Origin of the sequence: Yersinia sp. SCPM-O-B-9106 (C-191) (assembly GCF_026183365.1) — a bacterium.
Lineage (GTDB): Bacteria > Pseudomonadota > Gammaproteobacteria > Enterobacterales > Enterobacteriaceae > Yersinia > Yersinia rochesterensis.
Genome location: NZ_CP110791.1, coordinates 3,052,725 through 3,110,395, shown reverse-complemented (window position 1 = coordinate 3,110,395; position 57,671 = coordinate 3,052,725). Strand labels below are relative to the sequence as shown.

Genomic DNA, 57,671 nt, shown 5'->3' with positions numbered 1-57,671 from the left:
CTAATACGACGTTACAAGATTTGCTGCAAAAACAACGAGATTACACGACTGCGCACATTAACCAACTGGAGCGTAATGTCCAAATACTGCAAGAGGTAGTAAGCGGAAAACGGTTAATTATTTCAGAGAAAACAGCCAAAGAAGCGCAAGTCCCCGATGATGCTACTGATATTCAAAATGACCCATTAGTCAGCCGTGAATTGGCGATTAATAAAGAGTTGAGCCAGCAGTTGATTAATGCCACTAAAGAAGGCAACACACTGGTACAACAGAATATCAGAGTTAAAAACTGGCTGGATCGTGCTCTGCAATCTGAACGCAATTTAAAGGAACAAATTACCGTTTTACGCGGCAGTTTGCTGCTTTCTCGTATTCTCTACCAGCAGCAGCTCAATTTGCCGACGTCCGGTTTGATTACCAATATGGGGCCGCGTATTGCCGATTTGCGCCTCGAACAATTTGAAATTAATCAGCAGCGTGACCAGCTATTTCAAGGGGATGACTATATTCAAGCCCTAATGACTGACAGTAAAGAGAAAGTCAGCCCTGATGTAGAAGACGCGTTGGGGCAGATAGTCGATATCCGACGTGAACTACTGGACCAGTTAAATAAACAGCTGGGTAACCAACTGACACTGGCGATTAATCTGCAAATTAATCAGCAGCAATTATTGAGTGTCAATGAGTCACTGCAACACACGCTGACACAGCAAATATTTTGGGTCAGCAGCAATAAACCCATGGATTGGTCTTGGCTGAAAGCATTGCCGAGTGCATTAAAAACTGAACTGAGCAGTTTTAACTTTACCCTATCATGGGATGACGTATTAGCCGGTTTAACTAAGTCGTTGGTATTCCTGATACCCATGCTGATTGTGGTGGGTGTAATCCGCTCACGCTACAACATGATTAATAAATATTTAGATAGATTGGCCTCTGACGTCGGGCAATTAAAGCATGATAGCCAAATGCACACACCTAAAGCCATTTTACTCACTTTGCTGAAAGTGCTGCCCGGGGCTTTGGTTATTTTGGGGGTAGGCTATTGGTGTTTACGTTCAGACTTCAATCTCAGCGATTTATTCTGGATCTTCTCCCAACGCTTGGCCCTGTTCTGGCTGGTGTTTGACCTGACATATCGTATGCTCTCACCAGGTGGTATCACTGAGCGGCACTTTATGATAGCGGCTGACCGATGTGCGCATTATCGGCGTCAAATGGTGCGTTTGGGCGTTGCATTGCTGCCCGTTATCTTCTGGTCTGCTCTGGGAGAAAAAAGCCCACTTCGATTGGTAGATGATGTTCTCGGGCAAGTTGTTATTGTCATTGCATTGGCACTATTGGCCTTGTTCGTCTATCCATTCTGCCGTGATAGCTGGCGTGAGAAAGATTCCCATGCGGTACGACTAGTGATAGTGACGGCAATAGCGGGAACACCGATCATATTGATTGGGCTAATGATTGCCGGATATTTCTACACCACACTGCAACTGGCTGGCCGCTGGATTGATAGTCTCTATTTATTATTTTTGTGGAATATCGTTTATCTGACAGCCATTCGTGGATTAGGGGTTGCAGCGCGGCGTTTGGCTTACCGGCGCGCCATCGCCCGGCGACAAAATCTGGTGAAAGAGGGCGCAGAGGGAGGGGAGCCGGTAGAAGAACCCCCATTGGCATTAGAACAAATTAACCAGCAATCATTACGTTTGACGACTATGGTCTTGTTCCTGATTTTTGCCACCTGTTTCTACGCAATCTGGGCTGATTTGATAACAGTTATCTCCTATCTGGACAGTATCTCTTTGTGGCATTACACCACCACCGTGGCGGGGGCGAGTGTCGTGCAGTCTGTCACCTTGGGGAATATGTTAGTGGCTTTGATGGCATTGGTGGTGGCTTATATTCTGACGCGCAACCTGCCAGGTTTGCTTGAAGTGGTGATTTTATCGCGGTTACAACTGCGCCAGGGGACTTCTTACGCCATTACCACCATTTTGACTTATCTGATCACCGCCATTGGTGGGATAACGGCGCTTAGCTCACTTGGGGTTTCGTGGGATAAACTACAGTGGTTGGTTGCGGCTCTATCGGTTGGTTTGGGGTTCGGCTTACAAGAGATTTTTGCCAACTTTGTATCGGGTTTGATCATTTTGTTCGAACGGCCTGTGCGTATCGGCGATACCATTACTATCGGCACCTTCTCGGGTAATGTTAACAAAATACGCATCCGTGCCACGACGATCACTGATTTTGACCGTAAAGAAGTCATTATTCCGAATAAGGCCTTTGTAACCGAGCGGCTGATCAACTGGTCTCTATCCGATACCGTTACCCGAATTATTATTAAAGTCGGGGTTGCGTACGGCTCTGATTTAGCAAAAGTAAAAGAAATATTGCTAAAAGCAGCCCATGAAAATCCTCGGGTCATGACGGACCCTGAACCTCATGTGTTCTTCCTTAATTTTGGCGCTAGCACTCTTGATCATGAGTTGCGTGTGTATGTACGTGAATTACGGGACCGTAGTTATACAGTGGATGAATTGAATAGCACGATTGATAAGTTATGTCGTGAGAATAACATTAATATTGCATTCAATCAGTTAGATGTGTATTTACACAAGCCCGACGGCACTGAAATTCAGGAAGTAAGTCGACCGTTTGATGCCCAAGGTTTACCTTCCGTACCATCTGAAAAGTCTGCGATGGGGGATACCAAACCTGATTTGCCGGATATCAATAAGCCACTTGCTTAAGGTTATCTCACGGGGTGAGATTGATAAACTCAATAACTCACCTTGCAATGATTCACAGCAAGGCGATATGTGCTCGTATCGCCTTGGCTGCACATCAAAACAAGCTTGTTAATCAGGCACTTTATTATGCAGCTTGCGCTGATAATCAAGTTGCACGATAGCCAATGCTGCCAATGCCGTTTCCGGCGCTATCTCATTGCATTCCAGCAAGTAGATAAGATCTACTGCCAGTTGCAGTTCTGGTGATGCTTTTTCAACTGACATAATCTGGCCAATATTTGATTTTCAGTGAGTTAGAAAAGTCGGGTGAGGATACCTTGCTGCCGGTATTCACCTGACTTGATTTCAATCCATCTACCTAATAGATTTTAAGCAGTACAACGGCGGCAAGTGAAAGAACCCGATAAGCTCATATAAGCAAGGGATTTGGGAGATTGAGTCCAGTCAGCACACCTGCAACTTGATAGTCGGTAGATATAAAACATTATAGAAAAGTATTCGCTATCGAAACCCTAATGATTCAAAAAATGTGATAAATATTCAAAAACCGTTCTCTTTCTTCTCAATACTGCGCTCTATTTTTATCAGCGCCTGCCGGCAACGCATTAAACGTCCCTCTAGTGCGGCAAGTTCTTTCTGTATTTTTTGCTGCTCAGTTAATAAATTTTGCTTACCAAGTTGGCTTTCTCTGTCCTGAATCATAGACAGTATTCGCCGCTCATAATCTTGATGTTCAGCCAGCTTGTGGTAAGGATCCAATTTATTATACTTGGGCTCAGGATTGGATTTTCTTAGCTTCTGTGTCGCTAACTCTCTTTGTAAGGCGGAGATTTGTGCAACCAATTTCTCAGCCAAGAAAGCGACCTGCTGCGTGCGATTGTCTGCAACGACCTGTTTCAACTGTGCCATATTTTTATGAATTTCCAGTAGATAATCGCGAAAACGGTTACCATGATTACCAAATAAATTCAGGTCAAAACGCGCTTGCTGAGACGGAGTATTGGCTTGTGGGCCAACTTGTGCCGACAATGCCTCAATTTGGCTTTCAAGCACCTGCAATAGTTTTTCTGTACTCATGGCGCTTCTCCTGGAAATTTTTCCGCCAGCTTGCCTTTGAATGCCAGTGGTTACAAGCAAGGTGATGGATAAAGCGGTATTTTGAACCAATAATGCTAAGAATACCCATTGATGCTAATGAGCGCATGCGTTAATGATAAAGGCACATTAATGAATGCTATGATAAAGGGCGTTTATGTCTCGTTGGTTGTTGATAGCTTTAGGTTGGCTCGCCGTGGTTTTGGCCACCTTAGGTGTCGTGCTTCCTCTTTTACCCACTACGCCATTTTTACTACTGGCCGCGTGGTGTTTTGCACGTTCCTCTCCCCGCTTTCATCATTGGCTGCTTCATCGTTCATGGTTTGGTGGTTATATTCGCACTTGGCAACAACATCGAGCTTTGCCCCCCGGCGTTAAATGGAAAGCAATATCGGTCACCATCCTTACTTTTGCCGTTTCACTTTGGCTGGTGAACATTTGGTGGGTCAGAAGCTTATTGTTGGTGATATTAACGCTATTATTGATATTTATGTTGCGGATGCCAGTTATTGACCTATCGCAACAAAAAAGGCACTGAGTCGTTCACATCAGTTGCATTTTTATGCCAGTTTGCATAGATTTGAGCGTTTTCGTGCGCGGGATCTTCCCTCGCTGCGCCCTTAGCGTTAAGGGGGCAGGCATTTACTCTGTCGACGTGTGGCGAGTAGATAAAATGAGTTACTCAATTGATGCCATTTTAACATCGATTGACCGCGCTTTAGTATGTACAGCAGTTTTACCAGGCACAAATTATGACCGCTACTGCACCTAATACAGCACAACAGCTTGAATATATTAAAAACAGTATCAAAACTATCCCCGATTATCCAAAAACGGGAATACTGTTCCGTGATGTGACCAGCTTGCTGGAAGATCCATTAGCCTACGCCGCCAGCATTGAGCTGCTGACTGAACGCTATCTGGATAAGGGCGTGACTAAAGTCGTGGGTACTGAAGCCCGTGGTTTTTTGTTTGGTGCGCCAGTAGCTTTGTCTCTTGGGGTTGGTTTTGTGCCAGTTCGTAAGCCCGGCAAATTACCACGTGCAACCATCAGCGAAAGCTATGAGTTAGAATACGGTACTGACAAGCTTGAAATTCATACTGACAGCATTCAACCGGGCGACAAAGTCCTGGTTATTGATGATTTACTGGCTACTGGCGGGACGATTGAAGCGACGGCTAAGCTCATTCGTCGACTGGGTGGTGAAGTGACTGATGCTGCGTTTGTGATTAATTTACACGATCTGGGTGGTGAAAATCGCCTGAATGACCAAGGCATTACTTGCTACAGTCTGGTTGAATTCGACGGCCATTGATTGTACTGAAAATATCAGCCTCGCTGTCAATAGTGAGGCTGTGTTAGCATGACCCTCTATATTATTCAACTTCTCCGGTATTAATGAGCTATCAGGTCCTTGCCCGTAAGTGGCGCCCCAAAACGTTTGCAGACGTCGTTGGTCAGGAACATGTCCTGACGGCGTTGGCTAATGGCCTTTCATTAGGGCGAATTCATCACGCCTATTTGTTCTCTGGCACCCGCGGGGTAGGTAAGACTTCTATAGCCCGGCTGTTGGCCAAAGGGCTTAATTGCGAAACGGGTATTACTGCTACCCCTTGTGGCACCTGTGCGAACTGCCAGGAAATCGAGCAAGGCCGTTTTGTTGACTTGATCGAAATTGATGCTGCCTCTCGGACTAAAGTCGAAGATACCCGAGAACTGCTGGATAATGTTCAATATGCGCCAGCCCGTGGCCGCTTCAAGGTCTATTTGATCGACGAAGTTCATATGCTGTCACGGCACAGTTTCAATGCATTACTGAAGACTCTCGAAGAGCCGCCAGCCCATGTGAAATTCCTACTGGCGACGACAGATCCACAGAAGCTGCCCGTCACCATTCTGTCCCGTTGTTTGCAGTTTCACCTTAAGGTCATTGATGTTGAGGTGATTCGTGCCCAGCTCGAAAAAATACTGTTAGCCGAGCAAATCAGTAGTGATGCTCGCGCATTACAATTACTAGCACGAGCCGCTGATGGCAGTATGCGAGATGCACTCAGTTTGGCCGATCAAGCTATTGCGATGGGGGATGGTCATGTTACGACCGCTACCGTCAGCCAAATGCTGGGAACATTGGATGATGAACAGCCATTGGCCATTATTGAAGCGCTGGTGACTGCGGATGGCGCGCGAGTGATGGCTCAGTTGGAGCAAGCGGCGTCACGGGGTGTTGACTGGGAAAACCTATTAGTCGAAACCTTGAGTTTACTGCACCGCATTGCGATGGTGCAGTTATTGCCATCCATGCTGGATAATCACTACGCCACCATTGAACCTCGACTACGCGAGTTGGCGCGAACACTGCCGCCGACTGATATTCAGCTGTACTACCAGACATTGCTGGTGGGGCGAAAAGAGTTGGCATATGCCCCGGATCGCCGCATGGGGGTTGAAATGACCCTATTGCGCGCATTGGCGTTTCACCCTAAAGCGATAATTGCCGAGCCGCAGATTACCGAGCGGCAAATGGTGCCGGTCAGTGCTCCTTCGGCCCAGGCCGATAATACGCAGCCGCGCCCTATAGAAGCGCCGAACTATGCTCAACAGGTGCCGCAGCACGAGGCTCCGCCATTAGGTGCCGTTGCACCGGTCAATACCGTGCTCCCAGATTCCACGGCGCAATTACTTCAAGCGCGCACGCAGTTATTGCGGCAATCGGGGACGACCACACCAAAAAAGAATGAGCCGGCGGCGCCAGGAAAAGCGCGGCCGGCAAACTCAGCATTGGAGCGCTTAGCTTCGGTGACTGAGCGTAGCCAGCAGCGCCTGGCGGCTAAATCTACGGAAGAAAAAAAGCCAGCGAAGAAAGAAGCTTATCGTTGGACGGCGCAGAATCAACCGGAGGTATCGGCTGAGCCTGTTGCTACACCAAAAGCATTGCGCTCTGCGTTGGAGCATGAAAAAACGCCCGAACTTTCTGCTAAATTGGCTCAAGAGGCGATGGCGCGAGACCCATGGGCAGCAGAGATAGGTAAGCTACAAATCCCTAAATTAGTGCAGCAACTTGCGCTGAATGCATTTAAAGAAGAAATAGAACCGGGTAATATTTGCCTTCACTTGCGTTCTGCCCAGCGCCATTTGAACTCGCCTTCGGCGCAAAAGGCACTGGCAGAGGCATTGAGCGAATTACACGGGAATGCTGTCACACTTAGCGTTATCGAAGATGATAGTCTGGCGCAGCGTACTCCGTTGGAATGGCGGCAGGCCATATATGAAGAAAAGCTGGCACAAGCACGCCAGTCAATTATTGCGGATAATAATATTCAGACACTGCGTCGTTTCTTCGACGCCGAACTGGATGAAGACAGTATCCGACCGGTTTAACCGCTGCGATAAGTGCATGGTGCACTGACGCGGCCCCTTGCTATGAGAGATGACTATGTTTGGTAAAGGCGGTATTGGCAATTTAATGAAGCAAGCCCAGCAGATGCAGGAAAAAATGCAGCAGATGCAGGAAGAAGTCGCCAAATTGGAAGTGACCGGTGAATCTGGCGCGGGCTTGGTAAAAGTAACCATCAATGGGGCGCATAACTGCCGCCGGGTTGAAATCGACCCAAGCTTGTTGGTTGAAGAAGATAAAGAAATGCTGGAAGATTTGATTGCTGCTGCATTGAACGACGCTGCTCGCCGTATCGATGAAACGCAAAAAGAGAAAATGGCTTCTGTATCCAGTGGTATGCAATTACCACCAGGCTTTAAGATGCCGTTCTGATGCAAACCAGTCCACTCCTTGAGTCATTAATGGAGGCGTTGCGCTGCTTGCCGGGTGTAGGCCCGAAATCAGCGCAGCGGATGGCATTCCAATTGCTACAACGTGACCGTAGTGGCGGAATGCGTCTGGCGCAGTCTTTGACTCGGGCAATGTCCGAAATCGGCCACTGTACTGATTGCCGTACATTTACCGAGCAAGACCATTGCACGATATGTTCTAACCCACGACGGCAGCAAAATGGCCAAATCTGTGTGGTCGAAAGCCCGGCAGATATCCATGCTATCGAGCAAACCGGCCAGTTTGGTGGGCGTTATTTTGTGCTGATGGGGCATTTATCCCCCATGGATGGTATTGGCCCCGTTGATATTGGGTTAGATTTGCTGGAAAAACGGCTTGAAACTGAAACTATCACCGAAGTCATTTTGGCGACTAACCCGACAGTCGAAGGGGATGCTACCGCCAACTATATCGGCCAAATGTGCGGCCAATATGGGGTATTAGCCAGCCGTATTGCGCATGGCGTGCCGGTGGGGGGCGAGTTGGAAATGGTTGATGGCACCACCTTATCCCACTCGTTAGCCGGGCGAAATCCGATTAAGTTTTAATTTCATTGAGTCACGATCCCCTTAAATCTGGTGGGCGATTGTTTTGTTATTGATTATCATATGAATAATCTCATTCGTGATGTTCAGTAAATCGCCCCCGATTCTCTGTTTTTTCAGTATGTAGACTTGAAAGCCCCCGCGATTGACCCCATCTGATCCTCATTGTTCGGTTTTATCTATACCCATCGTCTTTCAAATTGCAGGTGTGTTGGCTGTACTCGTTCACCCGAATGACTGACTGGAATCAGCTCATAGGGCTTACGGGTTTGTCGCCGTCCTGTATTTTTGAGATCTATAGGGTAAATCTGTCGGTAATTTGGATTGAGGTAATTAATGAGTATGAAAGGTCAAGAAACCCGTGGATTTCAGTCAGAAGTCAAACAGCTTCTCCATTTGATGATTCACTCGCTTTATTCCAATAAAGAAATTTTCTTGCGCGAGCTTATCTCCAACGCCTCTGATGCGGCAGATAAACTCCGTTTCCGCGCGCTATCTCAGCCAGAATTATTTGAAGGTGATGGTGAGTTGCGTGTGCGTTTATCTTTTGATAAAGAAAAGCGTACTTTGACCCTAAGTGATAACGGCATTGGCATGAGCCGTGAAGAAGTCATTGATAATCTTGGTACTATCGCGAAGTCAGGGACTAAAGCATTCCTTGAATCTATTGGTTCAGATCAAGCTAAAGATAGTCAATTAATCGGCCAGTTTGGTGTGGGCTTCTATTCTGCTTTCATCGTGGCAGATAAAGTGACTGTTCGTACCCGCGCAGCTGGCGCACCAGTAGATGCTGGCGTGTTCTGGGAATCAGCAGGTGAGGGCGATTACACCATCGCGGATATCACCAAAGAAGATCGCGGTACAGAAATCACATTGCACCTGCGCGAAGGTGAAGATGAATATCTTGATGACTGGCGTTTGCGCTCTGTTATCAGCAAATATTCAGACCATATTGCACTGCCAGTCGAAATCCAAAGTAAAAATGAAGAAGATGGCACGGTAACCTGGGAGAAAATTAACAAAGCCCAGGCATTGTGGACGCGCGGTAAAGCGGAAATAACTGACGACGAATACAACGCATTCTACAAGCATATTGCCCATGACTTCACTGACCCACTGATTTGGAGTCATAACCGCGTAGAAGGTAAGCAAGAGTACACCAGCCTGCTGTACATCCCGGCGCAAGCGCCTTGGGATATGTGGAATCGTGACCACAAACACGGCTTGAAACTGTACGTCCAGCGCGTGTTTATCATGGATGACGCAGAGCAGTTTATGCCAAATTATCTGCGGTTTGTCCGTGGCCTGATTGATTCCAATGACCTGCCGCTGAACGTTTCGCGTGAGATCTTGCAAGACAGCCGCGTGACTCAGAACCTGCGCAGCGCGCTGACCAAACGTGTGCTGCAAATGTTGGAAAAACTGGCTAAAGATGATGCTGAGAAATATCAGCAGTTCTGGCAACAGTTCGGTATGGCACTAAAAGAGGGGCCAGCTGAAGATAGTAGCAACAAAGAGATTATTGCCAAGTTGCTGCGCTTTGCTTCAACCCATACAGACAGCTCCGCGCAGACTGTGTCATTAGAAGATTATGTCAGCCGTATGGCCGAAGGGCAGGAGAAGATTTATTACATCACGGCTGATAGCTATGCTGCGGCTAAGAACAGCCCACATCTGGAACTGTTCCGTAAAAAAGGTATTGAAGTCTTACTGTTATCCGATCGCATTGACGAGTGGATGATGAGTTACCTGACTGAGTTCGATGGCAAAGTCTTCCAGTCAGTCAGTAAAGCGGATGATTCACTGAACAAACTGGCTGATGAAGAGCGCCCAGAGCAGCAAGAAGCAGATAAAGCGCTGGAGCCTTTTGTTGAGCGTGTGAAAACCCTGCTGGGTGAGCGAGTTAAAGATGTCCGCCTAACACACCGCCTAACGGATACACCGGCGATTGTCACCACGGATGCGGATGAAATGAGCACGCAGATGGCGAAATTGTTCGCAGCTGCTGGCCAACAAGCACCGGAAGTGAAATACATCTTTGAATTGAACCCAGAGCACGGTTTAGTCAAACGCGCCGCTGATGTTGCGGATGACACTCAATTTGCTGAATGGGTTGAGTTATTACTGGATCAAGCGCTCTTGGCTGAACGAGGTACCTTAGAGGATCCTAACCAGTTCATTCGCCGTATGAACCAGCTACTAACTGCTTAATTTAGTATTAGAACGCCTCGAGCAGATAATGTGCTCGGGGCGTTTTTTTTATTTAATTTCAAACTATTATAGTTATATTTCGCTAGGCTTTTCCTGATCCAATCCCACGGCTTCGGCTCGCGCGCCTTGAGCCAACCCCCCTGAAAATGGTAAGGTTGCTTGTTTTCCGCATTTTCGATTTATTTAAGTAAAAACACATAGAAAAACTACATAGCAAGGGGATTTACGCAATGCGTATCATTCTGCTGGGCGCTCCGGGCGCTGGTAAGGGTACTCAGGCTCAATTCATCATGGAGAAATACGGTATTCCGCAAATCTCTACTGGTGATATGTTGCGCGCCGCTGTAAAAGCAGGTTCTGAGTTAGGTCTGAAAGCGAAAGAAATTATGGATGCCGGCAAGCTGGTCACTGATGAGCTGGTCATTGCATTGGTTAAAGAGCGCATTACACAGGACGATTGCCGTGACGGTTTCCTGCTAGATGGGTTCCCACGTACTATTCCTCAAGCTGATGCCATGAAAGAAGCCGGTATCAAGGTTGATTATGTGCTGGAATTTGACGTTCCGGACGATCTGATTGTTGATCGCATTGTCGGGCGTCGGGTACATGCTGCTTCAGGTCGTGTTTACCACATTAAATTCAACCCGCCTAAAGTTGAAGATAAAGATGATGTAACCGGCGAAGAACTGACCATCCGTAAAGATGATCAAGAAGCCACTGTTCGTAAACGTCTGATCGAATATCATCAGCAAACTGCACCATTGGTGTCTTACTATCGTAAAGAAGCTGATGCAGGTAATACGCAATATTTTAAACTGGACGGAACCCGCAAAGTAGCAGAAGTCAGTGCAGAACTGGCGACTATTCTCGGTTAATTCTGAATGGTAAGATAGCTAAGGCGGCCTAGGGTCGCCTTTATTATTTTACATGACCGGCTCCAAATAACGTTGTCAGATATTTTTCTGTTCGAATAAACGGCGTAAAACACAAAAGGACTCCTGCATGATGGAAAGTAAGCTTGGCGTACTGATGGTTAATCTGGGAACACCGGATGCCCCTACACCACAAGCGGTCAAACGTTATCTGGCCGAGTTCCTGAGTGACCGCCGGGTGGTAGATACATCGCGATTACTTTGGTGGCCATTGTTGCGCGGTATTATCTTGCCCATTCGATCACCGCGCGTGGCCAAATTATATCAATCTGTCTGGATGGATGAAGGCTCGCCTTTATTGGTCTATAGCCGTCGGCAGCAAAAAGCATTAGCGGCGCGTATGCCTGATGTCCCTGTTGAATTAGGTATGAGCTATGGTTCGCCAAATCTACCGGATGCCATTGATAAATTACTCGCGCAAGGTGTCACTAAGCTGGTGGTGTTACCGCTTTATCCACAATATTCTTGTTCGACAAGTGCGGCAGTATGGGATGCAGTGGCGCGAATTTTGAAAGGCTATCGCCGTTTACCATCGGTTTCTTTTATCCGGGATTATGCCGAGCATCCCGCTTATATCTCCGCTTTGAAACAAAGTGTTGAGCACGCTTTTGTTCAACATGGTAAACCAGACAGATTAGTGCTGTCTTTTCATGGGATTCCTAAACGCTATGCACAATTAGGGGATGACTATCCGCAACGTTGTGAAGATACCAGCCGTGCATTACGGGCTGAGCTAGAATTACCTGCGGAGCAAATTATGATGACTTATCAGTCTCGATTTGGCCGCGAGCCTTGGCTCACGCCTTATACTGACGAGACATTAAAAAGCCTACCTTCCCAAGGTATTAAGCATATTCAGCTCATTTGCCCCGGTTTTTCTGCAGACTGTCTGGAAACTCTGGAAGAGATTAAAGAGCAGAACCGAGAAATTTTCTTACATGCTGGCGGTGAGAAGTTTGAATATATTCCCGCGTTGAACGATGATGAAAAGCATATTGATCTGTTAGAGCAGTTGGTAAAACAAGAGATGGGTTAACTACCTTGGCATTCATGATTTTTTATGCATTGATTAGCACATCATCACCTGTTTTCCCCCAACCCTTTTGCTTGTAATGCCTGTTTAGATGTATAAGAATTAAGTATTTATAAAAAAGGCATGTCAGCATATTATGTAACCGTTTGTTATTATTGTTTTTTAAGTTTAACGGCATAATGAGTTTGAGAATAGTGCATTGGTAGCTGTAAGCCAAGGGCGGTAGCGTGTCCTGATTTTAGACTAACTATTTACAAATTTCTGCCCAAAATAGATTTTATGTTATGAGGATATGAGCTAATTAATATACTCAAGACTCATGAAGAAATAATTTAATCCAATAGCTGGAAATTTAAATGTCAGTCTTACGAAGAAATATTTTTTCTTTACTTTTGCTGCAAGGGAGTAATTATATTATTCCTCTTTTAACATTACCTTATCTGACTCGTGTATTAGGGGTAGAGGGATTTGGGGTCTATAGTCTTACACTTTCATTAGCTCAGTATTTTGTTATTTTAATTGATTTTGGATTTAATTTATCAGCATCAAAAAAAATAGCTGAACGCCAAGATGATCCAAGGTATATCTCTAAGGTTTTCTTTGAAACACTATTTTCAAAATCACTATTATGTTTAGTTTCAATTGTTATTGTGGTTTTACTTCTTGCTACAAATCCGCATGCAGTGATCCAACGAGAGTTAATTTATACAGGACTTATGTTGATTGGGACGACACTGATGCCAGTGTGGTTTTTCCAAGGAATAGAAAAGCTGTCTGTTGTGACAAATTTAATGATAGTTGCAAAGTTATCAATGTTGCCGCTGTTCTTTATATTTGTACATAGTGATGCGGATGTTAAGTATGCCGTAATGATTCAATCATCGATGAATTTACTAGCTGGTATTATAGCGATAGTATATATATATCGAAAAAAATTAGTCAGGAAAGTTAATTTTTCCAGTCTAAAAATTGCACATACGCTAAAAGACTCATTTCCAATATTTTGTGCGACACTTTCGATCAGCCTTTATACTATGAGTACTACAATTATCATTGGCATATTCAGTAATGTCTATGAAGTTAGTATATTCACGGCAGCAGATAGAGTAAAAGGTGCTATCCTTGGTGTTTTTCTGGTCTTAGGAAATGCATTTTATCCGAGAATAAATTCATTATTAGTCAATAAGAAAGAAGAAGCCTATGCTTTAATTAGAAAGATTTTTTATTGGCAAGGTGCATTATGCATAGTCATCACTCTATTTGTTATTATCTTTTCTAAACTAATTACTAGAATTATGTTTGGGCATGAATACTCAGAAGTATCTACCTTACTGATCTTATTCTCTCCCGTCTATTTATTAGTCATACAGTCAACTGTACTGGGTAATTATATTTTGTTACCTCATGGGCATAAGAAATCCTACACCATTTTACCCATGATTTCGGCAATAATTCATATTCCTCTCTGCGCATATCTGGCATCAAAGTATGGCGCATGGGGCGGAGTGTTTTCAATTATTGCTATTGAGACTTTATCATTTATATGCTTGATTGTCATTCTTAAGAGAAAGAACCTATTGTTTGAAATTCTTTCGAGAAATAAAAATGGATAATAAAAAACTACTCTCATTGATTATACCGGTGTTTAATGCAGAACAATATCTTGATTCATGTCTAAACTCTGTATTTACCCAATGGGATAATACATTAGAAGTCATAATTATTAATGATGGTTCAACGGATCAATCTGCCGATATAATAAAAAGATACAGTAAGAAATATGATTTTGTTTATATAACACAAGAAAATACAGGTATCTCTGTCGTTAGGAATACGGGAATTTCTGTTTCCACAGGGGAATATATCACTTTCTTAGATTCCGATGATCTGTGGTTTGATGGTATTTATCTAACTATTAAGAAAATTATTTTAGATAATTTACCCGATGGCATTATTTTTAATTATTCTGAAATTATCGATGATAAAGAGAATATATTTGAGTTAATAAAAGAAAATAAATTCACTATCGATGATATTGACGCCGTTAAATTAAAAATAGTTGAAAGTGAGATGTTTTATGTCTGGCGCTGTATTTTTAAAAGACGTATTTTTAATGGTATGGCTTTTGATATTGGCCGGCGATTTGAAGATCAATTATTATTACCTATACTGATTGATAAATGTAAAACAATATTTGAATGCAAAGATCTAATTGTTAAATATAGACAGATATCGAGTAGCATTACTAAGAATTTGAATGTATCAGACCTCGATGACAGTGAATTCGGACTTGTAAGATTTAGACACCAATACTCAAAACATAAAAGTAGATATTGGGCTGTAGTCTTAGCAAGCGTTTTTCTTTCTCATGTTTCAAAATGCGCCAGGACTTATCATTTTAATAAAGCTAGGGCATTAGACAGTTATAATAAATCTTATACTATCGTTTCATTGAAACCTATGCTCCATTCGAGGAAGTTAAAACCTATTTTATATTATATAGTTAAATATAAATTATTTTATAGACTGGTATCATCAGTTGAGAAAGAAGTGAGGAAGTAAAATGATATCAGTCACTGTGTTTACACCCACATTCAATAGAGCACATGTATTAAAACGCTGCTATCTTTCTATTCTAGAACAAGATAGAGATGATATTGAATGGTTAATAATTGATGATGGTTCTACGGATAATACAGCAGAGGTCGTAGACTCATTTAAAATAGAAAATAAATTAAATATAAAATATATATATCAAAATAATAGTGGGAAACAAGCAGCATGGAATGAAGCTGTTGAGAATGCGAGTGGAAAGTATTTTATCGGTTTAGATTCTGATGATGCATTCATTGCCGGCTCTATCAATAAGTTACTTTCAATGAATTCTGTTTTTGACGATAAAGAAATTATCGGAATTAGAGCAACTTCAGTGAGTTCAGAAACGTTAAAACCTAATAACTATTATTTATCTAACGAAGATAAAAAGAGCTCATGGTTTGATGAGTTTCGTTCAGGAATTCGTGGTGAAAGAATTGATTTTTTCAAAACTGAATTACTAAAAAAATATCTTTATCCAGTGGCATCAGGTATAAACTTCATTCCTGAAATTTGGTTTTATAGTACTGTAGCCAAAGAGTATTATTTTTACTATAGCTCAATACCTGTTCGTATTTTTTTTGATTCCGAATCAATTAATCGGTTAAGTAAGTCATCTATAAAAAAACATGCTGTAGGCCATTATATTTCTCGTAAAGCGCTATTAGAAAATGTGCCGCTAAAGTTATGGTTATATCGCCCATTAGATTTTATAAAATCCATCCTGCGAATTAACCAAGCTTTAGCTATGATGGATGATAAATATATTGATCATAATAAAACCTCTATTTTAGTGAGAATTGTTATTTTACCGGGTTTAATTATTCATAAAATTAAAAAACAATAAGGGATTTTATGAAAAAAATTGCTTTCTTTGGTGGTGATATAAGCCATACAGGTGGGACTGAAAGAGTCAGTATAGCGCTTGCTAACTATCTTGTTAAACATGGCTATCAGGTTATTATTATCAGTTTAAGTGGTAATGCACCACCTAAATTTCCTGTCGATGAGAGTATAAAATTAGTCTCACTCTTTGATGAAAAAAGACGCTTTTCGCTTGCCTACTTTTCTGTTGTTTTTAGATTACGTCGTATCCTAATAGATGAATCAATTGATGTCCTGATTGATGTTGATACGATGTTAGCACTATTTAGCTCTACTGCTTTATTAGGTACCAAGATAAAGCATATATCGTGGGAGCACTTTAATTATAAAAGTAACTTAACAATAAAATCACGAAAACTTGCCAGAAGAGTAGCTGCTAAATATGCTGATGCAGTCGTCACTCTAACAGAAAAAGATCGTGAGTATTGGCTGGAAGAAAACAAATACCCTGAAAAGATAATAGCAATACCCAATCCATTACCTTTTGAACCACAAAGTAAATTAACTAAAAAACACGCAAAAAAGGTTTTAGCTTTAGGTCGACTTACTTATCAAAAAGGTTTTGATCTTTTATTAGATATTTGGGCAAAGATTGAAGAGGCTAACAATAGCTGGGTGCTTATTATTGCTGGTGATGGTGAAGATAAAATATTATTATTGGATAAGATCAAAAAATTAAGTCTAAAAAATGTAGAATTACTTCCCTCTACCCCCCATGTGAGCGATTTATATAATCAGTCTAGCCTTTATGCAATGACATCTCGATTTGAAGGTTTTCCCATGGTGTTGCTTGAAGCAAAGGCCAGTGGATTGCCTATCATCGCATATGATTGTGATACTGGCCCTTCAGAGTTGATCATGGATAATGAAGATGGCTACCTTGTACCCTTTGCTGATAGCAATGCATTTATTGAAAAATTGCTTTTTCTAATGAATGATGAAGACTTAAGGGAAGCTATGTCATTAAAGTCACTAGAAAATGCAGAGAAATATAAAATAGATGTCACTATAGGCAATAAATGGAATAATCTGATACAGAATATTTTAATAAAATGAGATTGTATTTGATATTTACTTTATAGCTTACACATCTAATTAAGATAGATAAAATATAAAGCCAATAGTTAAACTTAACGTAAATATTATTAATTTAATCTTTACTTTATAGCAATAGAAAGAATAAGAGGGGAACAGTGAATTTATTGTATATTATTACCGGGCTTGGGATGGGGGGGGCCGAAAAACAAACTGTCTTGATCGCCAATAAGATGCATGAGGCTGGTCATAATGTTATGATTATTTCCCTAACTGGCGATACATTGGTTAAACCGACTGATGGTGTTCAGTTGAATGAACTAAAATTAGAAAAAACACCATTTAGTTTATTTAAAGGATTATTTAAAGTTAGAAAAATAATAAAAAAATTCAAACCAGACATTGTTCATAGTCATATGTTTCATGCCAATTTATTTGCCAGACTTCTGCGAACCTTCACGAAGATACCTGTTTTAATATGTACAGCACATAATACTAATGAAGGCAGTTCTCTACGGATGTTAGCGTATAAATATACAGATAAACTTGCTTCTCTTTCAACCAATGTGAGCCAGGATGCAGTTGATTCCTTTATTCAAAAAGGAGCTTCAACTGCGGCCAGAATGATTGTTGTTTCAAACGGTATTGATACCTCTCAGTTCGATTTTTCAATGGACGATAGAAAAACAAAGAGATCAGAGTTAGGTATTTTTGATGATACGCCTATGCTTCTCAGTGTAGGAAGATTAACAGAAGCAAAAGATTATCCTAATTTGCTGACTGCCTATTCTTTACTTATTAAAAACAATAAATTTCAAAGTTTTCCTCGACTATTTATTGTCGGAACAGGTCATCTTGAAGGTCAGCTCAAAAGTATGTCTAAAGAGTTTGGAATTGAAAACTATGTGACATTCCTTGGACAACGAAATGATATACGACAATTAATGTGCGCGGCTGATATTTTTATCCTGTCATCCGAATGGGAAGGTTTTCCACTAGTCATTACTGAAGCCATGGCATGTAAGAAATTGATTGTAGCTACAGATGCTGGCGGTATAACTGAAGCGCTAGGCGATTGTGGCTCTGTTGTCCCAGTAAAAGATCCTGCTCGTTTATCCCAAGAAATAAATAAAATGATAAATTTATCGGATGAACAAAAAGAAATACTAGGTAATAAGGTGAGAGAGAGAATTAAACAGACGAATTCTATCGAGAAAATAATCGAGCGCTGGATGTCTATTTATACTCAATATTATTAATTATATTCCATCTTAACTTGTGCTTATTATAAAATTTGATGTTTTTATAGTTATCATAGCTATGAAATAAACTTGGGGTTAAAATGCCAATTTTAATATTATCACTATTAGTATTCTTTCTGATTTCAGTAGGGTTAACGTATTTATTACGTCAATATTCTATTAAGAATAATATTATAGATAAACCTAATTCACGTAGCTCACATGTCGTCCCAACCCCACGGGGGGGCGGTGTAGCTATAGTTTTTAGTTTCCTCTGTGGGATAGCCTTATTCTACTTTCAAGGCTATCTACCGCCTTTAACTGTTATTGGGTTAGTGGTATCTGGTGGAATAATCGCATTGGTTGGTTTCTGGGATGATCATGGGCATATTGCTGCCCGTTGGCGTCTTTTAGCTCATTTTTCTGCAGCAGCATTTTTATTATTTTGCTTAGGTGGTTTTCCGGTATTAACTATTTCTGGGGTTGTTATCAATCTCGGAATCTTGGGAAGCTTATTTGGCTTGTTATTTTTAGTGTGGATGTTAAATCTCTATAATTTTATGGATGGCATAGATGGTTTAGCCAGCGCACAGGCGATTACAACCAGCATTGGCGCGATTGCGATTTATTTTATCAGTGGCGATCATATCGAATTAGACAGTTATCTGGTTCTTTGGTTACTCGCAAGTACTGTTTTAGGATTTCTAGTGTGGAATTTCCCACCAGCTAAAATATTCATGGGTGATGCAGGGAGTGGGTTTCTGGGGCTGATTATCGGCTCTTTAGCAATTAGTGCGGGCTGGATAGAAACAAAATTCTTCTTCTGTTGGCTGATTTTATTGGGTTTATTTATTGTTGATGCGACATGGACTCTGGCGCGTAGGGTTCTGGGTGGTTTTAAAGTTTATGAGGCCCATCGAAGTCATGGTTATCAAATTTTATCCAGAAGATTTAAACGTCATTTGCCTGTGACTTTATCTGCTATTGCTATAAATATTATTTGGCTATTCCCTATAGCATTACTTGTAGGGCTTGATATTGTTAATCCAATAATCTCTCTCGTTATTGCCTATGTCCCTCTTTTATATATTGACTATAAAGTTAATGCCGGAATTGATAATAATTAACCTATTTAAATTTATAGTAAATTAATGAATTTAATTCGCGTCACGTAAAATGGCGTTTTCCATCTTGGGGTTGGTATCATGTTTCTCGTGTTTCTGTTGTCTCTACCAAGACCTATTAAACGAATCATTATGCTATGGTTAGACACAATTCTAATTGTTTTAGCATACTGGGGCGCGTTCTGGGTACGGCTGGATGTAGATAGTCCTTTTACCAGTATTGAACAATGGGTTGCTTTGGCTGTCATTATACCTCCGACCCTTTTAGTTTATATTCGTCTGGGTTTGTATCGGACAGTATTACGCTATGTTAGTGCTAAGATTGTCACTACTGTAATGATTGGTGTTGTATTATCCTCTGGATTGCTGGTGCTGGGTTCCTACTTCCTGGGAATATATTTACCAAGAACAGTCGCTGTTATGTTCTTTGTTTTTTCATTAGTGTTTATTTGTGGTTCTCGATTGTTCTTTAGAATGCTATTAAACTATGGTGTTAGAGGGAAAACCCCGGTGGTTATATATGGTGCGGGCGCTTCTGGTCGACAATTATTACCTGCACTTATGCAAGCTAGCGAATATTTTCCAATTGCATTTATTGATGATAATCCAAAGTTAAATAAAGCTGTTATACATGGCGTTACAGTTTACCCTTCAGAGAAACTTGAATATTTAATCGAACGCTATGGCATTAAAAAAGTGTTACTGGCGATGCCAAGTGTTAGCCAAAGTCAGCGTAGAGCTGTTGTCGCTAAACTTGAGAATCTTTCTTGTGAAGTTTTATCTATTCCAGGTATGTCCGACTTAGTTGAAGGTAGGGCACAAATTAGTAGCTTAAAGAAAGTCTCAATCGAGGAATTACTTGGAAGAGATCCTGTAGAGCCAGATAAGAAGTTATTAGCTAAAAATATTACAGGGAAAGTTGTGATGGTGACAGGGGCGGGCGGTTCAATCGGCTCTGAGCTATGTCGCCAAATTATTGTGGAAAAACCAAAGTTATTAATTCTTTTCGATATATCTGAGTTTTCACTTTATTCCATTGAGAATGAAATAGCCGCAATATGTAAAAATAATAAAAGTGATACAGAGTTTGTTGCATTACTTGGCTCGGTACAAAGTGAAACCAGGCTAGTTCAGATAATGTCTAGTTTTCAGGTTAATACTGTTTATCATGCTGCAGCCTATAAGCATGTGCCCCTTGTTGAGAATAACGTGATTGAGGGGGTGAAGAACAATATATTTGGTACGCTTTATTGTGCAAAAGCGGCAATAAAATCAGGTGTGGAGAAATTTGTTTTAATTTCTACAGATAAAGCCGTAAGGCCAACCAATACCATGGGAGCAACCAAGAGAATGGCTGAGCTTGTGTTGCAAGCATTATCGAAAGAACAAAATAATACAAAATTTTGCATGGTTCGTTTTGGTAATGTTTTGGGGTCTTCCGGTTCTGTTGTCCCTCTCTTTAAGAAACAAATCGCAGAGGGAGGCCCAGTAACTCTCACGCATAAAGATATTATTCGTTACTTTATGACTATTCCTGAAGCTGCTCAACTTGTTATTCAAGCCGGTGCTATGGGGCAGGGTGGCGATGTCTTCGTATTAGATATGGGCGATCCTGTTAAGATCATTGATTTGGCCAAAAGGATGATTAATCTTTCAGGTCTTTCAATTAAGAGCGAAGAAAACCCCGATGGTGATATCGCGATAGAGATTTTGGGTTTGCGGCCAGGTGAAAAGTTATATGAAGAGTTATTAATTGGTGAATCTGTACAGAATACCCATCATCCTAGAATTATGACCGCAACTGAAGTCATGCTTGAATGGGATAATTTGAATACTTTACTAAACAAAATTGAAACTGCTTGTAATGACTTTGATTATGAATGTATTCGTTCTTTATTAGTAGAAGCGCCCGCCGGATTTCAACCAACAGACGGTATCTGTGATATCGTTTGGCAAAAAAATCACAATGAAAATGCAAAAAATACTATTGCTCATTGATGGTTTTGAGAACGCTCTCTAATCATATTTTCATTTTATTTTTTACGGAAATTATATGAAGACTGTTGCATTCGTAATTACTAAATCAATCATTGGTGGTGCCCAAGGTTGGGTTTTAGAGCAAGTTAAGCTACTTAAAGATGATTGTAATATTATTTTAATAACCTCTGAGCCTGGTTGGTTAACCGAAACGATTGTCTGTGATAAAATCGTTATTATTCCAGAGATCAGAAAAATGGCCAGCATTAAGGCTATTTACAGTTTATATAAAGCACTTAAAGAAAATAAAGTTGATATTGTTGTATCCAGCTCCGCCAACGCGGGGCTTTATAGTCGATTAGCCCGCTTATTCCTACGTTTCCGTGGTGTATATGTCTCTCATGGATGGTCATGTATTTACAATGGTAATGTACTGAAGTTTATATTTTGCTATATTGAAAAACTATTGTCCCATATTACTGATGTTATATGGTGTGTGTCCCAAAGTGATGCAGATAAAGCAATTAAAATTATTGGTATTAAGCCTGAGAAGATAGTGACACAGCTTAATGCTATAACACCCTTAGCTGAGCGCCCAGACCGCCCGTGTGAAAATAAAATTATTTATGTTTGCCGGTTAGCTTATCCAAAACGCCCTGACTTGATCTTAAAAGTTGTTGCTGCTAATCCTAAATTTGATCTCGATATTGTTGGTGATGGTGAATATTACCAAGATCTTAAAAATGAATATGGTAGTTATGACAATATTCATTTCTATGGTGAGATTAAAGGGTTCGATAAATTTAATGAGTATGATGTATTTGTATTAACATCAGAAAGCGAAGGTTTACCAATGGCAGCAATTGAAGCGACTAGTGCCAGTTTACCCGTTATTTTGAGTAATGTAGGCGGTTGTAGTGAAGTTGTTGACCAGAATGGTATTTTAATTGGAAATACAACGGAAGAATTAGATTCTGCTCTTAATAGAGTATTTTCAAATTATACTTCATTCTATAAAGCCGCGCAAAAACAGAAAAATAAATTTGATATAAACAATGTTAAAGATAAATGTAGGGAAATTATTCTTGGGCGATGAAGTCTATTTCGATTCCTTAAATTCAATAGGTAAGCTATGACTATTTTAGTGACTGGTGGTGCAGGGTATATTGGTTCACACACCCTGTTAACACTCTTAGAAAATGGCAAGGATGTTGTTGTATTAGATAATTTATCTAACGCTTCTGCTGAGTCATTGTTGCGTGTATCTCAAATCACAGGCCGTATGGCGACGTTTTATCAAGGTGATGTATTAGATAGCGATTGTCTTAAACAGATATTTTCTGAGCATAAAATTGATGCAGTTATTCATTTTGCGGGTTTGAAATCAGTCAGTGAGTCTGTCGTTAAGCCAATTGAATATTACCAAAATAATGTTACCGGTTCGATTGTCTTACTTGAAGAAATGGTGATTGCTGGTGTCAAAAAATTAATATTTAGCTCTTCTGCTACTGTGTATGGTGATCCTGAATTTGTTCCTCTGACTGAAGATGCTCGTGTTGGAGGTACCACCAACCCTTATGGCTCATCAAAGGTCATGGTTGAGCAAATATTGAAAGACTTCTCTTTGGCTCATCCTGATTTTTCTATAAGAACGCTGCGGTACTTTAATCCTGTTGGTGCCCATATTTCAGGCCTAATAGGTGAGGATCCAAATGGTAAACCTAATAACTTGTTGCCTTTTATTACTCAGGTTGCGATTGGTAAACTCCCTAAATTAGCTGTTTATGGTAATGATTATCCCACGGCAGATGGTTCCGGTGTACGAGATTATATTCATGTCATGGATCTCGCTGAAGGGCATATTTGTGCGCTTAATAAGCTAACTCCAGGATTTAAGGTTTATAATCTTGGTTCGGGTGTTGGGTATTCAGTGTTACAGATGATCGCGGAATTTGAACGTATATCAGGTAAAAAAATTCCTTATGAAATTGTTGCTCGTCGTTCTGGAGATATTGCAGAATGTTGGGCGAGTGCAGAACTTGCCTTGAAAGAATTAGAATGGAAAGCCAAAAGAACTTTAACAGATATGTTAAAAGACGCTTGGAACTGGCAGCAATCTAATCCTAATGGCTATGTTCGCTGAGTATTGGGTATTTGTGCTAAAATTCTTTATCTCTTCATTCCTCAATTTGTAACAAACAACAATGAAATTTCCTGGTAAACGCAAATCTAAACACTATTTTCCTGTTAATGCCCGAGATCCTTTACTGCAACCGGCGCAAACAGAAAATGAGGTGAGTACATCTTATATCGTCGGCATTGATCAGACGCTGGTTGATATTGAAGCGAAGGTCGATGAGGACTTTATTACGCGTTATGGTCTTAGCCAAGGGCATTCTTTGGTTATCGAGGATGATGTCGCTGAGCAGCTTTATCAGGAATTAACGACTAATGGGTTGATAACTCATGAGTTTGCCGGTGGTACCATTGGTAATACATTGCATAATTATTCTGTGCTGGCCGATGACCGTTCTATTTTGCTAGGGACGATGTGTAGCAATATCAAAATCGGCAGTTATGCCTATCGTTACTTATGCAATACCTCGAGCCGTACGGATTTAAACTATCTACAGGCTGTTGATGGTGCCATTGGCCGCTGTTTCACTTTAATTACAGATAATGGTGAGCGGACATTTGCGATCAGCCCAGGCCAAATGAATCAACTGCGGCCGGAAAGTATTCCTGAAGATATTATCGCTGGCGCTTCAGCATTGGTTCTTACAGCTTATCTGGTGCGTTGCAAACCGGGTGAGCCAATGCCTGAGGCGACCATGCAGGCAATCAATTATGCGAAGAAATATAATGTTCCTGTGGTGATGACACTTGGAACCAAATATGTCATTGCAGATAATCCGCAGTGGTGGCGTGACTTTCTTAAAGAGCATGTTTCTATCGTTGCGATGAATGAAGATGAAGCTTATGAGCTGACTGGCCTGAATGACCCATTAATGGCTTCAGATATGGCGTTGAGCTGGGTTGATTTAGTGCTGTGTACCGCAGGCCCTAATGGGCTTTATATGGCGGGATATACAGAAGAGGCTAATAAGCGCCAAACTCAGCATCCATTATTGCCTGGCGCTATTGCGGAATTTAATCTGTATGAATTTAGCCGAGTTATGCGCAAAGAGCATTGCGAAAATCCATTGCGTATTTATTCTCATATTGCCCCTTATATGGGGGGGCCAGAGAAAATAATGAATACTAATGGGGCAGGGGATGGCGCATTATCCGCCGTGCTGCATGATATAGCTGCTAATGGCTTTCATCGTAATAATGTTCCTAACTCAAGTAAACATGTTCGTAGTTGCCTTAGTTACTCTTCATTGGCACAAGTATGTAAATATGCCAATCGGGTCAGTTATCAGGTGTTGAATCAACATTCACCACGTTTAACTCGTGGTTTGCCTGAGCGAGAAGACAGTTTGGAAGAGTCGTACTGGGAAAGATAAGATATCCGTCATCTTTCAAATTGCAGGTGTGTTGGCTGCTCTCGTTACTCGGCCCATCCATAGGCCTCGCCTCTACGAGGCCGCTGCGAGCAGCGTTCAAATCTGCTCCCGGCAGATTTGTCACCCGAATAACTTAGCGGTGTAAGCTCATCGGGATTATGAGCCTCATTAGAGGCTCACCCTAAGGGCCAGCGCAAGCGCTGTTCAAAATGGTTTACAACCCATTTGTCTCTTACTTGCCGCCTTCCTGCACCTTGAAATCTATTGGATAGAGCACATCAACTATAAATAGGGCCAGCATATGCTGGCCCTATTTGTTTATATTGTGCTAACACAGTAATACTTTTAAATCGGGCAAAGCGGGCGCTTATCTTCTTCCGTCAGCGTTTCGATCTTCAGCATATTAAGCATACTGTTGGCAATTTCACGTTCGCCCATAACAACCTGATTCGCACCACGATCCGAGATATAAACGACTTCATCGTCATAATGTGCGCGCGCAATAATCTCAAGATCTGGTCGTTTAATTCTGGCTGAAGCGACAATCTCCCCGGCTTCGTAGCCATTCGGAATTGTCAGTAATAACCAACGTGCGCAATCTAAACGAGCCAGCGACATAATATCTGCGCTTGCAGCATTGCCTAATACCGCATTAATACCTTGTTCACGCAGTGCTTCCACTCTTGGCCGAGAGTTCTCGATAACTACTAATGGAATACCTTCCGCATGCAGTTTGGCACCTAATAAGCTGCCAACCCGACCATAACCCACTAATAATGCATGATTGCATAAATCGACAGGGATCTGCTTTTCCTCTTCTACGGCTTCTTCCAGAATCAGATCTTCCATGGTCTCGTTCTTGGCTAAATAGCGATCTAACAGTGTGAAAAGTAACGGATTAAGCATGATGGACAGAATCGCCCCTGCCAGGACCAGATTGCGGCCGTGTTCTGACATTAAACCGAGAGAAATCCCAAGCCCTGCCAGAATAAAGGCGAATTCACCGATTTGTGCCAAGCTGACCGAAATAGTGAGTGCGGTGCGTTTTGAGTGGCCAAACATCCGCACTAATATGAATGCGATAGCTGATTTGCCGAAGATGATGATAGCCAGTGAGGCCAGCACGGCTAAAGGCTCATGTAGCAAAATCATGGGGTCGAACAACATCCCGACCGAAACGAAAAACAGGACGGCGAATGCATCACGTAATGGCAGAGTATCTTGCGCGGCACGATGGCTGAGCTCAGATTCATTCAATACCATTCCGGCGAAGAATGCACCGAGAGCAAAGGATACATCGAACAGCCCTACAGCACCGTATGCAATCCCGAGTGCTAATACCAGCACCGCCAGGGTAAATAGCTCACGGGAGCCGGTACTGGCGGTTTTAGCCAGTATCCAAGGGACCAGGCGGCGGCCAACAACAATCATCAGAGTAATGAATGCAATTACCTTACCGATGGTAATCGCCAATTCCGTGAATAATTGGCTCAGACTGGTGGTTTCGTTCCCCATCACGCCAGCAAAGGCCGGTAATAGCACCAATGTGAGCACCATCGCCAAATCTTCAACAATTAACCAGCCAATGGCAATTTGCCCTCGTTGGCTATCAATGAGTTGCCGTTCTTCTAATGCCCGCAGTAATACCACTGTACTCGCTGTTGATAGGCAAAGACCGAAGACAAATCCAGTCATCAAATCCCAGCCTAATAAATGAGATAATCCCATCCCGAGTAAGGTGGCGACAGCAATTTGTGCAACGGCACCGGGTATGGCGATAGCTTTTACTGCGAGGAGGTCTTTAAGCGAGAAGTGAAGTCCAACACCAAACATCAACAAAATAACACCAATTTCAGCCAATTCTGGTGCTAATGAGGTATCAGCAACAAAACCTGGCGTGAATGGCCCGGCTAGCACCCCTGCTGCAAGATACCCCACCAGTGGTGAGATGCGCAGGCGGTGAGCCAAGGTGCCCAAGAGGAAGGCGAGAACAAGGCCTCCGACGATCGTGGTAATTAAGGGTGTTGAGTGGTGCATCCAGACTCCTTCTAGTTCGGCAGGGCGGCAAGCATTTCACAGCAATAACATCAGTTTATTGCATTTATGCGATCAATGCGCGATAAAAATTCATTTTTTATCGATAAAAGTCTGCTTTGGCATGGAAATTGTTTGAAGTGGTTGTTTATGGTGGATTTGCTATTTCTATCTCTATTACACAGGGAATCATCCCGACTGAAACACATATTTCAATCGGGATTATAAGGTTATTACTATTACTTATCTTCTATATTAGGCAGGAAGACCGTTATTATCCCCAGTAATGGTAAGAATGCACAGATTTGATAAACCAGTTCAATACTGCTCAAATCAGCAACATACCCTAGTACAGCCGCACCTAAACCCCCCATACCGAAAGCAAAACCGAAGAATAGACCGGATACCATCCCGACTTTTCCTGGAATAAGCTCCTGCGCATATACCAGTATTGCCGAGAAGGCCGAGGCGAGGATAACCCCAATGATCACGGTTAAAACCCCTGTCCAGTACAAAGATGCGTGGGGTAAAACAAGGGTAAACGGTGCTACACCCAGTATTGACCCCCAAATAACATATTTACGACCTATCCGATCACCAAGAGGCCCGCCAATGATGGTGCCAGCGGCAACTGCGAATAAGAATACAAATAAATGTATTTGGGCATTTTGTATCGAAACACCAAACCTATGCATCAGATAAAAGGTGTAATAGCTGCTAATACTGGTCAAGTAGAAGTATTTAGAGAATATCAACACCATCAGGATTGCTAACGCCCTAATAACAGTCTTTTTAGGCAGCATTTCTACTGATGAGGCTTTTAGTATTTTGCCATGTGTGGCTCTTTGTTGTTGCTGATACCATTTACTGACCTGTAATAGCACCACAATTGCCAGCAATGCCGCGAGGGAAAACCAGCCCACATTGCCTTTGCCATAAGGTGCAATAAGGATTGCGGCTAATAACGGGCCAAGGGCACTACCGAAGTTGCCCCCCACTTGAAAAATGGACTGAGCCATACCATGACGACCACCAGAGGCCATGCGGGCTACCCGCGAGGATTCTGGGTGGAAGACCGAAGAACCGGTACCGACCAATGCTGCCGCCAATAAAACCACGGGGAAGGTGGTGGCGACTGCAAGCAGCAAGATGCCCGACAGAGTAAAACCCATACCAATTGGCAGTGAATAGGGTTTTGGATGCTTATCGGTATAGAGGCCAATAAGCGGCTGTAATAGTGAGGCAGTCAATTGGTAGGTGAGGGTAATTAATCCAATTTGTGCAAAACTCAGTGAAAATTCGGCTTGTAATAGAGGATAAATTGCCAGAATCAGCGATTGGATCATATCGTTGAGCAAGTGAGATACGCTGATAGCACCCAAAATAGAGAAAGACGTGCGTTTTACCTTGGTCTTATCGATGGTCTGGGTATTGATGGAGGGCTGGGGGCCAGTCTCAGAACGATCGGTCATAGTGAGTATTCGCCTAATAATTTTCACTGTTAATAGTATCTTGGTAATTAATACATATTATTCAGATCGAATGATTTTTACTACAACAGATAAAATTTGATATATATTCCAATATCCTGAAATTCAGCATGCATTATTACATTACAATGCTGGCTTTATCACAGTATCACCTTGATTTTTCATGATATTGATATGCGTCACCCCATTTTCACTGATTAAACTGGCACTGAATGGGCCGGTTTTAACGACAACATGGAGATTTGCCATGCGTTTTTCATTATCGACCACAGCATGTGCTTTGGCTGTGTCGCTGGCGTTTGCACCGGGATGGGCTGCTGCCTGGGAAAAAGATAAAACTTACGATATCACCATATTGCACACCAACGACCACCATGGGCACTTCTGGCAAAATGATCACGGTGAGTATGGGTTGGCTGCACAGAAAACCTTAGTTGATGATATCCGCAAACAAGTCGCCGCAGAGGGAGGAAGCCTATTGCTGCTTTCTGGCGGCGATATTAATACCGGCGTACCGGAATCTGATTTGCAAGATGCCGAACCGGATTTCCGTGGTATGAATTTGGTCGGTTATGATGCTATGGCCATTGGTAACCATGAGTTTGATAACCCCCTGAGTGTGTTGCGTCAGCAGGAGAAATGGGCGACTTTCCCATTATTATCCGCCAATATTTATCAGAAAAGCACTCAGCAGCGATTATTCAAACCTTATGCACTGTTTGATAAGCAAGGTGTGAAAATTGCGGTGATTGGTTTAACCACCGATGACACCGCTAAGATCGGGAATCCCGAGTATTTCACTGATATCGAATTCCATGCACCCGCAGCAGAAGCCAAGCAAGTTGTCGAGCAACTGAGAAAAACAGAAAAGCCTGACATTATTATCGCGGCGACTCATATGGGGCATTACGATGATGGCCAGCATGGATCTAATGCTCCGGGTGATGTCGAGATGGCGCGCAGCCTACCGGCGGGTTACCTGGATATGATTGTGGGCGGGCATTCGCAAGATCCGGTCTGTATGGCCAGTGAAAACCATAAGCAGGCTGATTATGTGCCAGGCACCCCTTGTGCTCCTGATCGGCAGAATGGCACTTGGATCGTGCAGGCGCATGAATGGGGTAAATATGTGGGCCGGGCAGACTTCAAATTCCGTAATGGCGAGTTGAAGTTAGTGAGCTATCAGTTAATTCCGATCAATTTAAAGAAAAAAGTTGAGAAAGCTGATGGCACCAGTGAGCGCGTGTTTTATACCCAAGAAATTGCCCAAGACCCAGCAATGCTGAAGTTGCTGACGCCATTTGAAGAGCAAGGTAAGGCGCAACTGGATGTTAAAGTCGGCAGTGTGAATGGCAAGCTGGAGGGGGATCGCAGTAAAGTCCGTTTCGAGCAAACTAATCTGGCACGTATGTTATTGGCGGCACAAATGGAACGTGCGGGTGCTGACTTTGCAGTAATGAGTGGCGGTGGGGTTCGTGACTCTATCGATGCCGGCGATATCACTTATAAAGATGTTCTCAAAGTTCAGCCATTCGGTAATACCTTGGTTTATGCCGATATGAAAGGCAGCGAAGTTGAGAAATATCTGGCGGTCGTGGCCAATAAAAAAGTAGATTCAGGAGCTTATGCGCAATTTGCCAATGTTAGCTTAGTGGCTGATGGCAAGGGTGTCAGCGACGTGAAAATACAGGGCAAGCCGTTAGACCCGAATAAAACTTATCGTCTGGCGACCTTGAATTTCAACGCGTTAGGCGGTGATGGCTATCCGAAGATTGATACCTTACCGGGCTATGTGAATACCGGCTTTATCGATGCAGAAGTTCTGAAGCAGTATATTGAAAAGCACTCTCCGCTAGATGCTAATCAGTATCAGCCGAAAGGCGAGATTGTTTATAAGTAACCTGTAATTAATTGGGATAAAGTGCATTTTTAAAGGTGTGCTTTATCCCATTCTCAAACCCCAAAAAACTCTTCTGCAAAATAGTATCATATTGGTTTATTTGTATTTTTTGAGCTTGAGTTCGGGTGTATTTTTCGAATGTTTTAGCAGTTAATCAAGTCATGAGGCTCAGTTTAGATAGGAGTTTATGGCGTAGGATTCTTGTATGCGCCCCTCCAACGAGAAGGGGCAGGAAGTATATTACTATTTTTTCTTGTTTCTAAAATTATCATCGTCCATGCAATAGTTGTATGAATCCAAAACTAGCCCTGACAATCGTAAAATATTTTCAGGACGATCTATTATAATTTGATTGCCGGGAGCTAGCTCAAGTCCTGCCCGCTCAACTTCTGCGATAGCTTTTTCATCTAATTCAATTGGTAAAATTATCGATGGTCGCTGTTTGCTATCAAAATAACGAACGATCCAACGGTTTGATTTTCCTTGGCAAAGAATATTGTAATAACTAGCTGTGTCTTTTGCTGAAATATCCGCTTGTTCACCAAGTAAAAGTTGAATATTGCTAAAAAATTGCCTTTCGTTATGTGTAGTGACGATATTTAAATTTTCAGGGTCTACGACTGGCGCTGTTTCATCTGTTTTTTTCAGCTCTGCTGCTAGTGCACTTTCAATATCTTTGTCTTTGTTAGAAGCCATTGATAGCCCGGAAACAACCATTGCACTAACAGCTCGCTCTACTGCCATTTTTACTAGCGGTGTAATTGTATCGAGAAATTTTTGGTTTAACTGCCGTTGTACGCTAGAGCGACTGGCAACATAGCGGACAAAGTCAGCATCGACATTTCTTAAGCTATCACTAATAACATCAGTAAATGCTGATAAATAAATGCTTTCTTCAGCTAAGGTTCGAAGTGCTTCCGGTTGGAACTGGTCATGACGGAATTGATAGAGCTGATGAGCATCAGAGTCCGATGTTTCATCTACATCAATTTGTAGGAATGGAGCCGCATCCATAATATTTCTTTGCTTAAGGTCAGTAAAGAAACGCCATTGGGTGCCATTAGTTATGGCTGCAATGGTGACTTCTGGTGTTGCGTTAAAGTATCTGGAAAGTTGAGGGCAATGGTTATCCAGTTTTTGATTATAGCCCTTAGCCTCAATGAACATGACAGGAACACCGTGGCAAAATAGAGCATAGTCGACTCGTTCACCGACTTTAACACCAGGGAAGTCAGCGCCATATTCTGCTTTAACCTTAGTTGGGTCATAAGAGTTAAAACCAAGAATATCTAGCATTGGCAATATTAATGCTTGTTTAGTAGTTTCTTCGGTAGAACAATGATGGCTCACTTTTTTTACGTGATCAGAGTGCGCTCTTAATTTTTCAGAGAATATCTTCATGTTTTCCTTTAACTCTTAGGTTGAATGACACTCTTACCCTCATTGAACTACTTAGAAGTGAGAGCAATCAATAATCCAGAACTGACCACAAAAAATGCGATCAATAATTTCCACGGTATCTCCATCAGCATCTTTATCTGGGTGCTCAACTTTATTAAGGCTGTGGATACTGAGTTTATTTCCTGGCATGCAATATAAAAGTTTAAGACGTTTTAATCTGTCTTGATTGCATATATCTTGCCATCGGCATTTTTTTATTTGCGCAATCAACATCTACAGTCGTACCGTTTAGCAAAATTGGCTCCATGCTATTTCCATGGGCTGGAAAGGAAATAACATTATCTTTCTGAGCACCAATTCGCCGCAAGGTAGATTTCGAACATCGAAGTTTAAAACTATTGTAGTATTGATCACAAAAGCTATTGTCACCAGCAGCAAGTTCAATATCACGTGAGAATGATACTTCTAGCTCACTTTAGTGAATGGGGCACTCACTATTCCAAGAGGTAATATTTCCCTATTCATTTCCAGGAGCAATATTTTATTCCTGATTTATTGTTTTAGTTGATTTTTTCATCGGCAAAATTCCCTCTATAAGTCATTCGTGCGGCCGTGGAGTGTGTGGGAAATAACGATATATCAAATTTGTCCCAGTCTGCCGAAGATATCTGAATGTGAATGAGCCTAATTTACGAAGTGATTACAATTTCATTTATAAATAAAGGTATTTATAAATGAAATTGTTTATAAGTAACCTGTAAATACAGAAGCCTTCAGACAGAGATTGGAGGCTTCTGGTCACAACTTTTAGTATCAATCTCGCTTGGCGATATCCGCGAATGTGCCTTGCAGTAAACGGCATAAATCTGTTGCAGCTAATTCAATATCTAAACCGCGTTTGCCGCCGGAAACAAATATAGTGGCATATTCTTGAGCTGGGCTATCAATCACCGTGGGTAAGCGCTTTTTCTGCCCCAGTGGGCTGATACCGCCGACTAAATAGCCGGTGCTGCGCTGTGCCAATTGTGGGTCGGCCATCTCAGCTTTTTTGGCCCCCAATGCGCGCGCGACTTTTTTTAGGTCAAGCTGGGTAGCGACAGGCGTGACTGCCACTGCCAGATTTTTGGCATCGCCATTTAACGCAACCAGTAGAGTTTTATAAACTTGGTCCGCATTAAGTCCCAGTTTTTTAACCGCTTCATCACCGAAGTTAGTGTCTGCTGCATCATGATGGTAAGGGTGCAATGTGAAAGGAACTTTTTGTTTTTCCAACAAAACGACTGCAGGTGTCATAATAAACGTCCAATTAAAATGAAAATTTATTCAAGTGGAATATCCTACACGCAATCATTGTTGTAGGTTTAAAAATTAATCTAGCAAAATCAGCATAATGATCCATTTTGGAATGATACAGGGCGAATGTCTGTTGCTAATCTAATCGTCTGGTTGTTACCCTGTACTTGCTGCTTATATTATCCGCAAGGAATATGAGAGCTGAATAACTAAAATAATGAAAGTTCCTCTTTGACTGGCCGATAGCAATATTGGCCATTTTTTTGTGTTTTTTACTGTAAGTTAGGTTTCAATAGTTCGGGAAGATTACCCTCGCCATATAAATGCAATGCGCCAACCGCCACCACATAGCGCCCGGCAGGTAGCTGTTCAAGCTGCTGCTGCCAGCGTTTGTTGCGTTGAATCATCAGCACGTCATACAGACCTTGGCTAAAGGTCGGGGCCAATGTGGACAGGTCATTTATCGGGTGATGCTCCAGCCACCAGCTCATCATGGTTTGCAACAGGCGGGCATTAGTGTGCCAATGGGCCAAGGTATCGAGCAGTAAAGACATGCCGTTATCGGGTAATGTCTCCAGCAAATCAAGCTGCATTTGTGCGCCCTCCAGCTCAATGACGGTTTTCTTCTGTGCTGCGGCCGCTTTCAGTAATTGATAGTCGATACCGTATTCACCGCGTAATCCTAGACGTTGCGCCTGGCGCGCCTGAAGCATCAAGGCGACTTGCCACGCGGGCAAAAAGGCCATGGACAGTGGGTCATTGTTCAGTTCTTCGCAGCGCTGTAGCAACTGTTGATAGTGTTCTTCAGATAATCTGTCAATTAGCGGCTCGGCCAGATTTTCGTTACTAAATGGTGAGGCCGCTTCAGTGATATCAGCTTCCACAATAAGTGCATCCGCTTGATTCAATTTATTCAGCAATTCGTGGGGGAGGGGAAACATACCTTCGGTTCCCATATGGATGCTGCCGACCAAATGAAGGTGGCGCTCACCGGGTAAGGTGACATCCAACGCGGGATAGGAATAGGTCGTTGCTGTGGCAATTCCTAAAAATTTTGCGATGCGATGAAATAATGGGCCCATGCCGGTTGATTCCCTTTTTAGCGTTTTCTGTATCCTAAACGCTAAATGGCGCACAAGAAAGTGTTGTGCACCATTAGGTTATATCCGTCTAGCTTCAAGTTGCATGTGCGTTGGCTTCCTTCGTCACTCGGCCCGTCCATGGGCCAAGCTGGCTTACCGCCTACCTGCATCTCCAATGACTTTGAGCACACAGGGCGGTTACTGTTTAGGTTTAAAGCGCAATAAGCGGTTGGCGTTGCTGACCACGGTAATGGATGACAGTGCCATTGCTGCTCCCGCGACGACCGGGCTGAGTAATGTGCCGGTGAAAGGGAATAAAATACCCGCCGCAATCGGAATACCCAGTGCATTGTAGAAAAAGGCCCCCAACAGGTTTTGCTTCATATTACGCAATGTTGCTTTGGAAAGCTCAACCGCGTCTGCAACCCCGTGTAGGCTATGACGCATTAGGGTAATAGCCGCCGTTTCAATCGCAATATCACTGCCTCCGCCCATGGCAATCCCGACATCGGCTTGTGCCAGTGCGGGCGCATCATTGATGCCGTCGCCAATCATCGCCACTTTATACCCCGCGGCTTGCAGTTGTTTGATTGCTTCGGCTTTACCATCCGGCAAGACACCGGCGATTACCCTTCCAATTCCGGCTTCTTTGGCAATAGCATTCGCAGTTATAGGATTATCGCCGGTTAACATCACCAAGTTGTATCCCCGCTGATGCAGACGTTGCAGCGCGCTGATACTGTCACTACGCAGTGGGTCGCGGATGGACAGCAGTGCTGCCGGTTTCCCTTGCGCCGTCAGAATCACTGGCGTCGCACCACTTTCAGCTTCTTGCTGCATTAATGATTGCAACTCGCGGGTATCAATCTGTTGCTCTTCCAACAGGCGATTATTGCCCAGTAACAGTGGAATGCCGTCGACCTCGCCACTGACCCCCAAACCGCGCAGGGTGCGGAATTGGTTGACCGTCGCCAGTGTCAGCCCCTCAGCTCGTTGTAAAATAGCGCGCGCCAGCGGGTGATTAGAGCCGGTTTCCAGCGCGGCTGCCCACTCCAGCGCTTGCTGCTCACTGACCCCATTAAAGGTATGAATTGCCACCACTTGCGGGTGCCCTTCGGTCAGGGTGCCGGTTTTGTCGAACACCAATGTGTCGAGGTTACTGGCCTGCTGCAAGGCATCGGCATCTCGCACTAATACTCCGAATTCAGCTGCCCGCCCCACACCGGAGATAATCGACATCGGCGTTGCCAGCCCAAGCGCACAAGGGCAAGCAATAATCAGCACCGTGGTGGCGACCACCAGGGTATAAACCAACTGCGGTTGTGGGCCGAAGAAATACCAAATTAGCCCGGCAATAACGGCAATCGCGACCACGGTCGGCACAAAGACTGCGGAGATTCTATCGGCCAGCTTACCAATTTCTGGTTTACTGCTTTGGGCCTGACGCACCAGCTTGATGATTCGCGCTAATGTTGTCTGGCTGCCGATAGCATTGGCGCGGAACAACACCGACCCATCCTGCACTTGTGTCCCGGCATGAACGACATCACCGGCTGACTTTTGTTGTGGGATAGGCTCGCCAGTCAACATGGCTTCGTCCATCCATACTTCGCCTTGTACAATTTCCCCATCAACCGGCACACGGTCACCCGTGGTGAGGCGCAAAGTCATGCCCAGTTGCACCTCCGCCAGCGGGATGAGTTTCTCGCCGTCGTCCGTCACTACCCGCGCTGTCGGCGGCGCTAAATCCAACAAGCGCTCCAATGCATTAGAGGAGCGCTGTCTGGCGCGTTGTTCCATAGCGTGACCAAGATTAATTAACCCGATAATCATGGCACTGGCTTCGTAATAGAGATGGCGAGCTTCCATCGGGAACACATCTGGCCAGATATTCACTGTGATGGAGTAAATCCAGGCCGCGCCAGTCCCCAGTGCGACCAAAGTATCCATGGTCGCGCTGCCATTCTTCAGACTGACCCAAGCATTACGATAAAAATGCCCACCAGCAAATATCATTACCAGTAAGGTGATTATCCCGATAATCAACCAGGGCGTCTGAGTTTCGGGGGTGAGCGTCATGCTACCGCCAAATAACCCCCATCCCATTAATGGGATACCCAATAACAGGCCGAGGGCCGCTTGCCACTGGAAGCGCTTCATACTGGCGTGCGACATTTGTTGCTGACGTTCGCGTCGCTTGCCTTCATCTTCAATAATTTCAGCACCATAACCGGCATTCTTGACTGCCGCGATCAATGCCTCATTGCTTGGGTGGCCGGTCACTAATGCACTGCGCTCAGCTAAATTGACGCGCGCAACCTCGACACCATCAACATTTTCCAGTGCATTCTGTACTTTGGATACGCAACTGGCGCAGCTCATGCCGGTCAGCAATAACTGAATACTGTCGCTATCACGGGTAGTTGGCTCTGCTGCTTGGTTGGTTTCGCTTTTTTTAACATTATTTGTTGCTACCGGAATAGAGGAAGAGGCCGCTGCCAGATATTCCGGCGAAGATGGGGCTGAGTGAGTCAGCGGCTCAGTTTTTGGGGAGTGCGCCCCTGTTAATGTGGCGTGATAGCCCGCTTGCTCTACGGCATCAATCAGAGTTTGTGCATCGACTTTGCCATACACTTTGGCGCTCTCAAGTGCCACGTCCGCCGCAATAACGCCGGGAACGGCTTCCAGTGCTTTACGGGTAGATTCGGTACAATGTCCGCAACTCAGACCGGAAAGTTGTAACTCAATATCAGGGCTGTGCGCTTCTTCGGCCTGATAGCCGGCTTGCTTGACGGTATCAATCAAGGTTGTGGTTTCGGCTTCGCCCGTCACCTTGGCATAGTGAACATTCACTTCTGCATGATGAACATCTTCCCGGCTTTCTAATGCCGTTTTTACACGTTTGGCACAATTCATACAGGAAAGGCCGTGTAAGGCCAGCACCGTGGTTTGCAACATAGTTGACTCCTTATCGAGTAGCACCCTATCCATAAATTTTGTAGGGATAAGTTTAGTCGGTATTCTCAGTCATAGCCTTTATTCAGGGCAATGATAAACCTTAATATGCACAGGTTTTATTCCGCTTGACTGACATCCGTCCTTTCACTAATTATAGAGGTTAAACCTTCCAGCAAGGGTAAGGTCAAGGGGGGGGCGAATGAATATTAGTGATGTGGCAAAAAAAACCGGCTTAACCAGCAAAGCCATCCGTTTTTACGAAGAGAAGAAACTGGTGACACCGCCTATCCGCACGGACAATGGCTATCGCAGCTACAGCGCCAAACATATTGAAGAGTTAACTTTGTTGCGCCAGGCGCGGCAGGTGGGTTTTACCCTAGATGAATGCCGCGAGTTACTGGCATTGTTTCATAACCCCGCTCGCCACAGCGCGGATGTAAAAGCCGCGACCTTACAAAAAGTCGCAGAAATTGAACACCATATTCATGATCTTCAACAGATGCGATTGCGTTTATTGGCTTTAGCGGACGAATGCCCAGGGGATGACGGCGCAGAATGCCCGATTATCAATAACCTGACGGGGTGTTGTCATGCAAGTGAGAAGCAAGAAGTTGGGTGATGAGGTATTGAGTTGAGGTATTCAGTTGAGATATTCAGTTGAGATATTCAGTTGAGATATTGTTAATGGCGCATTTAGATAAATACGCCATTATATCAATGCATTAGCGATGAGCAGCCCTGACGTGCAAGGTGTTGCCTTCCACTAATATCACTTCAACTTCGGTACCAGCAGCTAGCTCATTCGCGCTATAAATGCGCCAACTGCTGTCGCCGACCCTCATACGGCCAAAACCGTCAACTGTCGGTTCCGTCAGTGTTGCCCGCGTTCCCAACAATTGATGGCTGCGCTGGTTCAGCATAGCAGGCTGTGGTTTGGTGCGTTTACTCAGCCAATACCACCATAGAAATGCAGAAACCACCGTCAGAACGGCGAACAACACGCCTTGCATCTCCCAGCTAAAGGGAAATAGCCAGACCAGAGCACCGACAACCACGGCAGCAACGCCGCTCCACAGCATATAACCACTGGCACCCAGCATCTCAGCGGCCAGTAGTAGCCCACCGAGTGATAGCCAAAACCAACTTGGATTTGCTGCAATTGCTTCCAGCATGGTTATTTACCTCGGCTGTTTTTACTCTCACCAATCAGTTCTGCAATACCACCGATAGCGCCCATTAAGCTACTGGCTTCTAGCGGCATCATAATGACTTTACTGTTATTGGCCGAACCAATGTGTTGCAGGGCATCGGTATATTTCTGTGCCACAAAATAGTTAATGGCTTGAATATCACCAGCAGCAATAGCTTCAGAAACCATTCTGGTCGCTTGGGCTTCAGCTTCAGCGCCACGTTCACGAGCTTCCGCTTGCAAGAATGCGGATTGACGCTCACCTTCAGCTTTCAGAATTTGTGATTGTTTCTCACCTTCGGCACGCAAAATCGCCGCCTGACGAACCCCTTCAGCTTCCAGAATATCCGCACGTTTGGTACGTTCAGCTTTCATCTGAGCATTCATCGCAGAAATCAGTTCAGCCGGTGGGCGCACGTCGCGGACTTCAATTCGGGTCACTTTGATGCCCCACGGGTTGGTTGCTTCATCAACAATGTGCAGCAGGCGGCCGTTGATGTTGTCACGTTGGGACAACATTTCATCCAGCTCCATGGAACCCAAAACAGTACGGAAGTTGGTCATGGTCAAATTGATAATGGCCGATTCCAAATTGCTGACTTCATAAGCTGCTTTCACGGGATCAATAACTTGGATAAAGCAAACGGCATCAATCGCCACGTTGGCATTATCACGGGAAATGATTTCTTGGGATGGGATATCCAGAACTTGTTCCATCATATTGATTTTGCGACCAACACGATCCATAAATGGCACAACGATATTCAGGCCTGGCATCAATGTTTTGGTATAACGACCAAAACGCTCAACAGTCCATTGAAAACCTTGCGGGACGATTTTGATTGAGGAAAAGACCACAATCAGGGCGACGACGATAAGAACAGGGATGACTGTAAACATATTTAACTTCCTGTCAGCAATGATTTTTGTTTCTTAATATTACGTGACAGGGCGCTAAACGCCTAATGAAAGGCAGGTAAAAGCGTGTAAATGAGAGAATGTGGGGCCGGAGCAGAATAAAACAGCGCGGGATGGCCCCGCGCCGTAGCAAATAATGGCAACCTTATCACGGCGAATAGCCGCTAAACGCGCCGGTCAGTAGAGTAAGGAGTAAAGTTGACGGCGATATTTGGCGGCCAGCGCATCGCCAGTACCTAGTGCGGCCAAAATATCCATTAATGTCTTACGCGCAGTGCCATTTGCCGCAGCTAAGTCTTTCTTCAAGTGGCCTAGCAGTAGCTCAAGTGCTTCTTCGTTACGGCCGACCTGATGCAGTTGCAGGGCTAATTGTACCGCCAGTTCAGCATTATCCGGCTGCTCAGCCACTTGTTGTTGTAACAACTGGATTTCGGGGGTGTCAGCGGCTTGTTTAAGTAACTCAATTTGTGCAATCAGCCCCTGATATCGGCTATCACGGTCTTGCAGTGGGATGGTTGCCAATACGGCTTCAGCATCTTCACTGCGGTTTTGCAAAATTTGAGCTTCCGCCAGTTTCAGTGCAATATCGCTGGTCTGGGGATTATTGCTTTGTTGCATCAGCTGCCAGGCGTCTTTCAGCAATGGCAATGCTTCCTGCACTTTCCCCTCACTCATCAACTGTGCCGCTTCGGCAGCTTTCAACTCTTCAGGTTTCGGCAAAACCTGTTGTAGTAGCTCGCGGATAACTTCTTCTGGCTGTGGCCCTTGGAAACCATCAACCGGTTGACCGTCCTTAAAGAGATAAACAGCCGGAATGGAGCGCAAACCAAACTGTGACGCCACCATCTGCTGTGCATCGCAATCAACACGCGCCAAAATGAATTGGCCCGCATATTCTGCGGCCAGCTTATCCAGTACCGGGGTCAGTTGCAGACAGTGCTGGCTGCGCTCAGACCAAAAATAGAACAGCACAGGCACAGCCATGGATTGTTCTAAAACCTGATGTAGGTTCGCTTCAGTAATATCAATCGTAGTAGGTGCTAGCATGAATTATTTCTCTCATCCGTTTTATACCCGTGATACTTCAAGTTGCCTATGCGTTGGACTCACTCACTCACTCACCCCAATGACTGACTCATGTAAGCTCCTGGGACTCGTTCAGTTGCCGCCTTCCTGTCACTCGAATTATTTAGGGTATAGCAGTTAATTGGGGCAGATTATGTTGCTTCAACCCTCATTACTATTATCAAGAATTGCCACGCAGGACTTTATCGAGCATCCGGCCCGGTAATATGCGGCGCAATATCGTCAGCGCATGGGCGACTAAAGTGACCGGATAGCGCAATTGCGGGCGCGGGCTTTCCAATGCATGGCGCAATTTCGGTAAAATAGCTTCTGGCGGCAGTGTAAAGCGCTTGGCAATACCAGGATTATTCACCGGCTTATCAACCTGAGCCTGATTGACATTTTGCGTGAAATGGGTGCTTATTGGCCCCGGCTCAATCAAACTGACATGAATTCCGCTGTCATGCAGCTCCATACGCAGTGCATCTGACCAAGCTTCTAGCGCATATTTACTGGCGGCATAGGCACCGCGTCCGGCAGTTGAAACCAACCCCATCACTGAGCTGGTTTGAATAATGCGCCCTTCGCCGTGAGGCAGCATGGCGGGTAGCAAAAGTTGCGTCAGTTGGTGGGTACCAAACAGGTTGGTGGAAAATTGTTTTTCCAACTGCTGGCGTGAAATCGTCTGCAATGGGCCATATAACCCAAAACCGCCGTTGTTAAACAAAGCATATAAACGCCCAGCGGTCAGCGCGATAACCTGCGCGGCGGCGCGTTCGACACTGGCGCTGTCATCCAAATCCAGTTCAATACCTTCCAGACCCAACTGAGTCATCCTGGTGACATCATCGGGTTTACGGCAGGCCGCCAGCACGCGATAACCTCGGTTTTTCAAGTCTTGTGCCGCAATCAGGCCAATACCGCTGGAACAACCGGTAATTAATACTGCTTTTTGCATAACTTTACCTAGTGAATGGTTCTATTTATCTAAACAAGTGGTTAACTAAAGCTTATAACTTCTTATTGGTTACTAACGGTTTGAGTTGTTGCGCCATCCAATCTGCTATGAAAGGTTGCGCCTCGGCGTTAGGGTGTAAACCATCATCCTGCATCCACTCGGGCTTTACGGCAACTTGTTCCATAAAGAAAGGCACCAATGGAATGCCGAATTGCTGCGCCAGCTGTGGGTACATAGCGGCGAAAGCATCAGTATAACGGCGGCCATAGTTAGGCGGAATACGGATTTGCATCAATAATGGCTGGGCCTTGGCCTCCTTTATCTGATTGATAACTTGTGTTAAATCCCGTTGAATATCTTGTGGTGGGAAACCGCGCAGGCCGTCATTAGCACCCAATTCAATCAGCACCCAACGGGGCTGATGTTGTTTCAGTAGGGCAGGTAGGCGGGCTAACCCCTGTGCAGCAGTATCACCACTGATACTGGCGTTAACCACCTTCGGTAATGACGGTGTAGCTTGCCATGTTTTATCCAACCGCGAAGGCCAGGCTTCGGCAATCGGCAGGCGGTAACCGGCGCTTAAACTGTCGCCGAGAATCAAAAGTGTATCGGTTGCGGCGGCACGCAAACTGAATAATCCCAACAGTAATAGGAAGGGAAGATGCCAGCGGAAAACGTTCTTGAAGTTCATCATCTTAATAAACACGTCGGTCAGGGTGAGCAACAGCTCTCCATCCTTACCGGAGTTGAGCTGGTTGTCAAACCCGCGCAGACAATTGCGCTGATTGGTGAGTCGGGTTCAGGTAAATCAACTTTACTGGGCATTTTGGCCGGGCTTGATGATGGCAGCAGCGGCGAAGTCAGTTTACTCGGGCAGTCTTTGACTGCCATGGATGAAGAGGGGCGTGCGCAACTGCGGGCAAAAAATATTGGTTTTGTTTTTCAATCATTTATGTTGGTACCGACTCTCAATACATTGGAAAACGTCCAGCTTCCGGCGTTATTGCACGGGGAAAGCGAGCGCGAAAGTAAAACCCATGCCATTGAGTTATTAAAATTGGTCGGGCTGGAGAAGCGGTTGCACCACCTACCGGCCCAGCTTTCGGGCGGCGAGCAGCAGCGGGTGGCGCTCGCGCGGGCTTTTAGCGGGCGGCCAAAAGTGTTATTTGCCGATGAACCAACGGGTAATCTTGATCGGCACACGGGCGACAAGATAGCCGATTTGTTGTTTTCCCTTAACCGGGACTACGGCACCACATTAATTTTGGTCACTCATGATGTGCAATTGGCTGGCCGTTGCCAGCGGCGGCTGCGGCTCCAAGACGGTAAATTGTGGGAGGAAGCATGATTTGGCGCTGGTTTTGGCGTGAGTGGCGCTCACCCTCACTATTAATTGTCTGGCTGGCATTAACACTGGCGGTAGCTTGTGTGCTGGCGCTGGGCAGTATTAGTGACCGGATGGAGCAAGGGCTGAGCCAACAGAGCCGTGATTTTTTGGCTGGCGACCGCGTGTTAAAAACGGCTCATCCGGTGCCGGAGAGCTGGTTGCTGGAAGCAAAACAGCAGGGGCTGTCTATCAGTCGCCAGCTTTCATTCATGACCATGACGTTTGCCGGTGATCGCCCGCAACTGGCGGATGTGAAAGCCACGGACTTAGCTTATCCGCTGTATGGCAAGCTAGAAACCTTACCGGCGGATGTCAAACTTGAACCGGGAACCGCGCTGGCGGCCCCGCGATTGCTGGCGCTGCTCGGGGTTAAAGTCGGCGATACACTGGATGTCGGTGATACTTCGCTAAAGATTATTGGCGAAGTGCTGCAGGAGCCGGATTCAGGTTTTAACCCCTTCCAGACTGCGCCGCGGATTTTAATTAATTTGGCGGATGTAGAGAAAACCGGCGCAATACAACCGGGTAGCCGATTGAATTATCTCTATATGTTTGCCGGGCCACCGGAGGCAATTGCTAAATTCAGTGACTGGCTGGCTCCACAATTGAAGCCGGAACAGCGCTGGTATGGTTTGCAAGAATCTGGCGGTGCGCTGGGGAAATCCTTGCAACGCGCCCAGCAATTCTTACTGTTATCGGCGTTATTGACGTTATTACTGTCCATTGCCGCAGTGGCCGTGGCAATGGGGCATTATTGCCGCAGCCGCTATGATTTGGTGGCGGTATTGAAAACATTAGGGGCCGGGCGCAGTGCGCTACGGCGGCTAATTATCGGCCAGTGGGTCTCGGTGTTGGTGCTGGCGGGTTTGTGCGGCAGTGTCATTGGCTTATTGTTCGAGAAAGTGTTAATCCGTTTATTGTCCCCAGTATTGCCGGCTACATTACCGGCCGCAGGTGCTTGGCCATGGATATGGTCAATGGGATCGCTGATATTGATTTCATTGCTGGTGGGTATTCGCCCTTATCGGCAACTGTTGGCAACTCAACCGCTGCGAGTATTGCGCCGTGATGTTTCAGCCAATGTCTGGCCGTTGCGCTACTTTATCCCGGTGATGATAGCGGTGGTGGTGGGCTTGCTGGCCTTATTGATGGGGGGGAATTCCCTGCTGTGGGCCATTTTGGGCGGCATGGTGGTGTTGGCGTTATTGCTGGGCATCATCGGCTGGGGCGGCTTATTGCTGTTGCGCCGCCTGACGGTCACTCGCCTGTCATTGCGGCTGGCGATTAACCGCTTATTACGCCAGCCATGGATGACGTTGACTCAACTGGCGGCATTCTCACTGTCATTTATGTTGTTGGCTTTATTATTGGTATTACGCGGCGATTTATTGGACCGCTGGCAACAGCAATTGCCGCCGGATAGCCCGAATTATTTCCTACTGAATATTACGCCGCAGCAGGTACCGCAAGTCACGGAATTCCTCACGCAGCATCAGATAACGCCGTCGACTTTTTATCCGATTATTCGCGCACGGCTGACTGAAATTAATCAACAATTGGCGACCGAACGGGTTGCGGAAGATGCGCCTGGCGGGGAGGCCGTTAATCGCGAGCTGAATCTGACCTGGCAGCAGGATTTGCCCGAGCACAATATTTTGACCGCCGGGCAGTGGCCGCCTAAGGCGGATGAAGTGTCGATTGAGAAAGGCATTGCTGATCGAGTGGGAATTAAAATCGGCGATAAACTGACATTCAGTGGCGATACGCAGTCATTTGGTGCGACCGTGAGCAGTATTCGTCAGGTGGATTGGGAAAGCCTGCGCCCTAATTTTTACTTTATTTTCCCACCGGCTGTACTGGATGGGCAACCCCAAACCTGGCTGACCAGCTTCCGCTATCACGGTGACGGCGAGGTTCTGACACAATTGAATCGCCAGTTCCCGACTCTCAGTTTACTGGATATTGGCGCGATGCTGAAACAGGTCGGGCAGGTGCTACAACAGGTCAGCCGCGCACTGGAAGTGATGGTGGTATTGGTGATTATTTGTGGCACTTTGCTGCTATTAGCACAGGTACAGGTCGGCATGCGCCAGCGCCGTCAGGAATTGGTGGTTTACCGGACACTCGGCGCAAGTAAACGCTTACTGCGAGGTACATTGTGGTGGGAATTTGCGTTGCTGGGGCTAGTGGCCGGTATGGCGGCAGCTATCGGAGCAGAAGCGGCACTTTGGGCATTGCAGCGCTTAGTGTTTGATTTCCCGTGGCAACCTAACTGGATCATGTGGTGGTTATTGCCATTGGCGGCGGCGCTGTTGCTGTCACTCTGTGGCGGTTGGTTAGGGGCCAGATTGTTGCAGGGGCGGGCGTTATTCCGTCATTACACGGATTAGTGAAATAACGCGGGCGGCATAAACTGCCCGCGCTTCAGTTATAACTTAGCTTGCGCCCAGCGCAGGGCGTTTTGGTATTCCGCAGGTAGCAAAGGTGCTAATGCCGCCAGGGCCGCACTTAATTGCGCGCCATCGGGGTCATTTAAATTCAAATGGCCCACTTTACGGCCTTCGCGCACTTCTTTTTCATACCAATGCAGATGCACCAAGGGCAGTGATAGCCACTCTATATTCACTGGCGTGCCAATCAGATTGACCATCGCGGAGGGAGTATTCACCACCGGTTTGGGCAGCGGTAAGTCCAAAATAGCGCGCAGGTGCAGCTCGAACTGGCTGATAGAAGCACCATTTTGTGTCCAGTGACCACTGTTATGTACTCGCGGTGCCAGCTCATTAATTAATAAACTGTCGTCGACGATAAAGCACTCCATCGCCATTACACCAACATAATTCAGCTCATCCATAATTGCGGACAGCATTTTCTCTGCTTGCTGCTGTAGTTTGCTATTGGGCTGTGGTAATGCCACGCTCATGCGCAAAATACCTTCTTCATGAAGATTATGGGTCAGTGGATAAAAGACTGATTGACCTTGATGACTGCGCGCACCGACCAATGAAACTTCGCCGGAAAAGTTAATACCTTGCTCGACAATACATTCGCCGTAAGCATCGGCGGGCAAACTTTCTTGTTCACCGGCGCGTAAACGCCATTGACCCCGTCCGTCATAACCGCCGACCCGACGTTTCACGATGGCTAATTCACCCAGTGTGGCAAAGACCTGCGGCCACTCACTATTGCTGGCCAATAATTGCCATGGTGCGGTCGCCAAATTCAAGCTGTCGAGCAACTGTTTTTGAGTCAGACGATCAGCCAGACGAGGGAAAATATCGCGGTTAACGAAAGCGGTGTGGGTGGCGAGTTCGCGGGTTAACGCGGTTTCCGGCCAGCGCTCAATCTCGGCAGTAATCACACTGTGCTGATAAGGCACGGCTTCTGGCTCGGCATCTAAACCCACCGGATAAACAGCAATGCCTAGTGGCTCACCGGCCTGACGCAGCATGCGCCCCAATTGACCATTACCTAATACGCAAACGGGTTTCATGCTTCATCCCTCGGATCGGGATTGTCCAACACTTCGTCAGTTTGATTTTTACGCCAATCTGCTAAACGTGCTGCTAATTCAACATCATGCAGCGCCAGTATTTGAGCCGCCAGCAATGCTGCATTCGCCGCCCCGGCTTTACCAATGGCCAGTGTTCCCACCGGAATGCCACGTGGCATCTGCACGATGGAATACAAGCTATCGACACCACTTAATGCCGCACTTTGTACCGGCACACCTAAAACCGGCACCAATGTTTTGGCCGCTAGCATACCCGGCAGGTGAGCAGCACCGCCCGCGCCTGCAATAATGACATGCAAGCCGTTAGCATCGGCTTGCTCGGCAAAACTGAACAGTTTGTCGGGGGTGCGATGGGCAGAAACAACTTCGACATGAAAGGGGACATTGAGCGTGGTGAGCACGTCGGCGGCGAACTGCATGGTGGCCCAGTCACTCTTGGACCCCATTACGATAGCGATTTTAACCCCGGCTGGGTAAGCCGAATCGAGGTTAGCTCCCATGAGTGTAAAGCTCCTGTGATTGCGCAAGCGTCGGCCAGAATGATCTTATTTAAATCATGACTGGTGAAGAGGGCGTAGAGCATATCATGAGCCAAAGGCGAGGAAAACGGTTGCGTAGCGGCTTTTAGTGGGTTTTATTAGTTTTTTGATCGTAGTTGATGAGGTAAAACCTGAAGGTTAAAACGGGAATTTAATCAATTCAACACTATCAGCCGTGACTTTAACCATTGAACCTTCAACATGCCAGGCACCTAAAACCACACGGTGTGCCGTTGCCGCCGCTAATTCGACGGTATGAACCGCAGGGCGGTGGGTATGCCCATGAATCATCCAACTGACATTATTTCGCTCGAAAGTTTCAACCACCGCCTGTGGATTGACATCCATAATCAGCTGCGATTTACCACTATTATTTTGTTGGCTTTGATTGCGCATATAAGCCGCAATGCGTAACCGAAAGCGCAGCGGTAGCCACAGAAAGAGCTTCTGGATCAGGGGATTGTGTACTCGGCGGCGAAAATGCTGATAGTCGGCATCATCAGTGCACAGGGTATCGCCATGTAAAATAACGATTTTACGGCCATACAACTCAACAACTTTCTCTTCCGGCAGCAAGGTCATGCCACTTTCAAGTGCAAAGCGTTTACCCAGCAGAAAATCGCGGTTACCGTGGATAAAGTAGCAGGGCACGCCCTGTTGTTGGAGTGATTTCAACGCGGCAGCAACTTGCCGATACAGAGGCTCGGGGTCATCGTCGCCAATCCAGGATTCGAATAAATCGCCCAGGATATATAATGCATCAGCATGAATAGCATCACGCTGTATAAAATGCAGGAAACCGGCAGTGATTGCCGGTTCCTGAACGCTAAGATGCAAATCTGCAATAAAAAGCGTGCTCATTAAGCCGTTATTACTCGCTAACAGTAACGCTTTGAATGATCACATCTTCTTTTGGCACATCTTGATGCATACCGCTGCGGCCAGTCGCGACGTTTTTGATTTTATCAACCACGTCCAGACCTTCAGTCACTTCAGCGAACACGCAGTAACCCCAACCATCTGGGCGCTCTGAACGGAAGTTTAGGAAGTCATTGTCTGCAACGTTAATAAAGAACTGAGCAGTGGCAGAGTGTGGATCGTTGGTACGCGCCATTGCCAAAGTGCCACGGGTATTTTTCAGACCGTTGTTGGCTTCGTTCTTGATAGGGGCATCAGTTGTTTTCTGGTTCATACCCGGCTCAAAACCACCGCCCTGAATCATGAAACCATCAATAACACGGTGGAAAATAGTGTTATCATAGAAACCTTTACGGCAGTAGTTCAGGAAGTTTTCAACAGTAGCCGGCGCTTTATCTGCGAAAGTGTTGATGACGATATCGCCGTGATTAGTATGAAAAGTGACCATAATAATGTTCCTGCTAGTGTAATAAGTGTATTCACAAATGAGTCGTAACTCTTTAGATGGCTCTTATATCATATCTGCGAGATTGAGTCAGCACTCGAAACGCCGCCAAGATGTGCGAAAAAGTGCTGTATCGGGAGCTGATTTACCGCATAATCTGATGATATCTTTTTAAACCATGCGTTTCGCAAAAACAAAAACCACGGAATGTCCCAATGCTAAAGATTTTTAATACACTGAGTCGCCAAAAAGAGGAATTCAAGCCTATTCATGCCGGTAAAATAGGTATGTATGTATGCGGGATCACCATCTATGACCTGTGTCACATTGGGCATGGGCGGACTTTTGTCGCTTTCGACGTTGTGTCGCGTTATTTGCGTTATTTAGGTTACTCTTTGACGTATGTCCGCAATGTCACCGACGTTGACGATAAAATTATTAAACGTGCCATTGAGAACAATGAAACCTGCGAGCAACTGACTACGCGGATGTTGGCTGAAATGCACAAAGATTTTGATGCATTGAATCTCAAACGCCCAGATTTAGAACCGCGCGCTACCCATCACATCCCAGAAATTATTGAGCTGACCGAGCGCTTGATTGCCCGCAAGCATGCTTATGTGGCTTCAAATGGAGATGTTATGTTCTCTGTTGAAAGTGATCCGGATTATGGTTTGTTATCTCGTCAAGATCTGGACCAGTTGCAAGCGGGCGCGCGAGTTGAAGTGGCTGATGTTAAACGCAATCCGATGGATTTTGTCTTGTGGAAAATGTCCAAACCCGGCGAACCTAGCTGGGAATCACCTTGGGGGCCGGGCCGCCCTGGTTGGCATATTGAATGTTCGGCAATGAACGGCAAGCAGTTAGGCGCGCATTTTGATATTCACGGCGGCGGCTCTGATTTGATGTTCCCGCACCACGAAAATGAAATTGCACAATCCACCTGTGCGCATGATGGCCCTTATGTGAATTACTGGATGCACTCCGGTATGGTGATGATCGACAAAGAAAAAATGTCGAAATCCCTGAATAACTTTTTCACTATCCGCGATGTGCTGGCCTATTACGATGCTGAAACCGTGCGTTATTTCCTGATGTCCGGCCATTATCGTAGCCAGCTTAATTACAGCGAAGAAAATCTCAAGCAAGCACGTGCTTCCTTAGAGCGCTTATACACCGCGCTGCGCGGGACTGACGTGAATGCAGCGCCGGCTGGTGGTGCTGAGTTTGAAGCGCGTTTCCGTGCGGCAATGGATGATGATTTCAATACTCCAGAGGCCTACTCGGTGCTGTTTGATCTCGCCCGTGAAGTAAACCGCCTCAAAGCTGAAGATATGACCGCGGCAAATGCGTTAGCGGCTGAATTGCGTAAACTGGCGCATGTGCTGGGATTATTGGAACAAGATCCAGAACTGTTTTTGCAAAGTGGGGCGCAGACTGACGACGACGAAGTGGCAAAAATCGAAGCTCTTATTAAACAGCGCAACGATGCCCGCAGTAGTAAAGATTGGGCGCTGGCAGATTCTGCCCGTGATCAATTGAATGAGCTGGGGATTGTGTTGGAAGATGGCCCGCAAGGGACAACCTGGCGTCGTAAATAATACGGAACTGGTTAACGGTACCCTAAATAATTTGAGTTGCAGGAAGGCAGCCAATGCACATGCAGCTTAAAGTATAACGGGTATAAGATTAAAAAAATTGCGGTTCTGGTGTTGACCAGTAACCGCATTTTTTTGCCCATATATTATAACTGCTACAACGGCAGTTTTTCGCAATAACCAGCTAAAACTCGCCGTTGCTGAGGTTATTAGGCTTTAACCTGTACTTTCATACCTTGAAACTCAACAATCTGGTCAGCCAGGATCTTGCAGCGCTTGCGCGTTTCCACATTCCCGTCGACTTTTACCAGCCCATCAGCGATGGCGGCTTTTGCTGAGGCACCGCTATCGTTCCAACCTTGCAACTTTAATAAGTCACACAGTTCGACGTGCGGGTGTTTTTCCAAATGAAAAATGTCCATTACTGTCCTTTCACTCTATTTTCGTTGATGTCATGATATTCCTCGCAGGCTTGCAAGGTATTTTGTATCAGTGTTGCAACGGTCATCGGCCCGACGCCACCGGGAACCGGTGTAATCCAACCCGCACGCTCAACGGCGGCATCAAATTCTACATCACCGACTACTTTACCACTTTCCAAGCGGTTAATGCCGACATCAATCACGATAGCACCGGGTTTTATCCACTCACCGGGAATAAAACCGGGTTTACCGACAGCAACGACTAATAAATCTGCATTTTCGACATGTTGGCGCAAATTTTTGGTAAACCGATGAGTGACGGTAGTGGTGCAACCCGCCAGTAATAGCTCAAGGCTCATCGGGCGGCCGACAATATTGGATGCCCCTACCACGACAGCATTCAGACCATAAGTCGGGATATCATAACGCTCTAGCAGTGTCACGATGCCGCGTGGAGTACAAGGGCGGAGTTTAGGCGCCCGCTGACACAAGCGGCCAACATTGTAGGGATGGAAGCCATCCACGTCTTTATCCGGGTGAATACGTTCCAGGACTTTGACATTATCAATACCCGCGGGCAGTGGCAGTTGTACTAGAATCCCATCTATTTCACTATCGTCATTCAGTGAATCAATCAATGCTAACAGCTCGGCTTCCGTGGTGGTCATCGGCAGGTCATAAGAGCGGGAAACGAAACCCACTTCTTCACAGGCTTTACGTTTACTGGCGACATAAATTTGTGAGGCTGGATTTTCACCTACTAGCACAACAGCAAGGCCAGGGGCACGTTTACCCGCAGCTAAACGTTTCTGTACCAACGCAGCTACTTCGTTTCGTACCTGCTGCGCAATCGTTTTACCATCTATAATTTTCGCTGACATCAGTGGAAGGGTCCATCAATTAAAAAAGCGGGAATCTGCCTATTTTGTCAGAAGCGGGGCGTGCTGTCAGGCGTATAATAACGATTAATTAACGATTAAATAGCCAGTTGATAAACCGTAAGGCGAAAAGCCATTGACTCAAAGGCGACTGCCCGTATAATCCAACCCGCAACTGACTGCCAGCAGCGTTCTATGCTGCGGTAAATATCAAATGCGCCCTTAGCTCAGTTGGATAGAGCAACGGCCTTCTAAGCCGTAGGTCACAGGTTCGAGCCCTGTAGGGCGTACCATTTCGAAATAAATAGACGTCAACTGACGTCTTTTTTTATGCCTAAAATTCAGCGTATTAGCTTATTTTAGAGTGTCTTAAGTCTACCTGGCTCTATCGACATCAACCTACATCAAGTACTATTTGTTGGTATATGTGATGGTACATCCTCGTTCAATGAAATCTTATACCAACAGCCAGCAACGGAGAGCCACAAATGGCCTTAACCGATGTGAAGGTAAGAAGTGCAAAGCCAACAGAGAAGCCTTACAAGCTTACTGATGGCGAAGGGATGCATTTGATGGTGCATCCTAATGGATCTAAGTACTGGCGCTTGCAGTACCGATTTGACGGCAAACAAAAGATGCTGGCGTTGGGTATCTATCCTGAAATTTCTTTATCTGAAGCCAGGCAGCGGAGAGATGACGCTAAGCGGCAAGTCGCTAACGCTATCGATCCTAGTGAACAGAAAAAGGTTGATAAACAAGCTCGCAAAGCGACGGTAGAAAACACCTTCAAAGCTATCGCGCTTGAATGGCATGAGTACAAACGTCCTAACTGGTCGAAGGGTTATGCCGAAGACATTATGGAAGCGTTTGAAAACGATATCTTTCCGGATATCGGTAAACGCCCAATTGCAGAGATAAAGCCTCTGGAGATCCTCAGTTCACTTCGTAAACTCGAAAAACGTGGTGTCCTCGACAAGCTGCGAAAAATCCGTCAGGCCTGCAACCAAGTGTTTCGTTACGCCATTGTCACGGGGCGCGCTGAATCTAACCCAGCCTCAGAACTGGCAAGCGCACTAACTCCGCCAAAATCTGTGCACTATCCTCACCTGTTAGCGGATGAACTTCCTGCTTTTTTAGAGGCTCTCGCCGCTTATTCCGGTAGCCCTATAACTCGGCTAGCAACAAAGATTCTGATGCTAACTGGCGTTCGTACCATTGAGCTCCGCATGGCTGAATGGAAAGAGTTCGATTTCGAAAAGCGGGTTTGGGAAGTACCAGTCGAAAGGATGAAGATGCGCCGCCCACATCTGGTGCCATTGTCCGATCAGGTTGTGGCAGCACTACGTGAAATCCAGGCAGTGACAGGTCGCTACAATCTGGTATTTCCTGGGCGTAACGATATCACTAAGCCAATGAGTGAGGCGAGTATCAATCAGGTTCTGAAAAGGGTGGGGTATCACGGGAAGGCTACGGGGCACGGTTTTAGGCACACGATGAGTACTATCCTGCACGAACAAGGCTATAACACAGCGTGGATTGAGCTACAACTTGCTCATGTGGATAAAAACACCATTCGTGGCACGTACAACCATGCGCAGTATCTGGAGCAACGTAGGGAAATGTTGAAGTGGTATGGGGATTTTATCGATACTATTACCAAACCCAAGTTAAAGAATGTTTCATAGTAGGGTAATTATATTTGGCCGTAAAGATGGCCAAATATAATATAAAAATCATTAACTAGAACGTTAAATACTTAGTACAATTATCTGTCCCCTAACGGCACTAAATTTTAACGCTATGGATGGGGACAGAAAAAAGCGTTGCATTGGTAATATTTTACTTAGAGATATTAGTTATAGGTCATCAACGAACTGGTATTCTTGTTAACAGTCGTATCGCGTAATCTGACTTTCGGCTATGTGCCAAGAGCGGACATTGATTGCATCATGCTGAGTGCAATTAGGCTATTTACTTACATGCTCATGGAAGCACTTAATCACATGCTTTGTGTAATCATCTTTTACGCCGCCCAGATAAGTATTAGAAAGATTGTTTATTAAATTTTCTCTTTCGGAGTCTGTGCTCATTTTGTTCTCACCCTCAAAATCTTTAATTAAGGCAATGGTTAGAGCGTTAAGAAAAAATATTTCCGATTTAAAACAATAAATGCCTCGTTGTTTCATTAAATCAGCTGCCACATCTAAATCCCCATTTACTGTTATTTCATTAAAGAATTCAACTGTTGCATTGAGAACATTGGGAACAGATATTTTTTCTTGAGGGGAAAACAGATAACCACATGGGGAATGATTTGAAATAGTTGTTGATTTAATAAAGTGATAACCTTTACAACAAGCAAGGAAGACAACAAGTTCGTTCTTGCTAATTTCATTTAACCCTCTAAAGATATCCATTAATTCTTTCCATGGCATACGAGAGTCATCAGCAAACCCAATTTCATTTGTATTACCATGAGTTTCGATATCAATAATCGGTCTAAATCCCTGATTATTCTGCATCAAAAATCTGATTTCCTTCATCAAATCTATGAAACCACCTTTAGATGCAACCGGAATATATTGTATTCCTGAATGACCAGGATGTGATTTTTTTAACATGCTGGATAAAACCGCACCTGTCTTGTAATCATTCTCAGGTAGTGACTCAATAATAAGAATACTGTTGTAAACCACACTCAACTTTGACACTTTTCTCTCCTTTTAAAATTCACAAAAAACTTCTTAGAACGTAGAAATTAATTAGAATAAAATACCTAATATGATAGATTTCTTATGTAAATGGATGGAAAAACACATAATTAAATTTAGATATTTTTGATAAAATGGGCGTCTCTTTCATTAAAATTTCTCAAGTTAGATGATATCAGTCCCCGTGTACGTTTTCAAAACAAAGCATAATGATTAATATGAGGCAGCCGTCTGCTTTACGCTCAAAGCTGCCAGTCATGTCTACTTAGAAGTAATATTTCCAACTTTCTAAGCGTCTCCTGCGTGAATTCTTCGCGCAGACCCTCTCGGAATTTTCCGTTTTCCATGTGAACCCCCAATACGATTGATTTTACGCTGATCGCGTCAATGTCCGGTATAGATGGCGGTTTGGAATCTGAAACGCTCGATTTCCTGAAAGCGCAGGGGCTGATTGACGATTGAGTCGGGCTTCGGTGGTTAGATTTCGTGGCCATATGCGGGATTTTAGAGCCGCCTTTCAACATGCTCATGATGCAGGTTCAGAATTGTATTCTTCAGGCGGAGTTTTTGAGCGTCAGGCAGTCTCTTAATTTCGCCTGGATTCAACCCCGTATGATTCTTTATCGCTCGCGTGAAAGTTTGCTGGGATTCATAGCCGAATTTAACAGCAATAATAATGACGGTTTCACGCCCTTGAATTAACTCGAGCACTGCCTTACCCAGCCTGATGTCCTTGATATATTTTCCCAGAGGAACACCGGTGTGTTGCTTAAACACTCTCTGCATATGCCATTGAGAAAACCCCGCGCGTGCTGCAACTGTCGCGGTCGTGAGCGACTTGTCTTGTTGTTGTGCGATCCACCCAATGAGTTCATCAATGATGCTCTGATTATACGTCTGAACTGATGACATTTGTCCTCCAGAATGTGGGCATATCCGTAGACATGCCCTCGCTGTATTACGCTTTTTTACGGGTAAATTTCCCGACGACTTTCATGACCGAGAAGTAAAAAACAGGCACGAAGAAAATAGCCAGTAGTGTCCCACTAACCATACCGCCGAAAACACCGGTGCCGATGGCATGCTGTGTTTCCGCGCTGGCCCCACTGGCGATCATCAGAGGAACCACGCCAAGGGTAAATGCCAGAGAAGTCATCAGGATCGGACGCAGACGCATTCTTGCGGCTTCCAGAGTGGACTCCAGCAAACCTTTCCCGCCTTCATGCATTTGTTTGGCGAACTCGACAATTAGGATGGCGTTTTTTGCCGACAGGCCGATGATGGTAATCATGCCGACCTTGAAGAACACGTCGTTCGGCATATCCCGCATCACAACGGCCAGCACTGCGCCCAGCAGACCCAGAGGAACGACCATCATGACTGACAGCGGAACTGCCCAGCTTTCATAAAGTGCAGCCAGTACCAGGAAAACAACCAGCATAGAAAGAACCATCAGCATTGGCGCTTCTGAGGCCGACTGCTGTTCCTGCAATGAAAGGCCCGTCCACTCCACGGCAAAGCCTTCCGGTAACTGCTCAGCCAGGCGTTCCATCTCTTTGATGGCGTCCCCACTTGAATAGCCTTGTGCTGCATTGCCGGTGATCTTAATGGCCTGGTAGCCCTTATAACGTACCAACTGCAGCGGTGAATTCTCCCATTTTGCCTGGACAAATTCGGAGAGTGGAACCATGCCGCCGTTAACGTTGCGGACGTACAGCTTGAGAATATCCTCTGGCTGCATACGGAATGGCGCATCAGCCTGAATGATGACCTGCTGCATACGGTCAGCGTTAGGGAAATCATTGACGTAAAGTGAGCCTAATGCCCCAGACAACGTCTGGCTGATCTCATCAAATGGAACGCCCAGTGCGAAGGCTTTCTGACGGTCGATTTGCAGGTTAATCACCTGACCATCAGGGAGGCCATCAATATAGACACCCTGAACGACTTTGCTGCCCGCAGCCAGCTCTAGCAGTTTATCTTTTGCTTCACCGAGCGCGGCATACCCTTTACCTGCCCGGTCTTCCAGGCGCATGGCAAAACCAGAGGAGTTACCGAGCTCATCTATCGCGGGGGGCATCAGGCTGTAAATTTCAGCGTCAGGATGACCGTACAACGTTTCCAGAACATGGCCGGATTCAGACGCTGCTGTCGCGCCATGACGTTCTCCCCAGTCTTTCAGCGTAGTAAACGCCAGCGCTGAGTTAGGCCCGGAACCGGAGAAACTGAACCCCATGATGGAAAGGTTAGTTTCTATGCCTTCTCTGCCCAGCACGGTATTTTCAAACTCTTTCACCACACCCAAAGTGCGCTCCGCCGTAGCATCGGAAGGCAGCTGAATGGAGGTCAGGAAGTACCCCTGATCTTCTTCTGGCAGGAAGGAGGAGGGAACACTTCGCATGGAGAAGAACAAAACAAGGCATAGTGCCGCGTAGACCGCCAGTGAACCCCCAACGCGCTTAAGCATTCTGGCTACGCCACTTTCGTAACGGTCAGTCATGGCCGCGAATTTACGGTTAAACCAGCCGAAAAAGCCTTGCTTCTCATGTGCGTTGTTATCTACCGGTTTCAGCAGTGTCGCGCAAAGCGCAGGCGTCAGGCTGAGCGCCAGGAAAGCGGAGATGAGTATCGAGACGGCCATCGACAGAGTGAACTGCCGGTAGATTGCCCCAACCGAACCCGTTGCCATCGCCATCGGGATAAATACGGCACTCAGTACCAGTGTGATGCCGATGACGGCTCCGGTTATCTCCTTCATCGCTTTTTGCGTCGCTTCTTTCGGCCCCAGTCCTTCTTCAGCCATGATTCGTTCAACGTTCTCAACCACCACGATGGCATCATCGACGATGATGCCGATGGCGAGAACCATGCCGAACATGGTCAACACGTTGATGGAAAAGCCTGACATCAACATCACCGTGAAAGTCCCCAACAGAGCAATGGGTGCCACGATGGCGGGGATAAAGGTGTACCTGATATTTTGTAAGAACAGATACATCACCAGGAAGACCAGCACCATCGCCTCAATAAAGGTGTGCACCACTTTCTCAATGGAGATTTTTACGAAAGGTGTCGTATCAAAGGGAATTGTGTACTGCATGCCCTGAGGCATCGCCTTACTCAGATCGTCAAGGCGCAGCTTAATCTGCTCGGCTGTTCTGACCGCGTTAGCGCCCGGTGCAAGCTGGATAGCCGCACCTGTTGAAATTTGTCCATTCTCACGTGTTGAGAAGGTGTAACTCTGTGGCCCCAGTTCCAGGCGAGCGACATCAGAAAGCACCACGCGCGAACCATCACGGTTTGATCTCAGCGTGATATTGCCAAATTCTTCAGGTGAACTGAGCTGGCCTTTAACCAATAAAGGATAGGTGACCTGCTGGCCCGGAACGGCGGGAGAGTCACCCGTTCGGCCAGGGGATATCTGGGCGTTCTCAGCCGTTATCGCCTGGCTGATATCGCTCACGGACAGGCTGTACTGATTGAGTTTTACGGGGTCAATCCAGACGCGCATGGCTTTCTCAGCACCAAATAACTGGACGCGCCCCACGCCTTCAACGCGGCGGAGTTCTTCAATCATGTTGCGGGAGAGATAGTCGCTTAAATCACTCTCCGACATCTGACCCTGTTTTGATGACAGGCCGACGATCATCAGGAAGCCGGATGAAGAGGCTTCGACATTCAGGCCATTCTGACGCACCACCTGAGGTAACCTGGGTTCGACAATTTTGATACGGTTCTGAACGTCAACCTGAGCAAGGTCTGGATCCGTGCCCGGCTTAAAGGTGACCGTAATCGTTGCCTGTCCGGTGGTATCGCTGGAGGACTCGAAGTAGAGCAGGTTTTTAACCGAAGACAGTTCGCGCTCAATTAGTGCGACGACGTTGTTGTTCATCATCTCGGGCGTTGAGCCCGGATAGGTGGCGTAAATACTGACGCTGGGCGGTGCCACCGATGGATAGCGGGCGACAGGCAGTTTGGGGATAGCAATCAACCCGAACAGCACGATAAACACGGCAATGACCCACGCGAAGACCGGGCGATTAATAAAAAACTGAGGCATAACGAATCCTGGATAAAAGTGAGAATATGGTTACGGATGTGCGCTCTGTGCAAGTTGCAGCGAAATCCCTTCCTGTAACCGGCTCATGCCTTTGATAACTAACCGATCGCCTGCTTTAAGACCATTTCTGATGAAGAAATTAGCGCCAACGG

Annotated in this window: 49 protein-coding genes, 1 tRNA gene and 1 other annotated feature (2 of these 51 cut by a window edge); of the genes, 26 read left to right on the top strand and 24 right to left on the bottom strand. The window is 45.2% G+C overall.

Translation table 11 applies throughout. The features are described from left to right. Window positions 1–2,753 carry the 3' portion of a mechanosensitive channel MscK gene (gene mscK, locus OP863_RS14195; RefSeq protein WP_038631568.1) on the top strand. It extends 709 nt beyond the left edge of the window, so the window shows 2,753 of its 3,462 coding nt (coding positions 710–3,462); its start codon lies beyond the left edge, outside the window; its stop codon occupies window positions 2,751–2,753. Between the two features lie 108 nt (window positions 2,754–2,861). Here mscK and rsmS read toward each other — a convergent pair whose 3' ends face one another. Continuing rightward, entirely contained in the window at window positions 2,862–3,017 is a 156-nt protein-coding gene (rsmS, locus tag OP863_RS14190) for a pleiotropic regulatory protein RsmS (protein WP_038631570.1), read from the bottom strand. Between the two features lie 276 nt (window positions 3,018–3,293). Continuing rightward, complete coding sequence (gene priC, locus OP863_RS14185) at window positions 3,294–3,830, bottom strand: primosomal replication protein PriC (protein ID WP_145591304.1); 537 nt, start codon at window positions 3,828–3,830, stop codon at window positions 3,294–3,296. Window positions 3,831–4,005: 175 nt separating this feature from the next. Here priC and OP863_RS14180 point away from each other — a divergent pair, with 175 nt between their 5' ends. From OP863_RS14180 to OP863_RS14095, 18 genes are all read left to right on the top strand, one after another. After that, complete coding sequence (locus OP863_RS14180) at window positions 4,006–4,386, top strand: DUF454 family protein (RefSeq protein ID WP_038631574.1); 381 nt, start codon at window positions 4,006–4,008, stop codon at window positions 4,384–4,386. 214 nt (window positions 4,387–4,600) lie between these two features. Next, a complete protein-coding gene (gene apt, locus OP863_RS14175; RefSeq protein WP_038631577.1) occupies window positions 4,601–5,164 on the top strand; it encodes an adenine phosphoribosyltransferase in 564 nt (187 codons plus the stop codon). Between the two features lie 83 nt (window positions 5,165–5,247). Further along, complete coding sequence (gene dnaX, locus OP863_RS14170; protein ID WP_265525438.1) at window positions 5,248–7,227, top strand: DNA polymerase III subunit gamma/tau; 1,980 nt, start codon at window positions 5,248–5,250, stop codon at window positions 7,225–7,227. Continuing rightward, window positions 6,558–6,621: a sequence feature (DnaX frameshifting element), on the top strand. It overlaps the preceding gene by 64 nt. A 55-nt stretch (window positions 7,228–7,282) precedes the next feature. Beyond that, the gene (locus tag OP863_RS14165) at window positions 7,283–7,615 is read left to right on the top strand and encodes a YbaB/EbfC family nucleoid-associated protein (RefSeq protein WP_019081276.1); all 333 of its coding nucleotides are present in this window, start codon (window positions 7,283–7,285) and stop codon (window positions 7,613–7,615) included. Beyond that, window positions 7,615–8,220, top strand: coding sequence for a recombination mediator RecR (gene recR / locus OP863_RS14160; protein WP_265525437.1), 606 nt, complete (start codon window positions 7,615–7,617; stop codon window positions 8,218–8,220). Before OP863_RS14165 ends, recR begins: the two co-directional genes overlap by 1 nt. Before the next feature lie 339 nt (window positions 8,221–8,559). Beyond that, complete coding sequence (htpG, locus tag OP863_RS14155; RefSeq protein ID WP_038639395.1) at window positions 8,560–10,428, top strand: molecular chaperone HtpG; 1,869 nt, start codon at window positions 8,560–8,562, stop codon at window positions 10,426–10,428. A gap of 230 nt (window positions 10,429–10,658) precedes the next feature. Next, window positions 10,659–11,303 carry an adenylate kinase gene (gene adk / locus OP863_RS14150; RefSeq protein WP_038631585.1) on the top strand — a complete coding sequence of 215 codons (645 nt, stop codon included), beginning with the start codon at window positions 10,659–10,661 and terminating at the stop codon, window positions 11,301–11,303. Window positions 11,304–11,430: 127 nt separating this feature from the next. After that, window positions 11,431–12,396, top strand: coding sequence for a ferrochelatase (hemH, locus tag OP863_RS14145; protein WP_038631587.1), 966 nt, complete (start codon window positions 11,431–11,433; stop codon window positions 12,394–12,396). 353 nt (window positions 12,397–12,749) lie between these two features. Continuing rightward, a complete protein-coding gene (locus tag OP863_RS14140) occupies window positions 12,750–14,006 on the top strand; it encodes a flippase (protein WP_265525436.1) in 1,257 nt (418 codons plus the stop codon). Then, window positions 13,999–14,955 carry a glycosyltransferase gene (locus OP863_RS14135; protein ID WP_265525435.1) on the top strand — a complete coding sequence of 319 codons (957 nt, stop codon included), beginning with the start codon at window positions 13,999–14,001 and terminating at the stop codon, window positions 14,953–14,955. The genes OP863_RS14140 and OP863_RS14135 overlap by 8 nt, the downstream gene beginning before the upstream one ends. Before the next feature lies 1 nt (window position 14,956). Beyond that, window positions 14,957–15,835 carry a glycosyltransferase family A protein gene (locus OP863_RS14130; protein WP_265525434.1) on the top strand — a complete coding sequence of 293 codons (879 nt, stop codon included), beginning with the start codon at window positions 14,957–14,959 and terminating at the stop codon, window positions 15,833–15,835. Window positions 15,836–15,843: 8 nt separating this feature from the next. After that, window positions 15,844–16,929 carry a glycosyltransferase family 4 protein gene (locus OP863_RS14125; RefSeq protein WP_265525433.1) on the top strand — a complete coding sequence of 362 codons (1,086 nt, stop codon included), beginning with the start codon at window positions 15,844–15,846 and terminating at the stop codon, window positions 16,927–16,929. Between the two features lie 137 nt (window positions 16,930–17,066). Beyond that, window positions 17,067–18,167, top strand: coding sequence for a glycosyltransferase (locus tag OP863_RS14120; protein ID WP_265525432.1), 1,101 nt, complete (start codon window positions 17,067–17,069; stop codon window positions 18,165–18,167). An 83-nt stretch (window positions 18,168–18,250) separates the two neighbouring features. After that, window positions 18,251–19,276 carry an MraY family glycosyltransferase gene (locus tag OP863_RS14115; protein WP_265525431.1) on the top strand — a complete coding sequence of 342 codons (1,026 nt, stop codon included), beginning with the start codon at window positions 18,251–18,253 and terminating at the stop codon, window positions 19,274–19,276. A gap of 129 nt (window positions 19,277–19,405) precedes the next feature. Beyond that, window positions 19,406–21,271, top strand: a complete 1,866-nt coding sequence (locus OP863_RS14110; RefSeq protein WP_271301893.1) for a polysaccharide biosynthesis protein — start codon at window positions 19,406–19,408, stop codon at window positions 21,269–21,271. A 55-nt stretch (window positions 21,272–21,326) separates the two neighbouring features. Further along, entirely contained in the window at window positions 21,327–22,346 is a 1,020-nt protein-coding gene (locus tag OP863_RS14105) for a glycosyltransferase (protein ID WP_265525429.1), read from the top strand. A 36-nt stretch (window positions 22,347–22,382) separates the two neighbouring features. Continuing rightward, the gene (gene galE, locus OP863_RS14100; RefSeq protein ID WP_038631603.1) at window positions 22,383–23,393 is read left to right on the top strand and encodes a UDP-glucose 4-epimerase GalE; all 1,011 of its coding nucleotides are present in this window, start codon (window positions 22,383–22,385) and stop codon (window positions 23,391–23,393) included. 61 nt (window positions 23,394–23,454) lie between these two features. Then, entirely contained in the window at window positions 23,455–24,759 is a 1,305-nt protein-coding gene (locus OP863_RS14095; RefSeq protein WP_038631605.1) for an inosine/guanosine kinase, read from the top strand. Between the two features lie 345 nt (window positions 24,760–25,104). Here the strand turns inward: OP863_RS14095 and ybaL are convergent, their stop codons facing one another. From ybaL to OP863_RS14080, 3 genes are all read right to left on the bottom strand, one after another. Beyond that, window positions 25,105–26,796 (bottom strand): YbaL family putative K(+) efflux transporter, encoded by a 1,692-nt coding sequence (ybaL, locus tag OP863_RS14090; protein WP_038631607.1) that lies wholly within the window; start codon window positions 26,794–26,796, stop codon window positions 25,105–25,107. Window positions 26,797–27,032: 236 nt separating this feature from the next. Beyond that, window positions 27,033–28,265 (bottom strand): MFS transporter, encoded by a 1,233-nt coding sequence (locus OP863_RS14085; RefSeq protein WP_050291369.1) that lies wholly within the window; start codon window positions 28,263–28,265, stop codon window positions 27,033–27,035. A gap of 141 nt (window positions 28,266–28,406) precedes the next feature. Further along, a complete protein-coding gene (locus OP863_RS14080) occupies window positions 28,407–28,532 on the bottom strand; it encodes a hypothetical protein (protein WP_261797856.1) in 126 nt (41 codons plus the stop codon). Between OP863_RS14080 and ushA the strand changes: the two genes are divergently transcribed. Next, window positions 28,531–30,183, top strand: a complete 1,653-nt coding sequence (gene ushA, locus OP863_RS14075; RefSeq protein WP_038639400.1) for a bifunctional UDP-sugar hydrolase/5'-nucleotidase UshA — start codon at window positions 28,531–28,533, stop codon at window positions 30,181–30,183. The genes OP863_RS14080 and ushA overlap by 2 nt on opposite strands. Window positions 30,184–30,426: 243 nt before the next feature. On the opposite strand, the gene OP863_RS14070 is transcribed toward ushA, so the two are convergent. The 4 genes from OP863_RS14070 to copA all read right to left on the bottom strand — a co-directional run bounded on the left by OP863_RS14070 (window position 30,427) and on the right by copA (window position 36,917). Next, complete coding sequence (locus tag OP863_RS14070; protein WP_145588447.1) at window positions 30,427–31,584, bottom strand: type I restriction endonuclease; 1,158 nt, start codon at window positions 31,582–31,584, stop codon at window positions 30,427–30,429. 813 nt (window positions 31,585–32,397) lie between these two features. Beyond that, on the bottom strand, window positions 32,398–32,877 hold the full coding sequence (gene ybaK / locus OP863_RS14065; RefSeq protein WP_042562458.1) for a Cys-tRNA(Pro)/Cys-tRNA(Cys) deacylase YbaK: 480 nt from the start codon (window positions 32,875–32,877) through the stop codon (window positions 32,398–32,400). Between the two features lie 272 nt (window positions 32,878–33,149). Next, entirely contained in the window at window positions 33,150–33,959 is an 810-nt protein-coding gene (locus OP863_RS14060; RefSeq protein WP_042562457.1) for a TraB/GumN family protein, read from the bottom strand. A 198-nt stretch (window positions 33,960–34,157) separates the two neighbouring features. Continuing rightward, entirely contained in the window at window positions 34,158–36,917 is a 2,760-nt protein-coding gene (gene copA, locus OP863_RS14055) for a copper-exporting P-type ATPase CopA (RefSeq protein ID WP_265525428.1), read from the bottom strand. A 199-nt stretch (window positions 36,918–37,116) separates the two neighbouring features. On the opposite strand from copA, the gene cueR reads away from it, so the two are divergent. Further along, a complete protein-coding gene (gene cueR / locus OP863_RS14050) occupies window positions 37,117–37,536 on the top strand; it encodes a Cu(I)-responsive transcriptional regulator (protein ID WP_145588451.1) in 420 nt (139 codons plus the stop codon). Between the two features lie 103 nt (window positions 37,537–37,639). Here cueR and OP863_RS14045 read toward each other — a convergent pair whose 3' ends face one another. The 5 genes from OP863_RS14045 to tesA form a co-directional block, all read right to left on the bottom strand. After that, window positions 37,640–38,089, bottom strand: coding sequence for an NfeD family protein (locus tag OP863_RS14045; protein WP_145588453.1), 450 nt, complete (start codon window positions 38,087–38,089; stop codon window positions 37,640–37,642). Window positions 38,090–38,091: 2 nt separating this feature from the next. Then, a complete protein-coding gene (locus tag OP863_RS14040) occupies window positions 38,092–39,006 on the bottom strand; it encodes an SPFH domain-containing protein (RefSeq protein WP_004704953.1) in 915 nt (304 codons plus the stop codon). Between the two features lie 195 nt (window positions 39,007–39,201). Then, entirely contained in the window at window positions 39,202–40,071 is an 870-nt protein-coding gene (locus tag OP863_RS14035; protein ID WP_145590934.1) for a thioredoxin family protein, read from the bottom strand. Between the two features lie 199 nt (window positions 40,072–40,270). Beyond that, complete coding sequence (locus tag OP863_RS14030; RefSeq protein ID WP_145588457.1) at window positions 40,271–41,047, bottom strand: SDR family oxidoreductase; 777 nt, start codon at window positions 41,045–41,047, stop codon at window positions 40,271–40,273. Window positions 41,048–41,099: 52 nt separating this feature from the next. Further along, window positions 41,100–41,738, bottom strand: a complete 639-nt coding sequence (gene tesA / locus OP863_RS14025) for a multifunctional acyl-CoA thioesterase I/protease I/lysophospholipase L1 (protein ID WP_038631634.1) — start codon at window positions 41,736–41,738, stop codon at window positions 41,100–41,102. Here tesA and ybbA point away from each other — a divergent pair. Further along, on the top strand, window positions 41,709–42,395 hold the full coding sequence (gene ybbA, locus OP863_RS14020; RefSeq protein ID WP_265525427.1) for a putative ABC transporter ATP-binding protein YbbA: 687 nt from the start codon (window positions 41,709–41,711) through the stop codon (window positions 42,393–42,395). The genes tesA and ybbA overlap by 30 nt on opposite strands. Continuing rightward, window positions 42,392–44,824 carry a putative ABC transporter permease subunit YbbP gene (gene ybbP, locus OP863_RS14015; protein WP_265525426.1) on the top strand — a complete coding sequence of 811 codons (2,433 nt, stop codon included), beginning with the start codon at window positions 42,392–42,394 and terminating at the stop codon, window positions 44,822–44,824. The genes ybbA and ybbP overlap by 4 nt, the downstream gene beginning before the upstream one ends. 38 nt (window positions 44,825–44,862) lie before the next feature. Here the strand turns inward: ybbP and purK are convergent, their stop codons facing one another. The 4 genes from purK to ppiB form a co-directional block, all read right to left on the bottom strand. Beyond that, entirely contained in the window at window positions 44,863–45,927 is a 1,065-nt protein-coding gene (gene purK / locus OP863_RS14010) for a 5-(carboxyamino)imidazole ribonucleotide synthase (protein ID WP_038631640.1), read from the bottom strand. Next, window positions 45,924–46,448: a 5-(carboxyamino)imidazole ribonucleotide mutase gene (gene purE / locus OP863_RS14005; protein WP_004390638.1), complete on the bottom strand. Its 525-nt coding sequence runs from the start codon at window positions 46,446–46,448 to the stop codon at window positions 45,924–45,926. Before purE ends, purK begins: the two co-directional genes overlap by 4 nt. 177 nt (window positions 46,449–46,625) lie before the next feature. Continuing rightward, entirely contained in the window at window positions 46,626–47,348 is a 723-nt protein-coding gene (locus tag OP863_RS14000) for a UDP-2,3-diacylglucosamine diphosphatase (protein ID WP_038631644.1), read from the bottom strand. Between the two features lie 10 nt (window positions 47,349–47,358). Beyond that, window positions 47,359–47,853, bottom strand: coding sequence for a peptidylprolyl isomerase B (gene ppiB, locus OP863_RS13995; protein ID WP_038631646.1), 495 nt, complete (start codon window positions 47,851–47,853; stop codon window positions 47,359–47,361). A gap of 212 nt (window positions 47,854–48,065) precedes the next feature. Here ppiB and cysS point away from each other — a divergent pair, with 212 nt between their 5' ends. Then, the gene (cysS, locus tag OP863_RS13990; RefSeq protein WP_145588464.1) at window positions 48,066–49,451 is read left to right on the top strand and encodes a cysteine--tRNA ligase; all 1,386 of its coding nucleotides are present in this window, start codon (window positions 48,066–48,068) and stop codon (window positions 49,449–49,451) included. Window positions 49,452–49,657: 206 nt separating this feature from the next. On the opposite strand, the gene ybcJ is transcribed toward cysS, so the two are convergent. Both ybcJ and folD read right to left on the bottom strand, forming a co-directional pair. Continuing rightward, complete coding sequence (ybcJ, locus tag OP863_RS13985) at window positions 49,658–49,870, bottom strand: ribosome-associated protein YbcJ (protein ID WP_038631651.1); 213 nt, start codon at window positions 49,868–49,870, stop codon at window positions 49,658–49,660. After that, on the bottom strand, window positions 49,870–50,751 hold the full coding sequence (gene folD / locus OP863_RS13980; RefSeq protein WP_038631653.1) for a bifunctional methylenetetrahydrofolate dehydrogenase/methenyltetrahydrofolate cyclohydrolase FolD: 882 nt from the start codon (window positions 50,749–50,751) through the stop codon (window positions 49,870–49,872). Before folD ends, ybcJ begins: the two co-directional genes overlap by 1 nt. Before the next feature lie 213 nt (window positions 50,752–50,964). Between folD and OP863_RS13975 the strand changes: the two genes are divergently transcribed. Together OP863_RS13975 and OP863_RS13970 are read left to right on the top strand one after the other, a co-directional pair. Then, window positions 50,965–51,041 (top strand) — tRNA-Arg (locus tag OP863_RS13975). A gap of 195 nt (window positions 51,042–51,236) precedes the next feature. Further along, complete coding sequence (locus OP863_RS13970) at window positions 51,237–52,433, top strand: tyrosine-type recombinase/integrase (RefSeq protein WP_263700420.1); 1,197 nt, start codon at window positions 51,237–51,239, stop codon at window positions 52,431–52,433. A gap of 282 nt (window positions 52,434–52,715) precedes the next feature. On the opposite strand, the gene OP863_RS13965 is transcribed toward OP863_RS13970, so the two are convergent. The 4 genes from OP863_RS13965 to OP863_RS13950 form a co-directional block, all read right to left on the bottom strand. Further along, a complete protein-coding gene (locus OP863_RS13965) occupies window positions 52,716–53,459 on the bottom strand; it encodes a hypothetical protein (RefSeq protein ID WP_265525425.1) in 744 nt (247 codons plus the stop codon). Between the two features lie 504 nt (window positions 53,460–53,963). Further along, complete coding sequence (locus OP863_RS13960) at window positions 53,964–54,371, bottom strand: helix-turn-helix domain-containing protein (RefSeq protein ID WP_265525424.1); 408 nt, start codon at window positions 54,369–54,371, stop codon at window positions 53,964–53,966. A gap of 46 nt (window positions 54,372–54,417) precedes the next feature. After that, window positions 54,418–57,519 (bottom strand): efflux RND transporter permease subunit, encoded by a 3,102-nt coding sequence (locus OP863_RS13955; protein ID WP_265525423.1) that lies wholly within the window; start codon window positions 57,517–57,519, stop codon window positions 54,418–54,420. A gap of 30 nt (window positions 57,520–57,549) precedes the next feature. After that, window positions 57,550–57,671, bottom strand: the final stretch of a protein-coding gene (locus OP863_RS13950; RefSeq protein ID WP_265525422.1) for an efflux RND transporter periplasmic adaptor subunit. The gene runs 991 nt beyond the window's last position; 122 of the gene's 1,113 nt are visible here — the last part of the coding sequence; its start codon lies beyond the right edge, outside the window; the stop codon is at window positions 57,550–57,552.

Bases quoted from the DNA above. Each gene is read 5' to 3' on its own strand.
- hemH (WP_038631587.1), top strand. From the start codon at position 11,431: ATGATGGAAAGTAAGCTTGGCGTACTGATGGTTAATCTGGGAACACCG.
- OP863_RS14060 (WP_042562457.1), bottom strand. From the start codon at position 33,959: ATGGGCCCATTATTTCATCGCATCGCAAAATTTTTAGGAATTGCCACA.
- OP863_RS14110 (WP_271301893.1), top strand. From the start codon at position 19,406: ATGCTATGGTTAGACACAATTCTAATTGTTTTAGCATACTGGGGCGCG.
- purK (WP_038631640.1), bottom strand. From the start codon at position 45,927: ATGAAACCCGTTTGCGTATTAGGTAATGGTCAATTGGGGCGCATGCTG.
- cysS (WP_145588464.1), top strand. From the start codon at position 48,066: ATGCTAAAGATTTTTAATACACTGAGTCGCCAAAAAGAGGAATTCAAG.
- OP863_RS14130 (WP_265525434.1), top strand. From the start codon at position 14,957: ATGATATCAGTCACTGTGTTTACACCCACATTCAATAGAGCACATGTA.
- OP863_RS13970 (WP_263700420.1), top strand. From the start codon at position 51,237: ATGGCCTTAACCGATGTGAAGGTAAGAAGTGCAAAGCCAACAGAGAAG.
- OP863_RS14105 (WP_265525429.1), top strand. From the start codon at position 21,327: ATGAAGACTGTTGCATTCGTAATTACTAAATCAATCATTGGTGGTGCC.
- OP863_RS14165 (WP_019081276.1), top strand. From the start codon at position 7,283: ATGTTTGGTAAAGGCGGTATTGGCAATTTAATGAAGCAAGCCCAGCAG.
- OP863_RS14000 (WP_038631644.1), bottom strand. From the start codon at position 47,348: ATGAGCACGCTTTTTATTGCAGATTTGCATCTTAGCGTTCAGGAACCG.
- ybaK (WP_042562458.1), bottom strand. From the start codon at position 32,877: ATGACACCTGCAGTCGTTTTGTTGGAAAAACAAAAAGTTCCTTTCACA.
- ppiB (WP_038631646.1), bottom strand. From the start codon at position 47,853: ATGGTCACTTTTCATACTAATCACGGCGATATCGTCATCAACACTTTC.
- OP863_RS14135 (WP_265525435.1), top strand. From the start codon at position 13,999: ATGGATAATAAAAAACTACTCTCATTGATTATACCGGTGTTTAATGCA.
- priC (WP_145591304.1), bottom strand. From the start codon at position 3,830: ATGAGTACAGAAAAACTATTGCAGGTGCTTGAAAGCCAAATTGAGGCA.
- OP863_RS14035 (WP_145590934.1), bottom strand. From the start codon at position 40,071: ATGCTAGCACCTACTACGATTGATATTACTGAAGCGAACCTACATCAG.
- ybaL (WP_038631607.1), bottom strand. From the start codon at position 26,796: ATGCACCACTCAACACCCTTAATTACCACGATCGTCGGAGGCCTTGTT.
- folD (WP_038631653.1), bottom strand. From the start codon at position 50,751: ATGTCAGCGAAAATTATAGATGGTAAAACGATTGCGCAGCAGGTACGA.
- tesA (WP_038631634.1), bottom strand. From the start codon at position 41,738: ATGAACTTCAAGAACGTTTTCCGCTGGCATCTTCCCTTCCTATTACTG.
- purE (WP_004390638.1), bottom strand. From the start codon at position 46,448: ATGGGAGCTAACCTCGATTCGGCTTACCCAGCCGGGGTTAAAATCGCT.
- OP863_RS14030 (WP_145588457.1), bottom strand. From the start codon at position 41,047: ATGCAAAAAGCAGTATTAATTACCGGTTGTTCCAGCGGTATTGGCCTG.
- galE (WP_038631603.1), top strand. From the start codon at position 22,383: ATGACTATTTTAGTGACTGGTGGTGCAGGGTATATTGGTTCACACACC.
- htpG (WP_038639395.1), top strand. From the start codon at position 8,560: ATGAAAGGTCAAGAAACCCGTGGATTTCAGTCAGAAGTCAAACAGCTT.
- ybbA (WP_265525427.1), top strand. From the start codon at position 41,709: ATGCCAGCGGAAAACGTTCTTGAAGTTCATCATCTTAATAAACACGTC.
- ybcJ (WP_038631651.1), bottom strand. From the start codon at position 49,870: ATGGACATTTTTCATTTGGAAAAACACCCGCACGTCGAACTGTGTGAC.
- OP863_RS14045 (WP_145588453.1), bottom strand. From the start codon at position 38,089: ATGCTGGAAGCAATTGCAGCAAATCCAAGTTGGTTTTGGCTATCACTC.
- ybbP (WP_265525426.1), top strand. From the start codon at position 42,392: ATGATTTGGCGCTGGTTTTGGCGTGAGTGGCGCTCACCCTCACTATTA.
- OP863_RS14070 (WP_145588447.1), bottom strand. From the start codon at position 31,584: ATGAAGATATTCTCTGAAAAATTAAGAGCGCACTCTGATCACGTAAAA.
- OP863_RS14085 (WP_050291369.1), bottom strand. From the start codon at position 28,265: ATGACCGATCGTTCTGAGACTGGCCCCCAGCCCTCCATCAATACCCAG.
- OP863_RS14180 (WP_038631574.1), top strand. From the start codon at position 4,006: ATGTCTCGTTGGTTGTTGATAGCTTTAGGTTGGCTCGCCGTGGTTTTG.
- OP863_RS14095 (WP_038631605.1), top strand. From the start codon at position 23,455: ATGAAATTTCCTGGTAAACGCAAATCTAAACACTATTTTCCTGTTAAT.
- OP863_RS14115 (WP_265525431.1), top strand. From the start codon at position 18,251: ATGCCAATTTTAATATTATCACTATTAGTATTCTTTCTGATTTCAGTA.
- OP863_RS14140 (WP_265525436.1), top strand. From the start codon at position 12,750: ATGTCAGTCTTACGAAGAAATATTTTTTCTTTACTTTTGCTGCAAGGG.
- apt (WP_038631577.1), top strand. From the start codon at position 4,601: ATGACCGCTACTGCACCTAATACAGCACAACAGCTTGAATATATTAAA.
- ushA (WP_038639400.1), top strand. From the start codon at position 28,531: ATGCGTTTTTCATTATCGACCACAGCATGTGCTTTGGCTGTGTCGCTG.
- OP863_RS14080 (WP_261797856.1), bottom strand. From the start codon at position 28,532: ATGGCAAATCTCCATGTTGTCGTTAAAACCGGCCCATTCAGTGCCAGT.
- copA (WP_265525428.1), bottom strand. From the start codon at position 36,917: ATGTTGCAAACCACGGTGCTGGCCTTACACGGCCTTTCCTGTATGAAT.
- recR (WP_265525437.1), top strand. From the start codon at position 7,615: ATGCAAACCAGTCCACTCCTTGAGTCATTAATGGAGGCGTTGCGCTGC.
- dnaX (WP_265525438.1), top strand. From the start codon at position 5,248: ATGAGCTATCAGGTCCTTGCCCGTAAGTGGCGCCCCAAAACGTTTGCA.
- adk (WP_038631585.1), top strand. From the start codon at position 10,659: ATGCGTATCATTCTGCTGGGCGCTCCGGGCGCTGGTAAGGGTACTCAG.
- OP863_RS14040 (WP_004704953.1), bottom strand. From the start codon at position 39,006: ATGTTTACAGTCATCCCTGTTCTTATCGTCGTCGCCCTGATTGTGGTC.
- rsmS (WP_038631570.1), bottom strand. From the start codon at position 3,017: ATGTCAGTTGAAAAAGCATCACCAGAACTGCAACTGGCAGTAGATCTT.
- OP863_RS14125 (WP_265525433.1), top strand. From the start codon at position 15,844: ATGAAAAAAATTGCTTTCTTTGGTGGTGATATAAGCCATACAGGTGGG.
- cueR (WP_145588451.1), top strand. From the start codon at position 37,117: ATGAATATTAGTGATGTGGCAAAAAAAACCGGCTTAACCAGCAAAGCC.
- OP863_RS13955 (WP_265525423.1), bottom strand. From the start codon at position 57,519: ATGCCTCAGTTTTTTATTAATCGCCCGGTCTTCGCGTGGGTCATTGCC.
- OP863_RS13960 (WP_265525424.1), bottom strand. From the start codon at position 54,371: ATGTCATCAGTTCAGACGTATAATCAGAGCATCATTGATGAACTCATT.